59 protein-coding genes (1 of these 59 running past the window's edge) are annotated in these 57,671 nt (G+C 40.9%); 14 read left to right on the forward strand and 45 right to left on the reverse strand.

The annotated features are described in order from the left end of the window. The first annotated feature begins 64 nt into the window (after nt 1-64). From ACHZES_RS13700 to ACHZES_RS13720, 5 genes are all read left to right on the forward strand, one after another. Nucleotides 65-445, forward strand: a complete 381-nt coding sequence (locus tag ACHZES_RS13700) for a helix-turn-helix transcriptional regulator (protein ID WP_051835319.1) — start codon at nt 65-67, stop codon at nt 443-445. 100 nt (nt 446-545) lie between these two features. Next, a complete protein-coding gene (locus ACHZES_RS13705) occupies nt 546-761 on the forward strand; it encodes a YaaL family protein (RefSeq protein WP_038283975.1) in 216 nt (71 codons plus the stop codon). A 26-nt stretch (nt 762-787) separates the two neighbouring features. Continuing rightward, nucleotides 788-2,122 (forward strand): alpha-amylase family glycosyl hydrolase, encoded by a 1,335-nt coding sequence (locus tag ACHZES_RS13710; protein WP_395549227.1) that lies wholly within the window; start codon nt 788-790, stop codon nt 2,120-2,122. Nucleotides 2,123-2,126: 4 nt separating this feature from the next. Next, nucleotides 2,127-4,037, forward strand: a complete 1,911-nt coding sequence (gene glgB, locus ACHZES_RS13715; RefSeq protein ID WP_395549226.1) for a 1,4-alpha-glucan branching protein GlgB — start codon at nt 2,127-2,129, stop codon at nt 4,035-4,037. Nucleotides 4,038-4,175: 138 nt separating this feature from the next. Continuing rightward, nucleotides 4,176-4,925, forward strand: coding sequence for a phosphotransferase family protein (locus ACHZES_RS13720; RefSeq protein WP_038283978.1), 750 nt, complete (start codon nt 4,176-4,178; stop codon nt 4,923-4,925). A gap of 116 nt (nt 4,926-5,041) precedes the next feature. On the opposite strand, the gene ACHZES_RS13725 is transcribed toward ACHZES_RS13720, so the two are convergent. From ACHZES_RS13725 to ACHZES_RS13745, 5 genes are all read right to left on the reverse strand, one after another. Further along, nucleotides 5,042-5,491 (reverse strand): DUF3783 domain-containing protein, encoded by a 450-nt coding sequence (locus ACHZES_RS13725; RefSeq protein WP_154526808.1) that lies wholly within the window; start codon nt 5,489-5,491, stop codon nt 5,042-5,044. A gap of 22 nt (nt 5,492-5,513) precedes the next feature. Continuing rightward, on the reverse strand, nt 5,514-6,500 hold the full coding sequence (locus ACHZES_RS13730) for a diaminopimelate dehydrogenase (RefSeq protein WP_154526810.1): 987 nt from the start codon (nt 6,498-6,500) through the stop codon (nt 5,514-5,516). A 138-nt stretch (nt 6,501-6,638) separates the two neighbouring features. Continuing rightward, nucleotides 6,639-6,923, reverse strand: a complete 285-nt coding sequence (spoVG, locus tag ACHZES_RS13735) for a septation regulator SpoVG (protein WP_025230774.1) — start codon at nt 6,921-6,923, stop codon at nt 6,639-6,641. A gap of 23 nt (nt 6,924-6,946) precedes the next feature. Then, entirely contained in the window at nt 6,947-8,068 is a 1,122-nt protein-coding gene (gene glgD, locus ACHZES_RS13740) for a glucose-1-phosphate adenylyltransferase subunit GlgD (protein WP_038283981.1), read from the reverse strand. Beyond that, nucleotides 8,065-9,339, reverse strand: a complete 1,275-nt coding sequence (locus ACHZES_RS13745; protein WP_038283982.1) for a glucose-1-phosphate adenylyltransferase — start codon at nt 9,337-9,339, stop codon at nt 8,065-8,067. Before ACHZES_RS13745 ends, glgD begins: the two co-directional genes overlap by 4 nt. Nucleotides 9,340-9,584: 245 nt before the next feature. Between ACHZES_RS13745 and asnS the strand changes: the two genes are divergently transcribed. The 3 genes from asnS to ACHZES_RS13760 all read left to right on the forward strand — a co-directional run bounded on the left by asnS (nt 9,585) and on the right by ACHZES_RS13760 (nt 13,998). After that, complete coding sequence (gene asnS / locus ACHZES_RS13750; protein WP_038283984.1) at nt 9,585-10,976, forward strand: asparagine--tRNA ligase; 1,392 nt, start codon at nt 9,585-9,587, stop codon at nt 10,974-10,976. Between the two features lie 84 nt (nt 10,977-11,060). Further along, on the forward strand, nt 11,061-12,131 hold the full coding sequence (locus ACHZES_RS13755; RefSeq protein WP_395549225.1) for an exonuclease SbcCD subunit D: 1,071 nt from the start codon (nt 11,061-11,063) through the stop codon (nt 12,129-12,131). Between the two features lie 4 nt (nt 12,132-12,135). Continuing rightward, nucleotides 12,136-13,998, forward strand: coding sequence for an ATP-binding protein (locus ACHZES_RS13760; protein ID WP_395549224.1), 1,863 nt, complete (start codon nt 12,136-12,138; stop codon nt 13,996-13,998). Nucleotides 13,999-14,073: 75 nt separating this feature from the next. Here ACHZES_RS13760 and brnQ read toward each other — a convergent pair whose 3' ends face one another. Further along, a complete protein-coding gene (brnQ, locus tag ACHZES_RS13765) occupies nt 14,074-15,384 on the reverse strand; it encodes a branched-chain amino acid transport system II carrier protein (protein ID WP_038283988.1) in 1,311 nt (436 codons plus the stop codon). Nucleotides 15,385-15,393: 9 nt separating this feature from the next. After that, nucleotides 15,394-16,572, reverse strand: coding sequence for a ribose-phosphate pyrophosphokinase (locus tag ACHZES_RS13770; protein WP_038283990.1), 1,179 nt, complete (start codon nt 16,570-16,572; stop codon nt 15,394-15,396). A 245-nt stretch (nt 16,573-16,817) separates the two neighbouring features. On the opposite strand from ACHZES_RS13770, the gene ACHZES_RS13775 reads away from it, so the two are divergent. Beyond that, nucleotides 16,818-18,491, forward strand: coding sequence for a S8 family peptidase (locus ACHZES_RS13775; RefSeq protein ID WP_395549223.1), 1,674 nt, complete (start codon nt 16,818-16,820; stop codon nt 18,489-18,491). 60 nt (nt 18,492-18,551) lie between these two features. On the opposite strand, the gene ACHZES_RS13780 is transcribed toward ACHZES_RS13775, so the two are convergent. The 11 genes from ACHZES_RS13780 to ACHZES_RS13830 all read right to left on the reverse strand — a co-directional run bounded on the left by ACHZES_RS13780 (nt 18,552) and on the right by ACHZES_RS13830 (nt 27,515). Continuing rightward, complete coding sequence (locus tag ACHZES_RS13780; protein ID WP_395549221.1) at nt 18,552-19,547, reverse strand: ATP-binding protein; 996 nt, start codon at nt 19,545-19,547, stop codon at nt 18,552-18,554. A gap of 36 nt (nt 19,548-19,583) precedes the next feature. After that, on the reverse strand, nt 19,584-20,639 hold the full coding sequence (locus ACHZES_RS13785; protein ID WP_395549220.1) for a DnaD domain protein: 1,056 nt from the start codon (nt 20,637-20,639) through the stop codon (nt 19,584-19,586). A 408-nt stretch (nt 20,640-21,047) separates the two neighbouring features. Beyond that, on the reverse strand, nt 21,048-22,427 hold the full coding sequence (gene murC, locus ACHZES_RS13790) for a UDP-N-acetylmuramate--L-alanine ligase (protein ID WP_154526822.1): 1,380 nt from the start codon (nt 22,425-22,427) through the stop codon (nt 21,048-21,050). Between the two features lie 195 nt (nt 22,428-22,622). Then, complete coding sequence (locus tag ACHZES_RS13795; RefSeq protein ID WP_154526824.1) at nt 22,623-23,507, reverse strand: hypothetical protein; 885 nt, start codon at nt 23,505-23,507, stop codon at nt 22,623-22,625. 285 nt (nt 23,508-23,792) lie between these two features. Then, the gene (locus tag ACHZES_RS13800) at nt 23,793-24,299 is read right to left on the reverse strand and encodes a QueT transporter family protein (protein WP_395549218.1); all 507 of its coding nucleotides are present in this window, start codon (nt 24,297-24,299) and stop codon (nt 23,793-23,795) included. A gap of 203 nt (nt 24,300-24,502) precedes the next feature. Then, entirely contained in the window at nt 24,503-25,624 is a 1,122-nt protein-coding gene (locus ACHZES_RS13805; protein WP_395549217.1) for a tyrosine-type recombinase/integrase, read from the reverse strand. 82 nt (nt 25,625-25,706) lie between these two features. After that, on the reverse strand, nt 25,707-26,060 hold the full coding sequence (locus ACHZES_RS13810) for a hypothetical protein (protein ID WP_312427094.1): 354 nt from the start codon (nt 26,058-26,060) through the stop codon (nt 25,707-25,709). A gap of 188 nt (nt 26,061-26,248) precedes the next feature. Beyond that, the gene (locus ACHZES_RS13815; protein WP_395549216.1) at nt 26,249-26,467 is read right to left on the reverse strand and encodes a hypothetical protein; all 219 of its coding nucleotides are present in this window, start codon (nt 26,465-26,467) and stop codon (nt 26,249-26,251) included. After that, the gene (locus ACHZES_RS13820; RefSeq protein ID WP_395549215.1) at nt 26,439-26,663 is read right to left on the reverse strand and encodes a hypothetical protein; all 225 of its coding nucleotides are present in this window, start codon (nt 26,661-26,663) and stop codon (nt 26,439-26,441) included. Before ACHZES_RS13820 ends, ACHZES_RS13815 begins: the two co-directional genes overlap by 29 nt. Continuing rightward, entirely contained in the window at nt 26,660-26,965 is a 306-nt protein-coding gene (locus ACHZES_RS13825) for a hypothetical protein (RefSeq protein WP_395549213.1), read from the reverse strand. Before ACHZES_RS13825 ends, ACHZES_RS13820 begins: the two co-directional genes overlap by 4 nt. 181 nt (nt 26,966-27,146) lie before the next feature. Further along, complete coding sequence (locus ACHZES_RS13830) at nt 27,147-27,515, reverse strand: hypothetical protein (protein ID WP_395549212.1); 369 nt, start codon at nt 27,513-27,515, stop codon at nt 27,147-27,149. A gap of 285 nt (nt 27,516-27,800) precedes the next feature. Here ACHZES_RS13830 and ACHZES_RS13835 point away from each other — a divergent pair, with 285 nt between their 5' ends. Next, on the forward strand, nt 27,801-28,019 hold the full coding sequence (locus ACHZES_RS13835) for a helix-turn-helix domain-containing protein (RefSeq protein ID WP_395547891.1): 219 nt from the start codon (nt 27,801-27,803) through the stop codon (nt 28,017-28,019). A gap of 2,422 nt (nt 28,020-30,441) precedes the next feature. Here the strand turns inward: ACHZES_RS13835 and ACHZES_RS13840 are convergent. The 9 genes from ACHZES_RS13840 to ACHZES_RS13880 form a co-directional block, all read right to left on the reverse strand. Next, nucleotides 30,442-31,104, reverse strand: a complete 663-nt coding sequence (locus ACHZES_RS13840; RefSeq protein ID WP_395549210.1) for a hypothetical protein — start codon at nt 31,102-31,104, stop codon at nt 30,442-30,444. Between the two features lie 50 nt (nt 31,105-31,154). Further along, nucleotides 31,155-31,364, reverse strand: coding sequence for a helix-turn-helix domain-containing protein (locus ACHZES_RS13845; RefSeq protein WP_395549209.1), 210 nt, complete (start codon nt 31,362-31,364; stop codon nt 31,155-31,157). Further along, nucleotides 31,348-31,494 (reverse strand): hypothetical protein, encoded by a 147-nt coding sequence (locus ACHZES_RS13850; RefSeq protein WP_404820234.1) that lies wholly within the window; start codon nt 31,492-31,494, stop codon nt 31,348-31,350. Before ACHZES_RS13850 ends, ACHZES_RS13845 begins: the two co-directional genes overlap by 17 nt. Nucleotides 31,495-31,597: 103 nt before the next feature. Then, nucleotides 31,598-31,789 (reverse strand): hypothetical protein, encoded by a 192-nt coding sequence (locus ACHZES_RS13855; RefSeq protein WP_395549207.1) that lies wholly within the window; start codon nt 31,787-31,789, stop codon nt 31,598-31,600. Between the two features lie 13 nt (nt 31,790-31,802). Beyond that, nucleotides 31,803-32,003, reverse strand: coding sequence for a hypothetical protein (locus ACHZES_RS13860; protein WP_395549206.1), 201 nt, complete (start codon nt 32,001-32,003; stop codon nt 31,803-31,805). A gap of 93 nt (nt 32,004-32,096) precedes the next feature. Then, nucleotides 32,097-32,975 (reverse strand): sigma-70 family RNA polymerase sigma factor, encoded by an 879-nt coding sequence (locus ACHZES_RS13865; protein ID WP_395549205.1) that lies wholly within the window; start codon nt 32,973-32,975, stop codon nt 32,097-32,099. 75 nt (nt 32,976-33,050) lie between these two features. Continuing rightward, nucleotides 33,051-33,215: a hypothetical protein gene (locus ACHZES_RS13870; protein ID WP_395549204.1), complete on the reverse strand. Its 165-nt coding sequence runs from the start codon at nt 33,213-33,215 to the stop codon at nt 33,051-33,053. 138 nt (nt 33,216-33,353) lie between these two features. Continuing rightward, nucleotides 33,354-33,872 carry a transposase gene (locus ACHZES_RS13875; RefSeq protein WP_404820391.1) on the reverse strand — a complete coding sequence of 173 codons (519 nt, stop codon included), beginning with the start codon at nt 33,870-33,872 and terminating at the stop codon, nt 33,354-33,356. A 72-nt stretch (nt 33,873-33,944) separates the two neighbouring features. After that, nucleotides 33,945-34,160 carry an antA/AntB antirepressor family protein gene (locus ACHZES_RS13880; RefSeq protein ID WP_395549203.1) on the reverse strand — a complete coding sequence of 72 codons (216 nt, stop codon included), beginning with the start codon at nt 34,158-34,160 and terminating at the stop codon, nt 33,945-33,947. Between the two features lie 68 nt (nt 34,161-34,228). On the opposite strand from ACHZES_RS13880, the gene ACHZES_RS13885 reads away from it, so the two are divergent. After that, on the forward strand, nt 34,229-35,023 hold the full coding sequence (locus ACHZES_RS13885; protein WP_395549202.1) for a hypothetical protein: 795 nt from the start codon (nt 34,229-34,231) through the stop codon (nt 35,021-35,023). Nucleotides 35,024-35,291: 268 nt separating this feature from the next. Here the strand turns inward: ACHZES_RS13885 and ACHZES_RS13890 are convergent, their stop codons facing one another. The 8 genes from ACHZES_RS13890 to ACHZES_RS13925 form a co-directional block, all read right to left on the reverse strand. Continuing rightward, nucleotides 35,292-36,248, reverse strand: coding sequence for a hypothetical protein (locus tag ACHZES_RS13890; protein ID WP_395549201.1), 957 nt, complete (start codon nt 36,246-36,248; stop codon nt 35,292-35,294). A 2-nt stretch (nt 36,249-36,250) separates the two neighbouring features. After that, a complete protein-coding gene (locus ACHZES_RS13895; RefSeq protein ID WP_395549200.1) occupies nt 36,251-36,538 on the reverse strand; it encodes a DUF2577 family protein in 288 nt (95 codons plus the stop codon). Nucleotides 36,539-36,611: 73 nt separating this feature from the next. Continuing rightward, nucleotides 36,612-37,406: a hypothetical protein gene (locus ACHZES_RS13900; RefSeq protein ID WP_395549199.1), complete on the reverse strand. Its 795-nt coding sequence runs from the start codon at nt 37,404-37,406 to the stop codon at nt 36,612-36,614. 98 nt (nt 37,407-37,504) lie between these two features. Further along, nucleotides 37,505-38,047 (reverse strand): hypothetical protein, encoded by a 543-nt coding sequence (locus tag ACHZES_RS13905; protein WP_395549198.1) that lies wholly within the window; start codon nt 38,045-38,047, stop codon nt 37,505-37,507. Between the two features lie 32 nt (nt 38,048-38,079). Further along, nucleotides 38,080-38,871: an ATP-binding protein gene (locus tag ACHZES_RS13910; RefSeq protein ID WP_395549197.1), complete on the reverse strand. Its 792-nt coding sequence runs from the start codon at nt 38,869-38,871 to the stop codon at nt 38,080-38,082. Next, the gene (locus tag ACHZES_RS13915) at nt 38,804-39,589 is read right to left on the reverse strand and encodes a conserved phage C-terminal domain-containing protein (protein WP_395549196.1); all 786 of its coding nucleotides are present in this window, start codon (nt 39,587-39,589) and stop codon (nt 38,804-38,806) included. The genes ACHZES_RS13910 and ACHZES_RS13915 overlap by 68 nt, the downstream gene beginning before the upstream one ends. Beyond that, nucleotides 39,543-39,977: a hypothetical protein gene (locus tag ACHZES_RS13920; protein ID WP_395549195.1), complete on the reverse strand. Its 435-nt coding sequence runs from the start codon at nt 39,975-39,977 to the stop codon at nt 39,543-39,545. Before ACHZES_RS13920 ends, ACHZES_RS13915 begins: the two co-directional genes overlap by 47 nt. Nucleotides 39,978-39,979: 2 nt before the next feature. Continuing rightward, nucleotides 39,980-40,180: a DUF6462 family protein gene (locus tag ACHZES_RS13925; protein WP_395549193.1), complete on the reverse strand. Its 201-nt coding sequence runs from the start codon at nt 40,178-40,180 to the stop codon at nt 39,980-39,982. 181 nt (nt 40,181-40,361) lie between these two features. Between ACHZES_RS13925 and ACHZES_RS13930 the strand changes: the two genes are divergently transcribed. Beyond that, nucleotides 40,362-40,997 carry a helix-turn-helix domain-containing protein gene (locus ACHZES_RS13930; RefSeq protein ID WP_395549192.1) on the forward strand — a complete coding sequence of 212 codons (636 nt, stop codon included), beginning with the start codon at nt 40,362-40,364 and terminating at the stop codon, nt 40,995-40,997. A 568-nt stretch (nt 40,998-41,565) separates the two neighbouring features. On the opposite strand, the gene ACHZES_RS13935 is transcribed toward ACHZES_RS13930, so the two are convergent. The 4 genes from ACHZES_RS13935 to ACHZES_RS13950 form a co-directional block, all read right to left on the reverse strand. Then, the gene (locus ACHZES_RS13935; protein ID WP_395549191.1) at nt 41,566-42,615 is read right to left on the reverse strand and encodes a helix-turn-helix domain-containing protein; all 1,050 of its coding nucleotides are present in this window, start codon (nt 42,613-42,615) and stop codon (nt 41,566-41,568) included. Between the two features lie 29 nt (nt 42,616-42,644). After that, complete coding sequence (locus tag ACHZES_RS13940; RefSeq protein ID WP_395549190.1) at nt 42,645-42,944, reverse strand: type II toxin-antitoxin system RelE/ParE family toxin; 300 nt, start codon at nt 42,942-42,944, stop codon at nt 42,645-42,647. 163 nt (nt 42,945-43,107) lie between these two features. Beyond that, complete coding sequence (locus ACHZES_RS13945) at nt 43,108-43,302, reverse strand: hypothetical protein (protein ID WP_395549189.1); 195 nt, start codon at nt 43,300-43,302, stop codon at nt 43,108-43,110. A gap of 721 nt (nt 43,303-44,023) precedes the next feature. After that, nucleotides 44,024-45,658 carry a tyrosine-type recombinase/integrase gene (locus ACHZES_RS13950; protein WP_395549188.1) on the reverse strand — a complete coding sequence of 545 codons (1,635 nt, stop codon included), beginning with the start codon at nt 45,656-45,658 and terminating at the stop codon, nt 44,024-44,026. Between the two features lie 2,210 nt (nt 45,659-47,868). On the opposite strand from ACHZES_RS13950, the gene ACHZES_RS13955 reads away from it, so the two are divergent. Together ACHZES_RS13955 and ACHZES_RS13960 are read left to right on the forward strand one after the other, a co-directional pair. After that, nucleotides 47,869-48,069: a helix-turn-helix domain-containing protein gene (locus tag ACHZES_RS13955; protein WP_395549187.1), complete on the forward strand. Its 201-nt coding sequence runs from the start codon at nt 47,869-47,871 to the stop codon at nt 48,067-48,069. 221 nt (nt 48,070-48,290) lie between these two features. Continuing rightward, complete coding sequence (locus ACHZES_RS13960) at nt 48,291-49,061, forward strand: DUF2971 domain-containing protein (RefSeq protein WP_395549186.1); 771 nt, start codon at nt 48,291-48,293, stop codon at nt 49,059-49,061. Here ACHZES_RS13960 and ACHZES_RS13965 read toward each other — a convergent pair. From ACHZES_RS13965 to istA, 6 genes are all read right to left on the reverse strand, one after another. Next, nucleotides 49,058-51,283: a hypothetical protein gene (locus ACHZES_RS13965; RefSeq protein WP_395549185.1), complete on the reverse strand. Its 2,226-nt coding sequence runs from the start codon at nt 51,281-51,283 to the stop codon at nt 49,058-49,060. The two genes, ACHZES_RS13960 and ACHZES_RS13965, sit on opposite strands and share 4 nt — an antisense overlap. 1,136 nt (nt 51,284-52,419) lie before the next feature. Continuing rightward, the gene (locus tag ACHZES_RS13970; RefSeq protein ID WP_395549184.1) at nt 52,420-53,151 is read right to left on the reverse strand and encodes a hypothetical protein; all 732 of its coding nucleotides are present in this window, start codon (nt 53,149-53,151) and stop codon (nt 52,420-52,422) included. Nucleotides 53,152-53,262: 111 nt separating this feature from the next. Beyond that, nucleotides 53,263-53,595 (reverse strand): hypothetical protein, encoded by a 333-nt coding sequence (locus ACHZES_RS13975; protein ID WP_395549183.1) that lies wholly within the window; start codon nt 53,593-53,595, stop codon nt 53,263-53,265. A 1,577-nt stretch (nt 53,596-55,172) separates the two neighbouring features. After that, nucleotides 55,173-55,331 carry a hypothetical protein gene (locus tag ACHZES_RS13980; protein ID WP_395549182.1) on the reverse strand — a complete coding sequence of 53 codons (159 nt, stop codon included), beginning with the start codon at nt 55,329-55,331 and terminating at the stop codon, nt 55,173-55,175. Between the two features lie 1,312 nt (nt 55,332-56,643). Beyond that, on the reverse strand, nt 56,644-57,420 hold the full coding sequence (gene istB, locus ACHZES_RS13985; RefSeq protein WP_395549404.1) for an IS21-like element helper ATPase IstB: 777 nt from the start codon (nt 57,418-57,420) through the stop codon (nt 56,644-56,646). 6 nt (nt 57,421-57,426) lie between these two features. Further along, nucleotides 57,427-57,671, reverse strand: the 3' portion of a protein-coding gene (istA, locus tag ACHZES_RS13990; protein WP_395549405.1) for an IS21 family transposase. Its footprint extends 1,306 nt past the window's final position; 245 of the gene's 1,551 nt are visible here — the last part of the coding sequence; the start codon falls outside the window, past its right edge — the gene reads right to left on this strand; it ends in the stop codon at nt 57,427-57,429.

Raw genomic sequence — 57,671 nt, forward strand, 5'->3', positions numbered from 1 at the left:
TTATCCTACCTGGATGATAAAATAATATTAGTTTAATTTTTTAAACCAAAGGAGGAATCCACTGATGCATGCCGAGGATTTTAATGAACTTTTCCGGAATTGCATGCCTATCTTTATTGCTCTGGGGGACGAAGTCCGGCTGGCCATTATTGAGGGTCTCGCCTGCATAAGTCTTTATGATGATCTGGGAAACGACGTAACAGACATCAGGGCTAGCTTGAGCATAAAGCCCTCACAGGGAATGAATGTAAAGGAAATCACGGAAATGACCCGGTTGTCCCGCCCTGCCATTTCCCATCATTTAAAGATTTTAAAAGAAGCAGGTCTTGTGAATGTCCGTCAGGAGGGGACAGCTAATTATTACTATCTGACCATAAGCGACAGTACAAAAAAACTTTGCTCCCTGGGAAAGTATTTGCAGGAGCTAATGAACCAAGTTTCATAATTATAAAAGATATACAGGTAATAAATGAATAAAGTACCATTTTCCAGACATACTGAATTTATAGCATTCGGTAAAAATTATAAAATCTGGAGATGATAAAATGAAAGGTCTTTTAAAAAAACATCTGGTACTATCAGAGGAAGAGCGAAATTTAAGGCGTGAGATTGAGCGTTCCAAAACCGCCATTGATTCCGCCAGAAACCACTTTGAACAAGTGGTTGATCCTACACTTATTGATTGTTATATTTATGAACTTAACGCGGCACAGCTGCGTTACCAGTTCCTTCTGCGCCGCTTTAAAAGCCGGGAGGTATAAACTATTATAATCTGGAGGATAAGTATATGAGCAAGTGGTATGAAAGGGGAGCTTTTTATCACATATATCCCCTGGGGCTTGTGGGCGCTCCGAAAGAGAACAGAGAATCTTCTGTTACAGACCGATTTGGGCAGCTTTGTGAGTGGATTTCCCATATCCGGTCTCTGGGGTGTAACGCGATCTACATCGGGCCACTGTTTGAATCCTCTACCCATGGGTACGATACCCGTGATTACCGGATGGTGGATCGCCGCCTTGGTGATAAGGAAGGTTTTCAGGAGTTTGTATCCCGCTGCCACAAAGCGGGAATCAAGGTGGTTGTAGACGGCGTTTTCAACCATACAGGGCGGGATTTTTTTGCATTTCAAGATATCTTAAACCATGGGGCGAGTTCTCCCTACAGGGACTGGTACCGGGGAATCAATTTTTCCTGCTGCAGTCCCTTGGGAGATTCCTTTGGATATGAAGCATGGCAGGGGCATTTTGAACTTCCTTGCCTTAATCTTTTTAATCCCGCTGTCAAGCAGTATCTTTTTGATACAATAAAGTTCTGGATCCACACCTTTGACATTGACGGAATACGTCTTGACTGTGCTAATGTACTGGACTTTGGGTTTATGAAAGAACTGCGGCAAAATTCAGCAGGAGTGAAGGAAGACTTCTGGCTCATGGGGGAAGTAATCCATGGGGAATATGGCAGATGGGTCAATCAGGACATCCTGCATTCTGTCACCAACTACGAACTACATAAAAGCATTTATTCAGGTCATAATGATCATAACTATTTTGAGATTGCACACAATGTAAAGAGGCTGGAATCCATTGGTTCCCAGCTTTATACCTTTGTGGACAATCATGACGAAAACAGGATTGCAAGTAAACTTAATAATCTACAGCATCTCTATCCTGTCTACACCCTGTTATTCACTCTTCCCGGAATTCCCTCCATCTATTATGGCAGTGAATTTGGGATGGAGGGCAAACGGACCAATACGGATGACTCTATGCTGCGCCCTATGGTCTCCATTTCCGAAATAAAGGAGCTATCCTGCCCGCTTGAGGACTTTATCAGTAAGCTAGGTCATATCCACGAACAAAACCCGGAGTTTCATGGAGGCCGGTACCAGGAGCTTCTTCTCACCAACCGTCAGTATGCCTTTGCACGGTTTCACGAGAATCAGGCCATCATCACTGCTGTCAACAATGACGAATCTGACGCATTTGCCCAGGTACCCTGTCCTTGTGAGGGAAACACGGCTGTCAATCTTCTGAACGATGAAGTGTTTCCAGTAATTGACCATAAAATCGGATTGACCATACCCGCAAATCGGGGTATTATCTTAAAGATCATGGAGGGATGAGCGAATGGAAAGTGGAAGAAATGAAATCGGAATGGGTTTTATCACAGAGGTTGACCGATACCTTTATAACAATGGAAGGCATTACGAAATCTACGAAAAGCTGGGCGCACATCCGGAAAACTATGAAGGAATCGATGGGATGTATTTTGCAGTGTGGGCACCTCATGGAAGCCAGGTCAGCGTAGTAGGAGACTTTAACGGCTGGGATCCAGAGGCAAATCCCATGACACTGCTTGCAGATTCCGGAATCTGGGAAGCCTTTGTTTCTGGTTTAAGCGTTGGGGAACTGTATAAATATGCGATCACCACCAGGAGCGGTAAGATCCTTTTTAAAGCAGATCCTTACGCATTCCAATCAGAATATCGTCCTCAGACCGCCTCAGTTACCGCTGACCTTTCGGGATTTCAGTGGAAGGACCTAACCTGGATGGAAAAACGGAAAACCAAAGATCCTTTTAATGACCCCATCAGCATTTATGAGGTACATTTAGGCTCCTGGCGGAAGAAAAACAGGGATGAAAAGGATGGTTTTTATACTTATATCGAAGCGGCACACGAACTGGCAGATTACATTCTGGAAATGGGTTATACCCATGTGGAGCTGATGGGAATTGCAGAGCATCCCTATGACGGTTCCTGGGGATATCAGGTAACAGGATATTTTGCTCCTACCTCCCGGTATGGTACTCCAGGGGAATTTATGTATTTCGTTAATTACATGCACAAAAAAGGGATTGGAGTCATCCTTGACTGGGTTCCGGCCCATTTTCCAAAAGATGCTCATGGCCTGGCAGACTTTGACGGAGAAGCCTGTTACGAATATCCGGACCCCCGGAAAGGGGAACACCCGGATTGGGGAACTAAGGTCTTTGATTACAGTAAATATGAGGTAGATAATTTCCTTATTGCCAATGCCCTTTACTGGGTAGATAAATTCCATATTGACGGGCTTCGGGTGGATGCGGTCGCTTCCATGCTTTATCTGGATTATGGAAGAGATAACGGGGAATGGGTACCAAACCAGTACGGTGGAAATGAGAATCTGGAGGCAATAGAGTTTTTTAAGCATTTAAACAGCGTCATTAAAAAACGGGGTAACGGAGCCATGGTCATTGCCGAGGAATCTACCGTCTGGCCAAAGGTTACCGGAAATCAGGAAGAGGGAGGCCTTGGCTTTACCTTTAAATGGAATATGGGCTGGATGCATGATTTTCTGGAGTATATGAAGCTGGATCCTTATTTCCGCAAATACAACCACCACAAAATGACATTTGGCCTTACATATTTTACAAGTGAAAATTATATACTGGTATTATCCCATGATGAGGTGGTGCATTTGAAATGTTCCATGATCAACAAAATGCCGGGACTTCTGGAAGATAAATTTGCTAATTTAAAATTGGGATATACGTTTATGCTGGGTCATCCCGGTAAAAAACTGCTGTTCATGGGACAGGACTTTGGGCAGTTCCATGAATGGGATGAAAAGACCGCCCTGGACTGGTATCTGTCTGAGGAACCTTTAGGCAAGAGCCTTAAGGATTATGTCAGAGATCTTCTGCACCTGTATAAAAAATATCCGGCACTTTATGAAAAGGACTATGACTGGGAAGGCTTCTACTGGATCAATGCGGATGACAAGGAACGCAGCATTTTCAGTTTTATCAGGTACAGCAAGGATAAAAAGCGCAGCCTGCTGTTTGTCTTTAATTTCACTCCTGTAGCCCGTCCAGATTACCGGGTAGGAGTACCGAAGCGGGGAACTTATACTCTTTTATTAGACCAGGATCATGGACTGTACAAACGGGGAGAAAAAGCGCCTTCTATCCGCTCTGAAAAAATGGAATGGGACGGACAGGAGTACTCCTTTCCTTACCAAATTCCGGCTTATGGCGCGGCTGTTTTCCGCTTTTAAGTTTGCAGCATATTCAGTAATTTTTTCCTGATAAATCTAAAAACAAGCTATACTTTTTATGGATTTTGTAGTAAAATATAAGTACAGAATCACTACATAACGGTTCAGACTAATGGTTGGATGGAAGGAGAGATTCGTATGGCAGCACAATTAATTGCTACAACTGCAACAAAAAAGGTCTTTCGTGATGGAGAGAAAGCGATCAAGGTTTTCAACGCTGATTTCCCAAAGGCAGATGTATTGAACGAAGCATTGATTACAGCCCGTGTGGAAGAAGTCGGCGGTATCAATGTTCCCAAAGTTCTAGAGGTTGGCGTTTTCGAGGGAAAGTGGTCCATTACCTTTGATTTCATTGAAGGCAAGACTCTCCAACAGCTCATGGATGAAAATCCTGATAAATTACCGGAATACATGGAGAATATGGTAGATCTTCATTTGAGTATTCTGTCAAAGCAGTGCCCGCTTCTTAATAAGCTAAAAGATAAGATGTCACGACAGATTCTGGATACGGAAGAATTAGAGGATGTGACCAGATACGATATGCGGACACAGCTGGACAGTATGCCTAAACATACAAAATTATGCCATGGAGATTTTAATCCCAGCAATATTGTGGTAACGTCTGACGGAACCATGTATGTTCTGGACTGGGTACACGCGACCCAGGGAAATGCCAGCGCGGATGTGGCAAGAACTTACCTGCTTTTCTGTCTGCAGGACCAGAATAAGGCAGATATGTATATGAACCTGTTTTGCAAGAAGACCGGAACTGCAAAGAAATATGTGCAGACCTGGCTTCCCATGGTTGCTGCTGCCCAGCTTTCAAAGAAAAGACCGGAAGAGGCGGAATTGCTGCAACAGTGGGCCACTGTTTGTGATTATCAGTAAATTTACAACATAAAGAACAAAATGCGTCTTGAGAGGGCATTCCCCCTCAAGACGCATTTTTACGTACTTTTTTCAATTCTTTCGTAAATCAATCTTTCAGCATTCTGTCCGGCACCCTAAATCGTTTCTGTTTCATCCGTTTCCGCTTCATTCGTATCTGTCTCATTCGTTCCTGACATGGTATCGTGTTCTTTCTTAAGTTCAAGATACAGGTCATAGAATTTCCAGTTACAGTTAGTATCTGTAATGACCGCTTTTAAATCGATTTTAGGAACTCCGGCCCGCCTTAAGTTTAAGAGCAGTTCGTCAATCCGGCGGTTTGAAAAATTTTTCATTACCAGGATTTCCTCTTCCACATAAGGGCACTCCTCCTGCTCCATTTCTTCAAAGCCGTCAAAACCTGCCAGATATCCAACGGTCTGGTTCACCTGTTCCGGGGAAATATTTTTAATCCGAATCCCCATACGAACAAGAACTGCTTTCAGCTTTGCGGCCTTTGTATTATTTCCGCTCTGCCTGTCCTTTTCGGGCTGATAATACAGGATCATTTCTTTTCTCGCTGCCATTCTCTATTCCTCCTGCTTTGTTTTATAACAGACGTCCCCTCAGCTCTTTTCCGCTAAAGGCGCTTAAATATGCCGGAGCAACATCAAGCACGGTTTTGCATCCGCTCTGGCCTTCTTGATTCAAGCGATAAGCGGCTCTTGCATAAGCTGTCAGAACGGAGGCTGTAAATTCCGGATTGGAATCCAGCTTTAAGCTGTATTCGATCACATGGCTGTTCTCATCCTCCCAGCCTGTATTCCCGGTCCTTATGACAAACCCACCATGGGGAATTCCCCTGTGATCCCGATGAAGTTCCTCTTCGCTTATAAAATGAACCGTAGTATCATAATCCGCAAAATAATTGGGCATTGATATAATCTCTTCCCTGATCCGGTCTAAATCTGCATTCTCTTCTGCCACCACAAAACACTCGCGGGTATGTTTCTCTCTGGTGGTCAGTTCTGGGTTTTTCCCGCTGCGGACCGCCTCAAGGGCTTCTTCAACCGGAATGGTATACTGTCTGGCATCCTTAACACCTTCTATCCTGCGGATCGCATCGGAATGGCCCTGGCTTACGCCCCTGCCCCAGAACGTATAATCATGGCCGCCTGGCAAAATGGACTCTCCATACAGACGGTTTAAGGAAAACATGCCCGGATCCCAGCCAACGGATATGATCCCAACCTTGTTTCCTTCCTTTGCCGCCTCATCCACTGCTTCAAAATGCTGAGGGATCCGTGCATGGGTGTCAAAGCTGTCCACCACGTTGAAATGCCTGGCTAGAAGGGGAGTCTGTACCGGAAGATCTACGGCGCTTCCTCCGCAGAGGATCATCACGTCAATGGAATCCTTTTTTGAAATGGCTTCCTCCATGGGATACACGTTTACGCCCGGAGTAAGAAGGGTTATTGATTCCGGATCTCTTCTGGTAAATACGGCAGAAAGCTCAAGATCCGGGTTATGGCGGATGGCACATTCCACCCCTTTACCCAGATTTCCGTAGCCTGCAATACCTATTTTAATTGTCATATTATTATCTACCTTTCCAAAATTATTACTTTTTATTATAACCCCAAAAAGAGCCCCGTGTAAATCCTGTATTTAAGTTGAGTCTCCATGCAAAAATCCGCAGGCAGAGTCACCCCTGCCTGCGGATTAAAAGACTTATTAAGCAAATGCCGTAACCTCCGGCATCTCCAATGCCGTAGTCTCATACTTATCCAGAATGACCTTCTGGATCATATCACGGGTGTCGGAATTAATGGGATGTGCAATATCCCGGTATTCCCCATCAGCAGCCTTGCGGCTTGGCATAGCAATAAATAGCCCCTTCTCCCCTTCGATTACCTTGATATCATGAATAACAAATTCATTATCAAGTGTAATGGATACAATTGCTTTCATCTTTCCTTCTTTTTCGATACGTCTAACCCTCACGTCTGTAATCTGCATGTCAAGCATTCCCCCGCATTTCCTTATAATGTGTATCTTTCGTTTTTTTCTAGGACAATTTTTATATTGTCCGGTGTTCCGATATGGGTGGTATTTGCCCGGATTGTATCCCGGCTCTCCACAATACAATTTTCAATAACCGTATTATCACCTATGTAAACATCATTTAAAATAATGGAATTTTTAATGACGCAGTTATTGCCTACATATGCCTTTTTAAACAGAACAGAATTTTCAACCACTCCATTGACAATGCTGCCGCTGGATATCAAACTGTTCTTAACCATGGCTCCCGGATTATACTTTGCCGGAGGCAAATCATCTATTTTAGAATAAACATCCGGGTACTGGCGGAAGAAATAATCCCTTACTTCTGATTTCAGAAAATCCATGTTGGTCTTATAGTAAGATTCAACAGAAGCGATATTCCTCCAGTAAGTGTTCATCTTATAGGCGTAAATCCGTTTTAGATTCCGGTAACGTATCAGAATATCATTCACGAAATCATAACGGTCTTCCATGGCGCAGCGCTCAATGAGCTCAATCAGCTGCCGTCTGCGTATGACATAAATACCGCAGGATACGAAATTAGAAGATGCAACCATAGGCTTTTCTTCAAAGTCCGTAATCCTTCCGTCTTCATTGGTTCTCACCAGACCGAATCGAGTAATATCCTCTCCAACTGGAAGTTCCGTACATACGACGGTAATATCAGCCTTTTTCTCAATATGATATTCCAGAACTTTTCCATAATCCAGCTTATAGATGCCGTCACCTGCCGCAATGACCACATAGGGTTCATGGCTGTTTTTTAAGAATGTAAGGTTTTGGAAAAGTGCATCTGCAGTTCCCCGGTACCAGTCACTGCTTTCTGCGGTTATGGTTGGTGTGAATACAAACAATCCCCCCTGCTTTCTTCCAAAATCCCACCATTTGGAAGAGCTTAAATGCAGATGAAGCGATCTGGAATTATACTGAGTTAAAACCGCTACGTTCTGAATATGGGAATTTGTCATATTGCTGAGGGCAAAATCAATGCTGCGGTAATTGCCTGCAATGGGCATGGCCGAGATCGCCCTTTTATTAGATAGCTCCCGCATTCTCTTACTGTTTCCGCCTGCTAATACAATTCCTATCGCTCTCATCGTATACCACCTGCCTTTATGATGTAGTCTCCGCCAGCCAGCTCACCATCAGCATAATCTTCTGCTGTTGTCTCACCGACTATTGCCGTATTCTTACCCACCTTCACATTTTCCGGTATGGTTGAATTCTCACCGACTGTCACCAGATCGGACTGATAGACCTTGGGATCATATTTGCTGGGAGCAAATTCCCCGAAACCAAGCTCAGAGTTCGCACCTATCTTCACATTCTCAGCGATAATGGCCTTCTGGACCTTAACATTCTCTTCCAGTACGCATTCCCTCATAATGATGGAGTCCTTAATCACGGCTCCCTTTTTAATGGTAACGCCAGCACCAATAACGGAATTGTGGACTTCTCCGCAGATTTCTGAACCTTCTCCGATGATGCTTCTGTCTATGACAGCCTCTTCCGACACATATTGAGGCGGTATGATGTCGCTCTTTGTATAGATCTTCCAGTACTCCTCGTAGAGGTTAAATTCCGGAATGATATCAATCAGCTCCATGTTGGCTTCCCAGTATGAGCTTAAGGTTCCAACATCCTTCCAGTAACCATTGTATTCGTAGGCAAATACCCGGTCCCCTGCCTCGAAGCAGTATGGAATGATATGCTTTCCAAAATCACAGCCCGGAACATCAGACATCTTGATAAGTGCCTCTCTTAATACTTTCCAGCTAAATATGTAGATACCCATGGATGCCAGATTGCTTCTTGGATTTACCGGTTTCTCTTCAAATTCCGTGATACGGTTGCTCTCATCGGTTATAAGGATTCCAAAACGGCTGGCTTCCTCAATCGGCACCGGCATAGCAGCAATGGTGATATCAGCATTATTCGCTTTATGGTATTCCAGCATGACCTCATAATCCATCTTATAGATATGGTCCCCTGACAATATGAGGACATAGTCCGGATTGTAAGTTTCCATATATTCGAGGTTCTGATAGATGGCATTTGCCGTTCCAGTATACCAATCACTGCCCTTGCTCTTTTCATAGGGAGGTAGGATCGTGACGCCGCCAACGTTCCGGTCCAAGTCCCATGGGATGCCGATCCCGATATGGGTATTTAAGCGCAATGGCTGATACTGAGTCAGAACTCCCACGGTATCTACACCTGAGTTGATGCAGTTACTGAGTGGGAAATCAATTATACGGTACTTGCCGCCAAATGATACTGCTGGTTTGGCCACTTTTTGCGTTAACACGCCTAACCGGCTTCCCTGCCCGCCTGCCAAAAGCATGGCAATCATTTCTTTCTTGATCACGTTATCACCTCTCGCTGTTGTAATTTTATTGTACTAGCATTATAACACATATTCAGAAAATAGTGAACAAAATTTTGAATTATTAGGATAATTTTTTGTGCATTTTCCGACATTTTTCATGCTTTTTTCGATTCTTTTACATTTTAAGTCATATCTTGCGTTTTTACACCCTTCCCCCTTGAATCAATGCTCGAAATACAGTATAATCTTACTAAGTATGCGAACATGTAAAAGGAGAAGCCACTATGGATTTAATCACTGTAAGACAAATATATAAAGACAAAGAATCACTTCTTAACACTCAGGTTACGATCGGAGGCTGGGTGAGAAGTTTACGAGATTCCAAATCATTTGGATTCATTGTTTTAAATGACGGAACTTATTTTGAAACACTTCAGATCGTCTATCATGACACGATGGAAAATTTCTCTGAAATATCCAAACTAAATGTAGGAACAGCTGTCATCGTCACCGGTACTCTGGTGCCCACTCCTGATGCAAAACAGCCTTTTGAGATTCAGGCGGATAACATTATTGTTGAAGGAACTTCTACACCGGACTATCCTCTTCAGAAAAAGCGCCATTCCTTTGAATATTTAAGAACCATTTCCCATCTGCGTCCCAGAACCAATACCTTCCAGGCTGTTTTCCGCGTACGTTCTCTGATCGCTTATGCCATTCACCAGTTCTTCCAGGAAAGGGACTTTGTGTATGTACACACTCCAATCATCACCGGAAGCGACTGTGAGGGAGCCGGTGAGATGTTCCAGGTAACTACCATGGATTTAACAGATATTCCAAAGACTAAAGAAGGAGCTGTGGATTTCAGCCAGGATTTCTTTGGAAAGCCTACCAACTTAACCGTAAGCGGACAGCTCAATGCGGAAACTTACGCTATGGCATTCCGCAATGTTTATACCTTTGGACCTACATTCCGTGCAGAAAACTCCAATACCACACGCCATGCGGCAGAGTTCTGGATGATCGAGCCGGAGATGGCCTTTGCCGATTTGGATGACGATATGGAGCTGGCGGAAGCCATGCTTAAATATGTGATCCGTTTCGTCCTGGAGCACGCACCGGAAGAAATGAATTTCTTCAATCAGTTTGTGGACAAGGGGCTGCTTGATCGCTTAAACCATGTTCTGAATTCTGAATTTGCCCGTGTGACTTACACCGAGGCCATAGAGCTATTAGAAAAGCACAATGAGGAATTTGACTATAAGGTATTCTGGGGCTGTGACTTACAGACCGAGCATGAGCGCTATTTAACCGAGCAGCTCTATAAGAAGCCTGTATTTGTAACAGACTATCCGAAGGAGATTAAGGCCTTCTACATGAAGCTGAATCCGGATAACAAGACCGTGGCTGCCGTAGACTGCCTGGTTCCAGGAATCGGCGAAATTATCGGAGGAAGCCAAAGAGAGGACAATTATGACAAGCTTGTGGCACGTATGGACGAGCTTGGCCTTGAGAAAGAGGATTACGATTTCTACCTTGACTTAAGAAAATACGGATCTACCCGCCATGCAGGCTTTGGCCTTGGCTTTGAGCGCTGCGTGATGTATCTTACCGGAATGGGCAACATCCGTGACGTAGTTCCATTCCCAAGAACTGTCAACAACTGCGAGCTTTAAGCCTGTATCACAAATTCCCTTCCAAAACGGCAGGGAATTTGTGGTTTCAGTTCAGCCATGCAGAGGACCAGCGAGGTAATGATAATGAAATTCATACATATTGCAGATGTTCACTGGGGCATGAGCCCGGACAGCGACAAGCCATGGAGTAAGGAACGGTATCAGGACATCAAGGACACCTTCGCAAAGGCGGTCAGCCAGGCAAAGGCCCTGGAAGCCAACTGCCTCTTTATTTCCGGAGACTTATTTCACCGCCAGCCCCTGGCCAGAGATTTGAAAGAAGTAAACTTTCTTTTTTCCACCATACCGGATGTCCACGTGGTCATCATTGCCGGTAACCATGACCGCATCCGGAGCAACTCTGCCCTTCTAAGCTTTACCTGGGCTCCCAATGTATCTTATCTCATGGGAGGGGAGCTGGAAAGCGTTTACTTTAAGGACATTAATACCGAGGTTTACGGTTTCAGTTACCACTCAGCAGAAATCCCGGAAAACCGTCTTGATCATTTAAAAGTGCCCAACAACGGGCGCATCCATGTCCTTCTTGGTCATGGGGGTGATGCCAACCACATCCCCTTTGACAAAGGCGCCATGTCCAATCTGGACTTTTCCTACATCGCCATGGGGCACATCCACCGGCCGGAGATCCTGCTGGAAAACCGTATGGCATTTGCCGGCTCCTTAGAGCCGTTAGATAAAACGGAAGCCGGTCAGCACGGCATGATGGTGGGGGAGATCAACGAGGTGACCCGCATGGTGACTTCCTTAAAGTTCATTCCCCTTGCAAGGCTCCAGTATATCTCCCTGGCAGTTAATGTAACTACTGCCACTACCAATACGGAACTTGCCATGAAAATCACCCAGGAAATCCAGAACCGGGGATCGGAAAACATATTCCGGTTTCGAATCCGCGGCATGAGGGACCCTGACATTTCCTTTGACCTAGAGATGCTTTCCACCCGTTTTAAGATCATGGAAATCATTGACGAATCGGAACCTCAGTATGATTTTCCCGCATTGTTTGCCGAACACCCCAGCGATATGATCGGTTTCTTTATCCAGGCCCTTCAGAAGCCGGAGATGAGCCCGGTAGAAAAAAAGGCCCTTCATTACGGCATCAACGCATTGCTTCGTACAACGGACGAAAGGAGCTGACCCCATGAAAATAATTGATATCTATATCAATGGCTTTGGGAAATTCCATGGCAGAAACCTTACCTTCCAGGATGGGTTAAACATTGTATATGGGAAAAATGAGGCCGGAAAATCCACCATCCATACGTTCATCCGGGGTATGCTTTTTGGCATTGAACGCCAGAGAGGCCGTGCATCCCGGAATGATCTTTACACAAAATTCGAGCCTTGGGAAAACAGCGGCACTTATGAGGGACAGATACGGCTGGAGCATAAGGATCACATCTACCGGATCGAGCGCACCTTCCAGAAAAATAAAAAAGAGTTTAAGATCGTAGATGAAACCGCCGGACGGGAAATAGAGCCGACGAAGGCATTTTTAGATGACTTATTATGCGGCTTAAGCGAATCCGCATACATTAACACCGTCAGCATCGGCCAGCTAAAAAGTGCTACCGACGAAGGCATGGTTTCCGAACTTAAAAATTACATAGCCAACTTAAACACTACGGGAAATCTGGCCCTTAACATCACGAAAGCTGCTGCCTTTTTAAAGTCACAGAAAAAAGAGCTGGAATCCCAGATGGTTCCGGAAGCAGCCCGGACTTATACCTCATTATTAAGCGAAATCCGTAACACGGAGAAAGAAATCTCATCTCCGGAATATGAAAATCAGATTCAGGAATACCATAAGCTTCGCTCTCATATCAGGGTATCCATGGAGGAACAGCAAAAGGAAAAGGAAGAACTCCTTCAAAAGGCTGCAAGGGGCAGGCAGGTACTGAACAGCAACCAGTTTTCTGATCAGGCGTCCATTAACGCCTGCCAGGCTAAGGCTCAGGAAAATTATGACGAATATATGGAAGCTCAGGCGGCCTGCAATAAAAAACCTCGGAAGATCCTTTCCGTCCTTTCCCTGATCATTGCTACCTTGCTTTTATGTGGAACAGGAGTGCTTTATTATCTTGGGGAAGCAAATTATTTCACCGCTTATTATGGACTTGACCTCCTCCTTTTGCTGGGCATCTTTGTCGGAACTGCCACGATTTTCTACCTGATTGGCCTGATTCTGTTTTTACGGCTGAGGCACAGCCAAAAGGACATGGAAATGAGCGCCAAGATCCTACAGGAGATCCTATCCAGACATTTGGGAAATACCGAGATATCTTCAGACGCAATCCGTGCATTCCAGACGAAGATGGCAGAATTCACCCGCTTATGCTCGGCCGTAGCCAAATCGGAAGCCGTTATCGCTCAGAAAGCCAAGGAAATTGAGGAGCTTTCAAAAAAGCAGGAAAACTGTGGAGATTCTATTGAAAAACAGCAGAAAAGCCAGTGGGAGCTTGAGAAAAAGCTGGAGCATCTATCAAGCTGTAAAACCCAGGCTGAAGGACTGAAACACATCCTGGCAGAGAACGACCGGATCCGGGAAGAAATATCTGCCATTGACTTAGCAATGGAAACCATGACCAGTCTCTCCTCCTCTATCCGGGATTCCTTTGGCCTATATTTAAATAAAACAGCTTCTGACCTTATTGCCGGGATCACGGGCGGTATCTATACCAGCATGAGTGTCGATGAGAACTTAAATGTATTTTTGAATACAAAAACCAAGCTGGTACCCTTAGAGCAAGTCAGTAGCGGTACCATGGACCAGGTTTATCTGGCCCTTCGATTGGCGGCCGCCACCCTAATTCAAGAGGGCAGCGAGCGGATGCCATTCATATTTGATGATAGTTTTGTACTATATGATGATGACAGGCTTCGGACTGCATTAAGATGGCTTGTGAATTCTTACTCCGACCAGGTTATTATCTTCACCTGCCATCAGAGAGAGGCTCAGATGCTGACAGCAAACCTGATCCCCTATCACCTGATCGAAATTTAATCTCATACTATGTTCCAATAAAAAAGACTGTTGTGACGGCTCTGGGGCCTCATGACAGTCTTTTTACTATAGATCCTATGACCTGTTCCCATATCCGGAAAAACCGGCCAATACGCCAGCCAGAAGCCCTACAATCGCAGGCCCGATCCAGCCAAGTCCCATATCATAAAGAGGAAGCATGGAAAGTCCGGGATTCAAAAAGCTTAGACCTGCCTGTTCCAGGGAAAGAAGCACACTGACGATTCCCGTAAGGCTAATGCAGAAAACATAAGCGGCCTTCCATTTCCTTCCGTCCGGAAAACCAAAGGACAGCAGAATGAGGACGATCGCTACGGGGTAAATCGCATTTAACACCGGTACAGAGACTTCCAATATTCTGTTAAGGCCGATATTGGAGATCACCAGGCTGACCAATGCGAAAAGGAGCGCCCATGAACGGTATCCCACTTTGGGCACAATGGTGCAGAAATACCTGCTGCAACAGCTGATAAGACCAATGCAGGTATTTAAACAGGCAATGAAGAAAATGGCAGCCAGCATCACAAGCCCTCCATTACCATATAAAAAACGTACCGCCTGGTTTAAGGTCTGAGCACCGTTTTCGCCAAGTCCCAATGCTCCGCCTGTGACGGCCCCCACGTGGGCTAAGGCACTGTATACCATTAAAAGGACCCCTCCTGCAATGAAACCGGCATGAATGGTTTCCTTTACGACTGAAGTCTCCTGTTTGATTCCCATTGCCTGGACATTCAAAGAAATGATAATTCCAAAGTTTAAGGCAGCGATGGTGTCCATGGTTAAATACCCTTCTAGAAATCCTTTCACAAATGGATTGGACCCATAAGACTTTGACGGAATCCCGTAGGGGCCTGCCGGATGGACTACACTGCCTGCAAATATTACCACGATCAAAGCCAAAAGGCAGGGAGTCATTATCTTGCCCAGACGGTCTGTCAATTTATCCGGTTTCAAAGATACGACAAAGGCAATGGTAAAGAATACCGCGGAATAGAGGAACTGGGTAAGCGCTCCTGAGCTCCCTTCCTTTAAAAAGGGGACCACCGCCATCTCAAAGGAGGTGCTGGCAGTTCTGGGAATTGCAAGGCACGGCCCAATGGATAAATAAATAAGCAGTGTAAAAATAAATGCAAATCTGGGATGAACGTGACCGGCCAGCTTATCAAGACCGCCAGACTTAGCCACTGCAACCACACCAAGAACCGGAAATCCGATGGCCGTCACCGCAAAGCCTGCCATGGCAATCCAAGTATTCGTTCCCGCGGATGCACCCAAATAGGGCGGAAAAATAAGGTTTCCCGCCCCAAAAAACATGGAGAAAAGTGTAAGGCCTACTAAGACCAGTTTCTGCTTCGATAATCGTTCCATATGCCCGCTTTACCTGTCACCTGCGCGGTAACGCTCAAGAAGCCGGTTAATTCTTTTGGTCGGATTTAAAAGCTCGCTTAAGGAGGCATCATGGTTTAAATTATCTATGATAAGCGCAATATACTTACTCATATCAACATTGATATAGTATGGTCTGGATAAGAGATCAGGAGTCTGATAAACCAGATTGGTTGTAAGGATCCTGTCAATAAATCCATTCTCATAATATTCATCAAACTTAGCAAGACCGTTGGTAAAAAGGCCGAAGGTGGAGCAAACGAATACTTTCCTGGCTTTTCTTCTCTTAAGCTCCTTCGCTACATCAAGCATGCTTTCGCCGGAAGAAATCATGTCGTCAACAATGATCACATCCTTACCTTCTACGCTGCTTCCCAGAAATTCGTGGGCAACGATGGGATTGCGTCCATTAACGATTTGTGTATAATCTCTGCGTTTATAGAACATACCCATGTCAAGTCCAAGAACATTGGCAAAGAATACAGCACGTCCCATACCACCCTCATCCGGGCTGATGACCATCATATGCTCGCTGTCAATGTCTAACTCTTTCTCTTCCTTCAGTAAGTATTTGATAAACTGATAAATAGGCTGAACAGTCTCAAAGCCCTTTAAAGGAATTGCATTCTGCACTCTTGGGTCATGAGCATCAAAGGTGATGATGTTCTCAACTCCCATATTCACAAGCTCACGAAGGGCCAGCGCACAATCTAAGGATTCTCTGCTTGATCTTTTATGCTGCCTGCTCTCGTATAAGAATGGCATGATCACATTGATGCGTCGGGCTTTTCCTGCCGATGCTGCAATGAGACGCTTCAAATCCTGGAAGTGGTCATCAGGTGACATGTGATTGGTCATTCCGCACAGGGAATAAGTAAGGCTGTAATTACACACATCCACCATGAAATAAAGGTCATCACCACGTACCGATTCATGCAGGGAACCCTTTGCTTCCCCGGATCCGAACCTTGGCGTGCTGGCTCCTATAATATAGGAATCTCTCTGATAACCCGAAAAAGCGATGGTCGACTTATGTTCGCTCTCCCGCTCCTGTCTCCATGACACCAGGTAGTCATTGACCTTATCTCCCAGTTCCTTACAGCTCTTTAACGGTATCAAACCCAGTGGACCTACCGGAATGGTTTCTATCGTCTTTTCTTCGTAAAGCATTCTTTTCTCCTCCAATGTATCCTAATACAATGCAACGGTTCTTTTATAACATTATGTACGGAAATAGTCAAGTTAATCGATGCATTTAAGACTCTTTATCTCTCATTGTAACCTTTGAGAGAACTTGATGCAACTGTAAATTTCTTACGTTTATAATCTAATACAATGCTCTTTGATATCCTCATAATAGATGCTTTTCCGCATAAAATGTATTATGTACCCAATAAATACAGGGAGGATTAATCTTGTTAAAAATTTTGGATAATAATTATTATGACTTAATAATTAGTAATACCCTGGTTCCTTCCTATGATACTGGAAATAATATCACTTTTTTAGATATAAGGGATTCGCTTCTGCACGTACCTGTCAGTACGGTTGATCCCTGTGATTTAGGCCGTCATCCCTATAATAGTTTTCCCTTCCTCTACACACCAACCTCTACGACCAGCCTGGAAAAATCCGGCATCACCACCGTTCAGAGAAATCCCTTTCTTGCCCTGTTTGGAAGAGGAGTCCTGGTGGCTGTCGTTGATACCGGAATTGACTACAACCATCCCGCATTTAAATATAATGACGGAACCACCCGGATCCTCTCTATATGGGACCAGACAGTGCAAAGCGGAACGGTCCCTGATACCTTTACATTCGGTTCTGAATACAGCAGAGAGCAAATCAACTCCGCATTAAGCTCAGAGGATCCTTTGGCCCTTGTCCCCACAACAGACCCCATCGGACACGGAACCGCCATAGCCAGTGTTTTGGCCGGTACCCCAAATGAGGCAGAATCCTTCAGTGGTGTCGTTCCTCAAGCTGATATTGTAGTCATCAAGTTAAAAGAAGCAAAACAAAATTTAAAAAATATCTTCTTTGTCCCGGAAAACACTCTCTGCTACCAAGAATCCGATATCGTACTTGGCATACGTTATGCGTTTTCAGTCTCTGAACGGTATAAACGTCCCCTTGTAGTCTGCATCGCATTAGGAAGCAACCAAGGAGGCCATGACGGCAGGGGCACCATTGACAGCTATATTGATTATCTCACATTGCTGCCAGGAATTGGAGTATGTGTTTCCGCCGGCAACGAAGGAAACCGTCAGAGACATTATTTTAACTCCACTACCGAAGCGCCTTACTATAATGATTTTGAATTAAGAGTGGGGAGCAATGATAAAATGTTATCCATGGAGATCTGGTCATATGCTCCGGCAAGGCTCTCCGTCGACATCTCTTCTCCAAACCGTGAATCCACACAGCCTGTTTTTCCTACCTTCAATCAATGCAGAAGGTTCAGTTTCATATTTAACGAGACGGTTATCTATGTTAACAACTTCATATTTGAGGAAGAAAACGGAGATCAGCTCATCCTGCTGCGGTTTAACAATCTCATTCCCGGAATCTGGTACTTACGGGTACAGAATATTGAAACGGAAGGCTTTGCCTTTCATTCCTGGCTGCCATCCGGAGATATGATCTCAAACGAAACATATTTTCTCAATTCAAACCCTGATACCACCATAACCTCTCCAGGAAATGGAAGGCATCAGTTGACGGTGACTGCTTATAACGATACGAATAACAGCATTCTGCCGGAGTCCAGCAGAGGCTATACAAGAATCGGTGAGATCAAGCCTGATCTGGCCGCACCGGGCTACCAGCTCACTTGTGCAGTTCGAGGAGGCCAATATGGAACGGTAACCGGTACCGGGGCTGCAGCTGCACATACAGCCGGAATCGTCGCTATGGTGCTTGAATGGGCCATTGTCAGAGGCAATTACCCCCGAATGACCGGAAATAATGTGAACCGCCTCTTAATAAGCGGTGCAGTGCGCAGCAGCGGCAATGTTTATCCAAATAATATTTGGGGATATGGACAGGTGGATGTGAACAGACTATTTGAGCGGCTTGCCAGCCTTTAAAAACCGCAGTGAACATAGAAAATCCAGGAGCCCGGTAACACAAAGGGCTTCCTGGTTTTTTTAATTGGAACGTTTTTCTTTCTTTCTGATACGAATATCATCTCCATAAAGCGGGATTACCGTATAGCGGCTGATTAACCTTGAGGTCACACGTTCCGTATACCGGTCCCTCAGCTCATTTATGGGATGATTGGTGGATATAATCGTAGACTTAGAAGAATTAAGCCGTTCGTTGATGCAGTAAAATAATTCTGAAGATGTAAAGCTGTTATTAAGCTCTGTGCCTAAATCATCAATAATCAAAAGGTCACAGTCCAGGATATACTGGTACATCCCTTTCATATCTTCTTCATCCTGGTAATCAAACCGGTTCTTTGAAAATACCTCGAATAAATCATTAGCCGATAAGTATATCACGGAATAATACCGGTCAATCAGCTCCTTGGCGATGCAGTTTGTTAAGAACGTTTTACCGACTCCCGTAGGGCCTGTAAACAGCAGGTTTCCGTGTTCCTGTGAAAATCCCTTTACAAAGTTCTTGCAAGTCTCCACAACCTGTCCCATATACTGTTTAACAGTCCTGTTTAAAACCGGAACCACCCTGGTATCATCAAAGAAATCATAAGAAAGTGTGTCGAAATTTTCTACTGCAATAATCTGCTCAATGTTTGACTGAGCGTAAAGATATTTCATTTCAGACTGGCGGAAACAGTGACACTTGGTTCCATCTGCATATCCAGTATCTTTGCAATCCGGGCACCGGTACTGCATCTCCATATAAACCGCAGAATAACCGGCTGCCTTTAGAAGCACACTCTTCTGCTCTCTCAAGTCTGCAATCTCATTTCTTAAGTCTTTAAGGGCTCCCTGGTCCCCTTCAAGCAGTCTGCGCGCACTGGCCACTGCACTGGTGCTGATGAAATCATCAAGCTCTTTAATAACCGGAATCCTGCGATATACCTCCGCAATCCGTTCTTCCTGTTCATGGCGGTTCTTAAACTGTTGCTGTCCATATGCCCGCATGATAGCATCGTACTGTGAATTGCTCAGCGCCATAATTACCTCCGTTCATCCTGCTGACCTTATGTAAACTTACTGCCGCTCCGTTAATTGCTTTAGAACAAGAGCATCATAATCAATCTCCCTTTGAGGAAAATTCTGAAACTGATTCTGTCCCCTTTTCCCCTTAGGGCTCTGGGTCTGCTTATTATCACCGCTTTTTCCTGTTTTATGTTCTCCGCTTCTTATACGATCCGCATACTGTTCGTCCAGCTTTCTGATCTCTTCCATGGAGCGTACCCCGGCTTTTTTCCAACCCTCTAATATTTTATCCGCATACTGAAAGCTGGGCGAATGAGTGGCCGCCAGTGTCCGGTTACAAGCTTCAATTACCAGCTCCCTGGCAAATCCATAGGCACGGAACCATCGCTCTATAAAATCTTTCTCCATGTCTCCCGGCTTTCTGTCATTTAACCCAAAGGCTTTCATAACAGCAAAGGAATCCTTGGTAAAGGTAAGGGCAAAGCTCTTGGCATCATCCACGGTCCGAAACCCTTTTTCATGCCAGCTGATAGCCACTGTTTCAATATAACGGATGCTGCTGTGCCCGCCCTGCACACAATACTCCACTACAAATTCCAGCAGCTCGGCAGGCATATGAAGGCCGTCATAAAGGTAGGCAAACACCTCACACTCCCTTTGGGTGAATACCTTATTCATGTATTTCTGGGCAATATAAAGAAGCTGGGAAAAATCCTCATCACCGGCAAGACCGCTTATCTTTTCTGGGGAGTAGACCATGCGGTGGCCGGATGGGGCTGGTTTCTGTTTCGATTTCGGCTGTTCCTCTGCGGTCATGCCGGAACAGGCTGTTTCTGATGCGGCTGGGGTTATTTCTGGCTTTAATGAAATGCTCTCTTTAAGGACTCCGGCATTTTTCCAGTAGGATATGGCACGCGCCACATCGGATTCTGTATGGTTTAGGGCATCCGCAATTTGGGGAATCGTGATTTCTTCTCCTTCATGGCGCATTAGGTATAAATATTCTTTTATGTATTCTCCATTGGCCGCAGCCATGTAGTCGTCAATGAACTCATTGGTAATGACCGTAACGTTGATCTTGAAACTGCTTTTAATATTCAATGTCATAACCCTCACCTTTTTATATAGCTAGTCCGCAGTGCAGCGAGAGAAGCCCGCGGCTTCTCTCGCTCACGGGCTTTCGCCCTATGAAATAGGCCATGGAAAAATTTTCTTATGTGCAAGCACAACGAAAATTTTTCCGTGCCCTATTTCGCACTGCTCATTGCTTTCGTGAATATCATACCACAGGTCCTATTAAAAGAAAATAGGTGGAGTTATCCACTGTATGAATTGTGGATAATGTGGATAATGTGGAAACCAAGTATACATAAATAGGATTTCTTCTCCGAATCATGTCGATTTGCTGATAGAATCGAGATTTTTTAAATTGTAAGACTATAAATTATGTAAATTAAAAAATCCACATAGCTTCTTAACATAAAATGTTGAAAACTATGTGGATAATGTGGATAACTATAAGCCTAAAAGCTTTTCTCCCACTTTTACGATATCTCCGGCCCCCATAGTTATCAACAAATCACCGTGTATACAATTTTCTAAAATAAATGTTTCAATCTCATCAAAGGTTGAAAAATAGTGGGCTTTTACGCCTCTTTTCTCGATTCTCTCCGCAATATCCTTAGAACTGATTCCTAAATCGTCCGCTTCACGAGCCGCATAGATGTCCGCAAGGATCACCTCGTCAGCCAGAGACAGAGCCTCTGCAAACTCATCCAGAAACGCCTTTGTCCTTGTATACGTATGAGGCTGGAACGCTACCCACAACTTTTTATGGGGATAATGCTTTGCCGTTTCCAGAGTTGCTTTGATCTCCTGGGGATGGTGAGCATAGTCATCGATTATAGTAATGCCTGACAGTTCTCCCTTTTTTTCAAAACGGCGGTTGGTGCCTGTAAAACGCTTCAGCCCTTTTTTAATCAACTCAAGGCCGATTCCTAACTCTGTACATACGGCCGCTGCTGCCAGGGAATTATACACATTATGTTCTCCCGGGACACCAAGTGTTACAGTATCCACAATATTTCCGTCCACCTTTAAATTATAAGTAGCCCTTGCCAAATCATCAAAACGGATGGCTTCTGCCTGATATCTGCTACCTGGCTTCTTGCCAAATGTGATCACGTTACATGGCAGTCCCTGGGTAATCTCCTCCCTGCTCTCAATGTCATTGTTTATCACCAGTAAGCCGTTTTGGGGAAGTTTTTCGGCAAATAAGCGGAAGGAGTGACGAATATCTTTAATATCTTTAAAGAAATCCAGATGGTCCGCCTCAATATTCAGGATCACCTCCATGGTGGGGAAAAAGGACAGAAAGCTATTGGTATATTCACAGGCTTCTGTTACAAACAGCCTGGGACCTCCTACCCGGATATTGCCGCCAATGGAGTTTAAGATTCCGCCTACCGATATGGTTGGGTCTGTTTCGGCTGCCAAAAGAATCTCAGTGATCATAGATGTGGTGGTAGTCTTTCCGTGAGTTCCTGATACTGCTATGGAGTTTTCATAATTTTTCATCATCTGTCCAAGGAGTTCTGCACGACTGAGTATAGGAAGTCCTTTTTCTTTCGCCCTTGCAAATTCCGGATTATCGGAATGGACGGCAGCGGTATAGACAACCACGTCAATTCCTTCTTTAATATTCTCCGCCCGCTGGCCATATGCGATCGCTGCACCCTTTGTCTCTAAATGGCGTGTCAGCACTGAACTCTGTGAATCTGATCCCGTAACGGTAAAACCCTCATCAATGAGAATTTCCGCCAAACCGCTCATGCTGATCCCGCCTATTCCAATAAAATGAATTGCCTCTGGTTTATGAAAATCAATTTGATACATGCTTTTTCCATCCTTAATTTTGTTTTCTGTAATAACGAATGTCTTCTTCTATTTTAACGCTTTTCTTTTGTAAAGCAACTGCTTCCTTTCTTATTATATAAGAAAGCACTGAGAAAATCTACAATATAATTACAATCAAAAAATATGCACCCTACAGATTTTATGTTCTGTAAAGTGCACTTTATGACATAGTCCTTATGATCCCAGGGCAATTTTCGGCGCATCTACCTCCATGTTACCGCTGCTTACCTGTGGCATTCCTATTGCAGATACCATCAGATAAAGCATCTCCTTATAGCTTCGGAAGGGCTGATCCACCCTGCCTTCCCGCCAATAAATAATGCCTTGACATGTAGAATGCTCGCGAAACATGATTTTAATTGAAAAAGTTGCCTTTTGCCCACCTTTCCTGCACATGGAACAGATATCATTGGATATAAGACGCCCATATTTGACTCCGCATTTTGGAGCCTTTTCCTTAGGAGCCTTAATTTCCAGAAAATTTCCCAGGGTCCCGGCCAGATCAGCCAAAACATCATACCGCGCTGTCAGGTTAGCAGGTATATTTTGATAATTTCCCATTATCCGCCCAGACTCATAATCATCAATAGCCACATGGAAGGAATTCAAGGATTCCCCTTCCTGTCCCATATGGAAGTCTCCTCTTAACATCTTATTCATTAAGAGAATTAATTGAAGCGTGCTTTCAAATGACTCCTGCCTGTCTCCATCCTCCCAATGAATCAATCCCTGCCAACTGGCATGGTAACGATATTGTACATAAATACGGAAGGTACTCCGTTTTCCTTTTCGTTCTTTCTCGTTGCTGATCCGTGTCACAAAATCAGGCGGATTTGTCCCAGGAAAATGGCGCATTTGAAATGTCTGTTTCGGACAGCTCATGGAATCAAATATACGGTCCATATTTAAAATCATCTCCAGCATACTGCCATATTGGATTCCCCGGGATTCATCACAATGAAACATAACCCCCTTAATGCTCCAATTATCGCATTCATCCACTGCGACAGTGATATACCGGTCAGTACCGCGAACTACACTCACTCTTCCTTTTGTCATAATTTCCACCATCATCCTTATGTTATGTTATAATTATAAATGAAGGCGGTTACATTTTGGTTATATTTTCCACTTTTGGTTAAAATTTATAAAATGATTGTAACCTGCCTTATAATCTAATGATATGAGGGAAGAATACTCTCTCTATGAAAATACTCTCATGGAATACTTTTGTTATCATATAGCAAAAAAGCTCGTTCAGGATGCTTATTACAAAACACCTGAACAAGCCCAAAAATAGCTTTTAAATGAAGATATGCTGCGGTACCGTAATATTTCAGATCATTATTTATCTGACAAGAAACGTCCGAATATTACATGCCTGTAATTGTTCAGCAAGCCAAGCAGTATATTTCCAAGAACTCCAATTACAAGAATCTCTCCTGTACCCACTGTTAGCATCGCATACCAGATGATATCCTCTGAGCCGTAAGCATACCGCAGAACCCATGGGATGATAATGGTATTTGCCAAAATCGGCGGAAGACATACCAGCCACTTGTTTTTCCGAAGCTTATACGAACCAATCGCTCCGATCAGGGTTGCAAGACTTCCGAAAATCACATCCAGAGTTGCTGCTCCGCATATTAAATTTGACAGGAAACAACCAACGAACAATCCAGGAATTGCTGCCGGAGTGAAAAATGGCAGAATACAGAGGATCTCTGAAATTCTAAACTGGATGGGGCCGAAGCTGACAGGGGCAAAAACCATAGTCAGCACAGTGTAAACTGCAGCAATCGCCGCTGAAAAAACCATAAAATAGGTCTTTTCTGAAGTTTTGTAATGCATATTCAATTCTCCTTTAGTTTTGTTTTAGGTGTGGAAGGTCTCGAACACACCGGTCTTTGTTGTGAGAATCCTTGTAAAATCAAAGGTTTCTCGGCCTTATTACGGTTGTAAATATATCATAATTGAGGGAGAAAATCAAGAGCGTACCCCATTTTTACCCCATCAGGATTTTTCTGCATAGAAAGAGCTGACATACCAGCCCTTTAAAATGCTTTTGCGATCAGCTCCATTTCCTCCGCTCTGGTTGTTGGTAAAACATGAGAATATAGGTCCATGGTCATAGACAGTGTGGAATGACCCAGGATCGTTTTAAGAGTTTGAGGCTTCATTCCGTTTTCTATTGCTCTGGTGGCGAATGTGTGACGAAAGCAATGAGGTGTAAAACGTTCAAATGTAGTACCTGCTTCATTGATTCTTTTTAATATCCTATCTATCTCACCTTGTAACCGCTCCCTACTAATCGGGGTTCCATCAGGAAGATGAAAGATATATCCGTCCATTCTCAGTACCTTTTCCCCGTAAGCCTGCTTTTCTCTTTCAATAATGGAAAGCATATCTTTGGTAAGGGGAATGTCTCTCATTGATGTGGCTGTCTTAGGGGTGTCCTCAAAGAAACCTCTGCCAGAAACATATTTTAAAGTTCTTTGTATATGAAGCAAATTTGCAGCCTTATCCACATCTGACAGCTTCAAACCTCGGATTTCTCCACCTCTCAATCCTGTTCTGATTGCCAACGCAAACAAATTGAATAGGTAGCTGTCCTGTGCGTATTTCATAAAAATATCCTGCTCTTCTTTTGTGAATACCCTGTGCTCGCTTTTGGCCGTTCCCTTAGGCAATGTTGCCAGTGGTACAGGATTACGCTCAATTAGTCCATTTTTCATAGCCTGCTTCAGGCAGCCATTTAGAATTGCGGATATGATCTTTATACTAGATAATGCAAGGCCCTTCTTTACCAAATCATTGTATAACTTCTGAATATGCTCTCCCCGGATATCCACCAGTTTCTTTTTTCCTAAACTATCCTTAATATAATAAGTAAAATAGTCATTATAAGAAATAATAGTCCCAGCCTTAACCTGATTTTCCTTATACTGCTCTATCCATGTCTTGAACCACTCATTTAATGTAATCTTTGCACTGGCTATAAACTCGCCATGTTCAAGCCTATACCGCAAGTCATTCATCTTCTTTTTAAGCTCTGTCAATGTATCTGCATATACTGAATAACGATCAAATTCAAATTGAACACGCCCCTCATACTTCCCATTGCTCCGCTGCCTGATCCCAGGCGGTAACGTCTTCCCGTTCTTATCTACTGCCATTTCGTCTCGCTCCTTTATATAGAAAATCTGTAAAATATAATATTCATGCACTCCTCTTTATCTGTTGCCCCGGCACAACCGTTTATGATAAAAGTCCTCCGGGAGGAATAATAAATCGCTGTATTTTCCCTGGTTCAATTCGTTTAAAATACTGGTCTGTATCTATTCCGGCAGATTCCATCCCTCCCCTTAACTCCTCGATCTGCTGAATAATCTCTTCTTCAGTAACACCAAACGCTTCTGCCATATCCCCGACACTGAACAGTGCCTCATGATCTGTGGTACTGCTTAAAGCCATTCTAAGGCCCGTGTATATGGTCTGATAAGAAAACCCTCGCTGCTCTCCACCCCTGATCTGTTCCTCCAACCATTCCATTGTTACCCCGTACCTACCGTAGTTTGACATTATATTTATAATCACATCTTCCTTTGACATTATCTAAATTCCTCTTTCTTTCCGTTGCCATATCGCAACTCGCTTTCCTGGTGGTATTGGTAGCACACCAGGGTGAACCTTCAAAATTTATACAGGTATCTGGTTTATACTACCGGGTGGGTGGCAAAACGCCACATACCACCCGGCCTATAGCATAAATCTTATCGAAAGCTTTTCTAAGCCGGCACTTATTTCTCCTGACCCTGTAGAAGAAGCTCCGCAACGTCCCTATCACAGTTATGCTTGTCCATAATGTCATACAGCTTTAATTCCTGGCTTACATCATCGTCCTGGGTCTTCATGGCCTTTAAGCAGCTCCTTACCTCATGCAGCTCTTCCATGGCCTTGTCATAGCTTTCTATCATGCGGTAGTACTGCTCAACCGGCACAAGAATCATTTTCTGCATAATCTTCCCCCAATTCTTCCCGCTTACATTGAATGACCAGATCAATAAGTCCGTTACAACATTCCTGTAATTCCACGCTACGATCAGAATGCTCGACTTGTTTTAACCATAGAGGCCTAAGAGTTTCTAGTTCTTCTATACATAATCCAAATAACTGCTCAACCATTTTCCGGGCTAATCTATCTTCTTTATTCATTTCAAATCCCCCTGTTCTTCCTCTGGAAAATGGACAAGAGTATCTGCTACATCAGCATTAATATCGATGGTGCTTCTCAACTCTTCCAGACTCTTACTGAGATTTAAAACTATATCACCTATGATGCAAACCTTCACACCTGCATTGTCATAATAATGAGACAAGATTTTCCAGGTATCCATTTCCGATTTAACTTTTTCACAAAAATAGCTTTCATACAAATCATTAATCATAATTTGAGCTCTTTTTACCAAAGTCTCAATATTTGAAACTTTTTCATCAATGACTGCTTCTCTTACCATTTAAAAATCCTCTCCTTTACATTTCGGTTTGCAAAGGAAATATTCTATGCTATAATCAGAATATCCCCATTGCATTGGTGTGTGATCGGGTTATATTTTTTTATTAGCCCTGTGCGTTTGCCGACGCATGGGGTTTTTACTTTTGTGTGTGGTCCATATTGGGTGACTTGCGTAGTCATCATTACTCCGAATCGGAAGCTCTAGTGAAATTATCTAAAACGATGGAAAACGCTTCCTTAATCTGTAATGCGGCAATTTGATTCATGTTTGCATCTGAAATGGCAGCAAGTATATTACCTATATCCGAAATATTCAACTTCCTGGAAATGTCCATGATGTTCATAGGCCTTTCTTGCTGTTCCTGTTCGTCTGCATATTCCAAAAACGCTTTTATACGTTTAAGCACTTTTGTTGTGCTGATTTGCATGACCATGCGAATGATTTCAATTCTAATTTGATCATTCTCCTTCTTGGCTTCGTGGCTTTCTATTATCACGTGGCTAATCTCCTTTCTTTCTGGCAGATTCTTTACCTGGCTATTGTTTGCCAAATTTGACACCTCTTCACCGGGATTGAATCCTTGCACCGTTCCGGTAATCTTCCTGGCTATTAGTTTTGCCGTTACTCACTCACAGGTATATTGACTGGAATTTCATAACCATTTCGGGGTTATCGGTGCTTTGTTGTTTCCCTTTACTGTAATTACAGCATAACTCTTTTCGGGTTATTTGTCAACCTTTTTATAATATATTTTTTATTGTTTCTATGCTTTTTTGTTTGACTTATAACCGATATTAGGTTATAATCATAATATAAAGAACCAGGAGGAATTAAAATGTCAATTATATACCAAAGCAATGATCAAATTATCATTGAGATTAAAAAACTCATGTTAGAAAATAATGTATCTCAGAGAGAAATAGCTGAAAAGTTAAATATTACTCCTCAAGGTCTCACGAAGCTTCTTAATAAAAAAAACTTTGGTTTTGAGGATGCCAGTAAAATTCTCAATGCAATGGGTCATGTACTTATTTTGCAATTTGATAAACAATAGAAGAAATATGAGTGTTATTTACAACCAGGTTGGTAAATTGTAAATAGACTAAAGCAAAACTGCTATTGTAGTGGACCAGCTCTCATGCAGATTTTTTGGAATATAAGCATTTAGTGAAATATGTATCAGACGAGAAAGAATAGGCCTAAAATGTTGCTCCAGATATGCTTATGGAATTCGTGTCTTTTATTTTTCTCATTCACATGTAAATAAAGAAAACCATTGCAACAATGCCTTAGATATGCTATATTAGAATTACAAAAGGAACAACCGCCCACAAGGGGTTGACCCGAATTAGGATAGAGAAGCCACCCGTACCGGTCAAGTATCAGGGTGGTTTTTCTTATGTATTGCTACTTACTAAACGTAAAAACGAACGTAAGTAATGCCAGAAGGAAAAGACCAAAGGTCATAAGATCTTTAAAGTCGAACTTCATTAGCATCACCCCCATTCCATCAAAGAATGAGGTCAACACACCCTGTAACACGATTGTTCCATGTCACAATGGTAACATATCCAATTTCAATGTGCAATTACTTTTCCCGGCAGCAGGCCCCCACCTGCTAACGTTGTATTTAGCAACTTTAGAATTTGTAACTATTTCCCCTTAAGCAGTAGGACACATCGGTTCTGCTGCCTTTTTCTTCCCCTTCCCTTCTGCAATGCCTCTATGTGCTCTGCATTTGCTATTTCCTGCCTTTCAATACCCTTAAGCGAGGATTTACCACGAATTCATTTCAATGGCCTATTCCTTATCGCTTGCCTGTTTACCAGCCCTGAAAGAAACTAAACCAAGCAGCGCTGATTTTCCATTCTATTCCAGATGTTTCCATATATGAGGACTATCCAATTTTGGATACTGGCCATCACTCCAAAGCCAGCGGTGCGCTTTTCGTACTTCATGCCGAAAACCTCCGGTATTCTCCTGTGACCACCAAATAGGTTGCCAACTCCTACGTTCGTCCCCGGGTACGAACTGAATGTGATCGGCACAAAATCGCACCTATTCAACAATGCCATCCCCACCTATGGGAGCAATCTGTCCCTAACTTTTTTAGACTTCCCACACAAAGGTGCGAACAATCCCTTAATCCGATCTTCGGTTACCAGAAGGGGTATCAATCCGTGACCCCATTTAACTATATTGTTGACCCTCCATCAATTCGAGGGATAGTTGATCCATCAAGCAAACGGGCAACTAAGCTATCAATCCCATGGTGGAGAACTCCGCCCTGACAGTTCAAAATTTAGCTGTCCTTTTATCTGGGCCGTGCAAAACCGCGTTGTTATGTCTGCGAAGATCTCTCCGGCGTTATTCAATTTTTGGATATGCAGATTATGCACATCTGAAATTTTAAGTATAATAGCCTGCTTACCATTCATTTTGGCAAGATAATTTCTCACTGAACTATCAGCCAGTGCTAAACAAGCGCCTTCGTGATATCGGCTAAATAACGCCTGTCCATTCACTTCAAATATCAGCTCCTATGCTTACATTCTGGTACTACCTCGAAGCGAAGGTCAATTTGCCACCCCTTCTTTCTGACTGTGCAAATTTGCGTTATCCTTCATACACTGGCTTTACGGCTCTACTTGCTTTGGATTCTTTCCCATTAAATTGGGAAAATTGACCGGGAGTAATAGGCCTTAGTCAACTTCAAGGACCAGCGCCAGTACAACGGAATTTTCCGTTCTATTCAATTTTGCTTCTATACAAATTCTCTTATAAGGAAATACCGCATCATAGCCTTATTTTGGGCTCTGACCTGCTGTAGCCGTTGTAACTACTCCACATGAGTTTTTTGTCATGAAGTAACTATATAGGCCAATAACTCAACAAATATCAACATTATTGAATTAATATGTATAAACTGTCAGCCGATTTTTCGGCCGTGAGACTTCCCACACGGACTGAATCTGGATTTAGACTATATAGTGTTTTGTAGTAGCTTAACTGCATTTGTGTGTTAATGCTTTTTCTGAATGCCTGCCCTTTTACCCTGCCACTATATGTACAGATATGCAACCAACCTGTATGTGATATCTGATACTCCTGTTATTCTGCTATATAGGCAGATATGGCTTCAAATGTCAGCATTCATGTATAAATGTTTTGTTGAATACCGAGCAAACCAATAAGCTATTTATTCGTATATGCCGACATTTACCAACATCTTATATACTTTCCCCTTCCTAATAAGTCATAGTATTGGCAGCGGAATTTTCCGCCACGAGAATACCGAACATTGCAACATTAATTCCCGAACGTTGCATTCCAGTGTTGCACACAAAGTGAACGTCTTTAATACCGAATCTAACAAAGTAAAGGCTTACACCATTGAAAAATCAAGTATTTAAGCTATTTTCATAAAATACTTTAAAAGATATTATCCCTTTGTTGTTTTTCAAAAGTACTAAATACTAAGATAATTTTAAGGCTGCCCTTTGGTATGCGTTTGCATTACTGGTAAGCCCTGACGCTTCTATATCATTTGGATTTCCTGGATATGCTAAATAACCTTCGTCCCAGTTATAAAAGTACCTGTCAAGATCATACAACCAGAGTTCATGAATCAAAGCATTATTCCCCTGTAGCACGCTCCGTATTACCCGCTCTGAATATCTCTTATTGAAAGAAAGTGCCTGATTTCGCATATTTTCCAACGCCTGGAGTTTCTTTAGAGTCAGTTCCCATTCATCGGCATTTTTCCCCTTTGGCTTTGGATAGTTGTCATAATGAAACGGTCCTTTTAAAATAATTCTATTTTTTTCAGCTAATCGCTGCATTCTGTATTTTATGTATTTGTGTCCACCTTTCGTTGTATGTGTAAGACCGCTATAAATCGAATACGGAAGACATTCTCTGCACAATAGCATTTCAGCGTACAAGTAGAGTTTTACACGTCTACTGCCGCACTTAGGGCAACATAAAAAAGGCTTTTCTCCAAACCCAGTCTTTTGATATGTTATTTTTACATGGAATGGCTGTTCGTCAATGGAAAGATATGCATTAGATTGATCTGTTCCTGGGAACTCCGATCCTTTTAAAACTTCCATCACATCTTTTACATCAATGTAATGCATATCTTCCTCCTTTTCCCAACTTAATGGGAATTTTTATTTTCTCCCTACTTTCATTTCATCTCGCCCTTATCTATTACCAGATTGTCTGCCGGGTAGTTTTCTATGTATTTCTCCAAATCGGTTCCCCTAATCTTTCTGCGACCCAAATTTAAAACCGGAAGCCGCCCATTGGTAATTTCCCTGTTTACAAAATCCTTATTTACCATCAAGAGTTCTGCGGCCTCTCGAACTGTGTACAGCGGCTTATATGGCTCTACCATCTTTCTTACCTCCACTTTTACTGTTTTTATTTATTACTTTAAGGAAATTCTCTCCTGCGTTGTTAAGTTTTCTAAAGTCAATATCTTTGACATTAGAATTAGTAACCTTAATGACCTGCTTCTTGTTCATATATGTAATTGTGATCGGCCTGAGTAATGGACTGCTTTGCATAACCCAAACTTAAGAGAACTTCCAACGTATCCGCTTCACGGATACCTTTTTTTAAGTCAATTTAATCAACTGATTCTTTAAAAAGCTTAATGTTATCTGATATGCGTTCTCTAATTTTATAATTTGGCTGGCTGTGAATCTCTGCAACGGTTTTATCAGACAAACACTTCTTACCCCTACCAAAACCTCCGGCTACTACTGGAATTTCAATTCCCATAAAATCCTGTTTTCCTGTTACTGTTAATTTGTTCATGCGTCCTCCTTTCTTATTTTTCCGCCATAACTTCTAACAACCATATTTTCCCAACTGGGAATCTTTCTATATGTGATTTCCAATGAGTGAACGTACCAAGCGGAACTCCTATCTTTTTAGCTAGCTGCGCATTGGTGAGTTTGTGCTTGATTTTTACCGTGGCAATAAGTATTCTTAATTCTTCTGCTCTTTGTGCTGAGTGGCTTTTTTCCATTGTAATTTTCTCCTTATATATTATACTTTTCACCTTTCATACAAGATGAAAAGAGTTTATTACAAAGGAATTGTACCACATATTTATCTTTACTTAAGTCATAAATCTAAGAGCTACCCTTTCCGTTGCACTGGTCCATGTATGATTAAATCTATCCACGCCGGTTCCTCTTATACCCGTGCTATAGATTTCTTCTGTCTCAGAGAGAAATGGCCGTAGCTTTCTTGTATTACTAGGTTTGCGCAGTTCTCGTAATGCCTTATTTTGATCTCGCCGGATAGCTTCACGCCAGACCCCAAAAGATTCCCCGATTGCATCTAAAGTCATATTATCTTGGAATCTTTTACGGATAACTTCTGGCTGCCGCCCTGGCAAACCATCTACACACTCCCACAGTACCGTAGAAAGCTGTTCCTGCTGCAAACGGTCAAGCGTTTCCTCTTCCATATCTTCAGCCGATGGAATACCGTCACCCGTTGAAAACCCTTCCTCTTCAAATCCCTTTATAGGAGCGTCCAGGCTTACCAAATTCACCATGCAGGCATTCTTATGGATATCTCTTACCTGATCTATACTAAAGCCCATAGAAGCGGCTGCTTCGGCTTCTGAAGGTTCACGACCGTATTCTTTCACAAAGGAATCACGGAACCGGTTATACTTCCGTAATCTTGCCTGGCTTTGATAGGAAATCCGCAGACTACTAGAGTTTTTTTCTATGTATCTCCCCATGGCCTGTCTAATCCATTTCTCCGCATAGGTAAGAAATTTATATCCTGTGTTCGGATCATAACCGTCAATGGCATCGTACAAAGCAAGATACCCTTCCTGCTCCAAATCCTCTATTTCTTCCCGTCCCCGATACTTCCAGGCAATAGAGCTAATAAAGGCTTTTACCTGCTCATACAGGACAAGCATATTTTCCTCCGGGTCTATACCAGTCTTGATTCTGATCACAAGTTCCTCGTTGGTCATATCCTGTTGCCTCCTCGCTTCCAATATGCTTTAATGTCATCTTGCATTCATTCGGACACCCTCTACATAACACTTCTATTTTCCCTTAGTTTTTCCAGATTCATCTTTAGCAGTTTCATTCTTATCTCTGAGGCTCAATAATTTGACTTCCACTCCATACTTATCACCGATGATCCTTCCAAGGGCTTCAAATGCTTTCCAGGGATCGAGCGTACCAACAGTGGTTATTGTATCTTTCATAATATCACCTTGCTTTCTTGTAATTCATCTTATATTTTACAAACCCGGCTCCCTTTTAGAGTGGAGTTCTCCACCCTTGAAAGTGGTTAATACAGCCGCATTTTCGGCTCTATTTTTGTGTTTCTGATTATGCTTTTTCTATCCATTATGTATCAACTTCTTTAATTCTTCCGTGGTTAGGCCCTCATAAGGATTTGTAGTCTTAACCTCTCCAGATAATTCCACATTCTGCTTTTCTCTCCAGACCTCCGGCCTCCGGTTCTTTAACCAAAATATCTGTGCCGTAGTATCCGGTGCAACCTCTTTCACCGTAGTGGTGACTCTTTTACCCGGTCCGTCCTCAGTCTCATATTCTTCTGTCTTAACTTCTTTGTATTGATATCCAAGCGCACGTTTTAATAATGCATTTTCTACTTGTATATCAATTACTTCTTTACCCCTTTTTAGGGCTGCCGAAAGTGCTGAATACTTATCACGCCATACACGCAATGTAGAATATGCTACGCCTAAATTATGAGCAATCTGTTCATCTGTAAGTCCATCACGTGCCCATGCTTCAATTAGTAGCAATCCCTCAGGCGTAAGCCAATATTCATATTTTGCTATTAATCTCACCTCCTTTACTAGCCAGATTATGTGGCTTGCTACTGGTAGAATAAATTCCAAGCTCTTTGGCAATCTATGCGCAATCGTAAAATAAATTGTTATGGCTCTCAGCCATGACTTTTTTTAGGTCCAGATAATCTGTTTTGCCATGTCCACTGATACTTCATGATCAATGGTTCTTCCCCCGTTTTCTAAATTTTTAGAAACCGTGAAATAATCTACTCCATCAGTAAATCCATAAGCTGACGTGTTTTTAAACCAATCAGCATATCTACTCTTAATTTCAAAATCCTCTGAATTGTTTCGTTCAATAAAATACCTCCTTTTGGTTGCTTCCATATTCTTCCAGTCTTATAATGTACTTACAGGCCGTGCAGGGCCGAGTATGAAAGAAAGGGGAAAAACTCATGTCGAATAAATTTGATAAATATCTTGCCACTCAACAAAGACTTGCTGAGTTCGGAACATTAAATAGTAAATTAGCAGAAACTTTTGCTTCTATAACCCGACTTTATCAGCAACCAATTTTAGATATACAGCGACAACTTGTATCACCAAAATTTCCTTATTACGAAAAGGCTGCATGGGTGATAGAGGACATGTTTAAGTTAAAGAACAGTAGCCTATCTCCTGCGTTTCACAAATCAATGTTTAGCAACGATATTCAGCGGCAACTGAAAACCATAAAAGGCAGTCTATCTTCTCTTACTCCAATTCTTGAAATGGTGACTGTCCACAAAAACTACGTGTTAGTTCCTGAATCTTTGATTCCTGACGATTTCTCTTATGAAGAAGTTGCTGACGATTCGTTATATGAATCTGATGAAATTACAGAAACCACTGTTCCCGTAAAAAGATTATCCTTTTCCGACTCGCTTACCATCATTCAAATGCTGTTTGGCTTACTGGCTTGGATAATTTCATTCATTCAAACAAATCAAAGCTCTTTGGAAGAACAGAAAAACCATAATGAGCGGATTGCAATTGAGACAGAACGAAATATGATACTCCAAAATGGGTTTGAAGACATCGTGAAAAATCTTGCACCTATTTATAATAAGCTTGAAGAAATCGAAGATGCGCTTCCAAAAAACGATTCTCTTGCTCCATCCGCTGATTATCCTGCCTCATGTGCTGAATCAAGTCGTCCCATAGAAGCTGATGAGCACGACGATTCTGATATGCTCCATAAAGCTGATTAAACGATAGAAGCGTTATTGCTATCCATATTGCAATGATGCTTCTTTTTGTTTCTTTGCTCACTTTCATCGCTTCCTTTCAAAGTACCTCTAAATACGCACACACCGCTAATATCAGACCGCAGCTCGCAACAAATATAATTCTTGGCATTATGTACTTCACTATTTCAAGGGCCAGTGATGGGCTGTGGTCGGCGTAATCGTCTAGGGGGTTGGGGATTTGCATGGCTTGTCCTCATTCTACCCTCTATATATTGGGGAATATGTTTTATTAGCTACCTGTCATTACCTCCAAGGACATAGTATGTATAGGTAGGAAATTATGCGTAACCTTTTGTACAATCAACCGCCGGTTCAAACTGATATCATCTATGCTTCCATAAAAGCTATTTCCTGCACGTATCCTTAAATCTCCAAAACATTCTAATTCCAATGTTTCTTCTTCATGGTTATAAACTTCTAACATTTTATTGGCTTGATCTTGTGCTTTTGCTGCATTATCAATACTGGAGGATATTTCAAAAAGCTGAAGAATACCATACTTTTTTGCTGACTCCGGGTCTATTGCAGATCTGATATCAATCTGACCTGCTGATTCATCACCCCAGCCAATCTTTATGAGATTATAAAAATCACCATCAATGGATTTCTTCCAAGTGTACCCAGTACACAAGCTATCATCACCCAGAACCAAAGGAAGTTGTAAATTACGCATGTTCCAGAGACATATAGAACCGTATTCATCACGTAAGCAGAATAAATCATGCACTTCCATTCCACGGTACGTCTTATATATTGACTCTATGACCTGATCTAACCACGACTTATCCATGACAGCTATAGGATCAAGAATATATCCCGGATCTTCCACTGTTCCGACTGACAACGATAGATATGTGCACATATTCTGAACTAGGTTTTTAAGTGTACCATTTTCAAGGACAATAATTGCTTTTGTTTTTGTATAACGGAGCTGATCATAAGCCTTGAATTTTACAATTCCACCCTGGCTTCCTGATACTGTAAATATTCTCCCCATAAAAATACCATAGGCCCCATTGTTATCTGATAATCGAACAATATCACCATTTTCTACAATTAACCCATCACTGATATAAGAAACATCTAAGCTGCCTGCTCCATTGTTTAGAGCCTCGCTCCATGAAAGTTCTGTACAGCTTCCAGTTATATCATAAATCTGACCATGTGTTTTTACTAATAATTCCATTTCTAATACTCTCCGCTATTAATTAGAAAAGGTTTTCCTGTTATTTCCAATATGTAGTATTCTTGCCCTCCATCATTACGCAACAGCACCACTTTATCACCGCTTACAAGTTTGTTTTTCAGATTACCCTTAACCATACTCATTGGTATTGGAAGCCGGTCGCTTATTACAATAGCAGAACCGTTATATACTCCAGTATTAACCCCGGTTATCTTTCGGTTTTCAAGGCATCTATCCGCAATTTCTTTTATTACAGCATGTAATTTACTTGCTCCAATGTTATCATTCATAATTCTCTAAAATCCTTTCTTTTTAAATTCAAGGCCTGCACCATTGATTTATATATCACATTACACCTAACCACTACAGCCCCCAATCAATTTTAATCTGATTCAGAAGCTTCATCTCCTCAGATGTGTCTTTCCCAGGATTACTATCTGGGTGATATGCTTTGGAAAGCGTCCGGTAAAACTGCTTAAGAGTGGCTTTACTCTCCTCATTTCGTTGACCGCCTGCAGAACCAAAACTGCTGGAACTATTCCTATTGTAGTTACTGTAAGAATCTTCATAATACCTACGGCTTTGTTCCCGGCTTTGTTGTTCGTAGTTTATTCTATCTAAGTATTCCTCCTCTATCTCCCTAAGCCTCTTTGGGTTCTGTAACACTCCAAAAACGTCATAGCACTGGTCATAAGCATTAGAGCCTACAGTTCCATACCTTTCGTTAAACTCGGCCTTACTGGCAGCGTATAGAGTTGTTGCACGCTCATGCTCTTTACGAACCTTAAACTCTTCCGTTTGAGCAAATTCAGCTTGGATACATTCTTTAAGAGGCTTCAGTTTCTTTTCAATCAGGTCATACAAGGATTCGGAAGAACAACATAAGGCATCTGCAGCAATATTTATTTTTGTATCGCACCAATCATATAAATCTAAGGAATCATCTGCTATACTGTAATAATTCACAGTACATACCACAAACTGCTTTTTCTTGATCTTCCCGGCTTCCCGATAACTTTCATGAATGCTGATTCGATAAGCCTTTTTAATCGGCCTTTCAAACCGTTCCGTACTGTAGTAATAACCGTAATAACTGGGTATGACATTACTTTCAGTAAAATAAGTTTCTATCCGCTTAGGATACCCATTCTTTTGCATTCTCCTGGTTTCAATTTCCTGAATGACACAGTACATCCGTATTCCTTTCCCGTAGTTACTACCTTATCAACCATAATAACTACGTTCTTTACTACCTGCTATTTACTTCTTTTTGCTCTTAAAAGAATCCTCCTGACAGGCAGCAACCGGTATTCTTTCTTAACTTTGCGGGCCAGTGCCATAAAAGGCGATCTCTGGCGCATTTCTTCCCGTATCAGCTCCCGGGCATTGATGCTTTCCGATAATTGTAATGCATCTGCTTCCCTGTACAACTTTCTTAATCTTGGACCATTGAGACCCCGTAAGACTTGAACTGCGGTATTTACATCTGCATTTATGGATTCCTCAGAACACATCCATTTGAATACATCGCAAAGAGTATCATAGTCAATATAAGATTCCAGAATATGCCGGCAGGCCATAATTCCATTAGCAGTAAGGCAGAGCCCTGGCATATTAATAAAATCGATTTGCACGTCCTCCATGTCGATAAGATTTGCATCCGCTATGTGATCACAGCACTGGCCAGCCCACGTTTCCACCTTGCCTATTCTTAGAAGGTTATACACACTGATCATCTGCGGGCTTAAATCCTTCCTTGCTTTGATTGCTGTTAAAGCCCGTTCTCTTGCTGATTCCATTGTTTTTTCTCCTCTCAATCACTTTTTTCTGTTTAAGGCTTTTCCGCATCAAGAAGGCCTTGAATAAATTTCCTATTTGTCTCTGCAGCCTTTTCCCGGCGGATGCTACGTTCCGGTATTTTCACATCAACGGAAATTGAGACTATCCGGTCAACTGTCCTGCTGTCCATGCTAAGTTTTTCAGAATCGCAATTGCTTGTAAATATCGTTGGAAGAAATTCTCGCTTACGGTAATCAACCAGGCGGAAAAGAGCATTATCAATCCATTCCTGCTTCCCGGTCTGAGCACCTATATCATCTAAAACCAAAAGCCGGACCTGATAGAGCGCGTCAACCCTTTCTCTACTCCCTTCCCGTTTGTCTTTTATAAGCTCTACAAAATCAGGAACAGATATAAATTTCGTTGAAGCCGCATAACGCTGTATAATCTCATTACAGAGGCAGCAAGCTAACATAGTCTTACCTGAGCCTTTTGTTTTGGAGTAGATATATAACCCACGTCCTTGCCTTTCAAAATCTCTAAAATTAACAATAAAGGCATTAATAATTTTCCGCTGGAGATCAACATTTTCACCATACCATTCCCAGTGAAAATCTTTAGCTGTCTTATATACGTACTCTGCCGGCATCATGCTTTGATTTCTCCGTTCCTCTGTTCCCTGCACTGTGCCGTCTGGAACCCAAAACGGCTGAGTCTCACCGTAATTTTCTACATCATAGGTTACGAATGCCCCACCTGGTACACCTTTAGCGAATTTAATCACTGCAGGCACCGTATTTCCTGCGATAGTAATCTGCTGTTGACTCCCCACCGTTAATTCCATCTGCGTTCTCCTCCTCTCCTTGCTGCTGGTTAAGATATCCTTCAAACTTAGTTCCGAATAATGTTTCCGGCCTTAGGTACTGCTCCATCTTTCCGCCCTTCCACTCCGCTGTCTTTTTATCTATGACATTCTTAAAATCCTCCAAGGTATATCCTTCTGCAAATCTGGCATTGATATGGCCCTGTGTTGACTTAGTCTGCCACCTGTACCCCTTGCCGGTTTTGCTGTTAAGATAATCAATAATTTCCTCAAAATGAGGCTTCTCGACTATTTCTTTAATATCTTTCTTTAATATCTTTCTTTTTTGGGTACAGACGTCTATACCTGGTGTAGTACAGACGTCTGTACCTGTAGAAGTAGTGATATCTATACCTGGTGTAGACGTCTGCCACTGTGGGGGTAGAACGGACCACTCATTAATGTGTTTATTCAGCTTCACTTTCCTGGGACTATTAAAGGTTGATTGCTGCGTTATCACAATCACTTTCCCCTCTTGTAAACTGTTTATCACTGCAATTATGCTACTCTTACTGAGCCCAGTGCCTTTAGCAACAAAACTATTAGAAAAGTCACATTCCTTACGTCCGAACCCATAGGTATTTCTTATCAGGCAAAATAGTATTCTTAGCTGAGCGCCGTTAAAATCAGCATGAGAAACAGCTTCTAATAGCTCATTCGCTATTCTGGTGTAACCGTCCTCCAGTTGGGGATTGCTCATCTTCGGTCACCTCCTGCTGCCTCAATAGCCCTCTGGCTGACCGTAGTGCCTCAAAGGTATTTTTAGCCCGGCTCTCCAAAGTCCTTATGAACTGCCGGACTTCCCTGTCATTCTCTGGAAGAAAGTACCCTCCGCCGTCCTGGCAGGTGGAAAGAATAACTGCTCCGGCCTTTCTTTCTCTGGCGATCTCGTGTTGCAGTTCCCTGACACTGTTAAAGCCAAGGTAATCACATAACTCTTGCGCACTGATAGCATTTTCTTTTCCAGTATGTAAAGCCTCCATTACCACGAATGGTAATGTATTGATAAGTTCAGCAGTTGCCGCTGCTCCCTGTGGTGTGTGATATTGGGCTTTTTTTATTGGCCCTATGCGTTTTTCATCCTGCATAATCATGCCCCCGTTAATTCATTAAGGTACTGGTCCAATTTCACACGATCCCAAAGGACGCGTTTACCTACTTTTATTTTGGCTCCGATCTCCTCCCCTAACTTCATGGCATTATCGCGGCCTAAATTGGTGTAGGCTCGTAATTCGTCAGTATCCATTAGGCGATTTTCTCCTGTTACTGTGTTCACAGCTCTTGCTTTCATATTATTTTTCTCCTTTTCACCCGTCTTTATCTATAGACAACTAAACAACTATATGCTACAATGATATTATATCACCATCGGGTGGTTATATCACTAATTAAATAGATATATTTCTAATCAATAAATATAACTCTCGAATATATTCATATATACTTTAGTAATATTTCAAAGGAGATTAGTAATGGAAGAACCAAATAAGCAGAAATTAGTAGAACGGTTAAAACAATTTAGAGAAAAAAACAACCTTAAGCAGAAAGATATGTACGAAGCTATGCAATGTAGTCAGGCTGCGTATTCTAGCTATGAAAGTATAAGAAGCGATAAAACTCCATCTATTGATATGCTATTAAATTTAAATGCTAAATACAATGTATCAGTTGACTGGATTCTTGGTATAGATATTGAAAAAACCGAGAAAAAAGCAAAGACGGTTTCAGATATACTAGAGTGCTTATTCTTTATTGGTGATAATACTGAGATGAATATCCTACAACACGAAATAACAGGTATGATGATGATGGGCGAATACCCGCAAGAGTATGCCAAAACAATAAATGGTATATTCTTTAATTCTTTGGACAGTATTAACGACTTTACATGGTCTGGTAAAATTGGAGATTATCTTGGTGTTCTCCTAGGAGAATGGAAACAAGTAAAGAGTTTTTGTGATGGTAAAGAGGTCGGGAGTAAAATGTATGAACTTTGGAAAAAAGATGTTTTAGAAAAAAACAAGACATATTATATAAGTGAAATTGATCAGACATTTCTTGGTCCTGATAACACGGATGATGACGATGAATTACCTTTTAATTCTTGAAATATAGCTAGATGTAAGACAATTCAAAAGTAAATATAAACGCAAATAAACTTACTCTAAATGGTATAAACAAGGCGTAGGAACAAGAAAATCCAAAACTGGAAACTTTATTCCCACGCCTTACTACGGTTTCTAGGCTGAGACCTAGGGTACTGTATCAATATTATGTTTGCTTATACATATTCAACCTAATGAAGAAAGAGAATTTAAATGTAATTTCTTTTAACAAGGCCATATACTTTTTTAGATGCCACGATACCGGATACCCTGTAATACTATGTATCCTAAATAGTGTGAGACGGGACTCGAACACTCGACCACGACCTTGGCAAAGTAACCTATTCAGTTTTTACATAATATCATATCAATTTTATCTATATGAATACTTGATTTACAGTTTTTTTACTATACCATATTATATAGAAAAAACTCTTTTCACTTTAAGAAAAGCTTTAAGTATATTTCGTTCTTCCTGCTCGGTTTACCGGGCAGGATACTTATTATGCAAATAGCAAAACTCCCTTTTACCGGTTTAAACAGTAAAGGAGAGTTTTCATCAAAATATCCATTATTCAATAATGTAACGCACTTTAAGCCTTTGATGCCAATTATATGGCACAAAGTTTTCTTTTTGCAATCTTCCTAGTACTATACATTCCTTAACATCTACGGATTTTGCAAATTGAACTATCGACCCTTCGCTAAAATCACCCTTTTCAACAAATGCTTGGTAATTTTTCATAGGAATTAACGTGTCTCTTGCGAATTCATCCGCTAACGATTCCTGCTCTTCTGTCGTTCCATGGAGGTTATAAATGTGACCTTCTATTATGTGATATAATTCGTGAAAGAGACTAAACCAAAACTTATCTGCATCTTTGCCTCTTACAGTTAAACCTAAGACAATATGGCTTCCATCAATAAAAGATGCGCCATGCAAAAAAGAACCGCTTACATGGGGGAGAAAAACAATTGCCACTCCACATTCAGATAGCATACTTTTTAGCTTTTCACAAAATACTTCTGGATCCTCAATAGTAAGTGACCTAATTTGAAGAATTATATCTTTTAATCTCTTAATGTTTATTGGGGATACCTTAATATTTCGAGCCAATAATTTTGCCCTCTGCGCCCAAGCCGCTGATGCATAATCACTGGTCTCATTTTCTCCCATTTTTCTGTACGCAATACCCGGTACTTGTATTGTTTCTAACAAGTCAAGACGTGCCACTTCAAAATATGATCTGAGATTTTCTACTTTTTCTGAGATTTTCCTTGTTGGTTTTACCCAGCCAAATTCTGCAATTTTTGCATAAGGAAATTTTTTTGCAATCTCTTCATCTTTTTCAAATTCAAGTTCTGCATTTACCCTGGCAAGTTTTTCACGATATAATGCCTCGAGATTATTCCAAAATTTAGCAGGAATTCCAAGTACTGATTCAAGGCGTAAAGAAACGTTATAAGTTAGCTCAACCTTTCCGTTTAAAAGCTCACTTATGTGTTTTTCCGACATTCCCATCCTGTGCGCAAATTCCTTTTGACTCATACCTCGATTTTCCAACTGCTCACGGATAGTCTCTCCTGGCGGTACGGCAACCGCATTCTTACTATGCAGCATATTAGCGTCCTCCTTAATCAACTAAATAGTTAATGATAATCTTCTATCGCAACTATATTAACCAGTTCAAATTCATACCCGTTATGCTCAAACACCAACCTTAGTGGATGTACTAAATCCATAGCATATTGCCCCACCCTATTTCCTTTCAATGAATGGCACCGACCTATGGAGTATCTAATAAGCGTTTCGATCGAATCTGTTGATTTAAGCTCGCCAATGCGCTGATCTATCTTACAAGCCATCTCTTCTCCATATTCCTTCTTTGCAGCACCAAAATTGCTACATACCTTTTCCAACTTATTAGTTCTATACGAAATATTCAGCAACCATCACCTCCAGTATATTCCTGAAACTAATTCATTATACTACGTTTACTGATAAACGTCAACAAATTATTAACCTCAGAGGTAAATTTCCTTGTGCTTAGCTAAATTGCTAATTAATAAAATAAAAAAGGCAGGCCTGATTTTACGGTGCCTGCCTATAATTTTATGCTGCCAAACCCGGATACTGCAGCACCCCATCCTGATTCGGCGTGAGCGTCGCCGGCTCCTTTGCCATTTTTCCGTTCTGATCCATGTAATACCACTTTCCACCTGAAGCTTGCAGGCCCTTCACCATGGCTCCGTCAGGTACCAGGTAATACCAGTCGCCCTTATACTGATACCATGTGCTTGTGACCATTATTCCGGCTGCGTCAAACCAGTATCACTTGTCCTGATCCTTCACCCATTTATTTCTGACACTCTCTCCTGTATCGTCATTATAAAAGCGCCAGCCGTCTTCTCCTGGAGCCAGCCAGATTTCTTTACCTAGATAATGCTCCCGTCAGAACCACTATGTCCCATGATCCGGCTTCCCAACTGGCTATAAGACTTCTGGAAAATCTACCCTATCGTTCTCAATCACGCCATGGAGCCTTGAAAGTTGTAACCTGTACTTATTATCCGTTTATACACATAAGGAGCACATTGTACATTTTGAATTATACCCCACTCGTACCCCGCCAAGGATAGAACATGATAAACAATGATAGCACAAAGCGCCACAAAAATACTGATTTTCAGTATTCTGTAGCGCAGGATAGAACGTGATAAACAATCCAATAATGAAGTTTTGTTTTAGGTGTGGAAGGTCTCGAACACACCCTGTTTTTTTATCTAAAAGCCCGAAACACAAGGCCCATAGAGCAATTATAACAGTTTGAAATTTCTAAGTTTTGTTGTATGAAATACTGTTTTTGTTGTACGCAAAATTATACGTCTAGACTACCCAACCATAAATCAAGTCCTATTAGCAGTATAATACATTTTTCCAATATGTCAAGAAACACTGTATGGTACTGCAATTAACCTTTAAATTATCTTTCAATGCAGATTTTTTAAATATTTGAAAATGAATCGCATCAAGCATACGTTTCATTTCTCGCATCTCGGGCATGTCGAAGCATTTCCCTCTTCCTTATGTCATCATTTTTTGTTTTGATATTATAGAACTTCTTGGTTGTATCTATATCAATATGACCCATGGTCTCTATCATTAGACGTTCATCTGCTGAAATTTCAAACAAGCTAGTAGCCAATGTTTTCCTCTGCAAATGGCAATGAAATTCTTTTGTTGTCATACCCAATCTTTTAGCTACCTTTTTATACTTATTATGTAACTTTCCTGCTCTATTTACGAGGTCTCTAACATCTCCATCATAAAATAATTCTTTCCTACGATATCCACGCCGTTCTCTATAAGATAGCAATTCTTCTACAACTTTACGTGATTCATCTATTAACAAAACTTCCCTTATTCCAGAGAGCGACTTGGGAGATGATATTTCATAAATCCGTTTCCCGGTATACTTTCCTACTTTATCCACTTCCCTATAATGGATTTCTGCCTTGTTAATATATATCTTACCCCCATCTAAGTCTATATCTCCTACGGTCAATGCCACTAACTCACCAATTCTGAGTCCCAAATAAAAATTCAACTTAATAAGATAATATTGAGCCTTTCTAACACAGGATTCTTTTGCTTGCTTATCAATCTCATTAATAATCTTTTCCTCGGTCTCTACATCGATAGCTATCTCCTCTTTTTTCTCGGTTTTAAATTGAAATTTGCAAAATGCATCTAATAAATATTTCACATTTTCAAAGTCAACTGTAATATGAACTTCATATCCATCTAGGAATATAGCAGATTTTAGCGTATCTTTAATTATTTTATAAGGGGTATTGTATTCTTTTTTCGTTACAAAGGTCTTCTTTATGTTAGAAAGTACTTTACAAACATCGTTATCTGTTATCTCATTTACGGACTTACTTATAAAGTTTTTGTTTTTTGCAATATGTCGTTTATAAGCAGCTTCAAAGCGGTCTATTGTCTGTGGCTTCACTCCTCCTTCCCTCTTCCTTTTAATCCATTCTACAAAAGCCATTTCAAAGGTTAAAATAACAGTTTCTTCCTGCACCACTATGTTTTCAAAATCAATAACATATGGCGTATTTTCCCTAGCCTCTACTACAGGTCTTTCAGCCTTGATTTCATTATCAATAAGTCGTGATAATTCTTCAATTTTACCACCTGCTTCCTTCTTTAATCTTTCAAACAAAATCTTCTGCTTTTCTTCCAATACCCATGCTTCCGCCTTGACAATAAGTTCGTTTTCATCTCTGGCGTATAGATTTTCCCTTTTCTTACCTGGACAGCTAAGTGAACACATTAAGAGGCCGTTATTTCTTCTTGTAATTTTGCCATAGTGCGGTTCTTTACTCTTCTTTACCCTCAAGTTATTTATTCCAGTATGCTTATACATAGCCAATGTTAAAGCATCTCCTAACTTACTGTCAATGCCAAAGTTCCAATAAACCACATCAAAAGCATTGTATTTATTTTCTAAACAGACTAATGACCCAAGGGTAGTCTCTTTTTCAATCCGTTCCACACTCTCCCTTGTAAACTCCGCCACTTCTTCTGCTGTAAGATAAAATCCATACCTCTCTGAGATCCATTTTAAATCTTTAAATATTCTGCTAGTTATCATTTGTAATATCCCCCTTTTAGGGGGTACTACAAATAGGTTAGTTGCATATTTTTTTTGGTGCTATCTTGTTTTAAACCTACACGTCTTACTTGCCTTTGTTGATATCTACCTTGCCAAGAAAAGCTTGCAGGGTTGCAATTACTTGCCTTTTTCAAAATTGTTTTTATTCTCTTGTAAGGTTCCCACCCATTCTTATTGATTATGCCTTTGGTTAAAACTTTTCTAATCAAATGCTTTATTTCTTTCCTAAAATATCGCAAGTATTTTTATGTACTTGCCTTATGGTTACAATGAACTTGCCAACAAAAGTATCTGGGATTATGATTACTTACCAATTCATATAGGGCACGATCCATTTATAATAACTTCATATTTGGTTGAGGTTTTTTTGTTTAAAACCATTTCGCTATCATGAAATATTCACCCTAATGGAGACTTTTCCAGTGTTTCTTTGATACGGTCGCATCTATTTACAAAGAAATAGCACTTTGGTGGCTCTTTTTTGAATCATTCTCGCCATATCCAAAGTGCTTCGTATCCCTCTATTAAATTCATTTGGTAGTACACTGTTTCTTTCACCTCATGATTGGCTGAAACTTTTTCTACCAATCATGCCCTTTTATTCTAAAATATTCTTACTATAGGATAATCCTATAGCATCTGGCTATTGATCGGGATATCCCTTTTATGTAAAAGTATTAATTTGGTTGGCCTTTTTTCTTTCAAACACCGCTAAACCAAATATCAAGATAACCTCTTCCTCAATACACCTCTTTTTCATTGGTTTTACATAAACCATCTTTTGGTTGTAATTTTTTTATCTGAATCTGCCTTTTTATTGTAATATACAGACGCAGTTTTTCTTTGCTTATATTAAGGAAGATATTATTAATTAAATGGTATCTCTTTGCTACAGCTTTGGTCTGACTTTTTATGCTAGAATCGACATCGCTATTACCTTTCCCATGACACACTCCCATATTTTTATCAATAATTTGCTATACCAACGGAATATTTACTTTCTATTTATATGACAACAAGCTAAGGGCGTAAGCTGATTTTAAGTTGTGACACCCCACCTCTGCCGAAAAGCCCTGCCTGTCCCCTATAAACATCAAATCCAGAAAGTCTACCTCCTATTTTTCTGCCATGAGTTTCCTATCTGATTTCTGAAAATCACCTTTTTTCTGCCGTTTGACGCTGTTTTACCCCATAATGCATAGAAAATTAAGCAAATTACGTGATATGCAATTAATTTAAAAACTCCCCTGCGTGGTTATCATGCACCCCTAAAAATAATTTTGCATTTTCCGGTTGTTAATATTATTTCATGTATTCTAGTCCCTTATTGGTCCATCAACTGAATTTCGGCTTTCACACTGCCCCTCCCCAACAAATACTCTATTTTACCCAGAAAAGTATCAAAACCCTCCTGCTTTTCCTACCGTGAGATTTTTTTCCTAGTTTCATAAACGCCGTATTTCTAATAGCTTTTTTTTAAAAAAAGTGCTATGTTCAAGCAAATCATTATCAGAATACAGTTTTACTTCATCCATTTACCCTGAGAAAAACAAGTTTTCATGTACCCCTAAAATTTTTCTAAAGTTTCATGGAGAGGTTTATTATGCCATAGGAGATTTTCTCATTCCCATTATTTAGGGTGATATAACAAAAAACAGGCAACATCTATACCTCCGATGTTTACCTGCTTCTTTTTGGTGTCTGCCCCTCAGTTCAGTGCTTCCTCAAGTCCTTAACTTAACTCCATTATTCACTTATGCTCAATCTTACCGATAAACCTAACTCGCCCCTGTAAGCGTTCAGAATCCTTTTCCTGCTGTGTTAGACCCTTAAGCATACATTCTCCATCTTCCCAACAAAAAACCGTTAAAGTCCCTTTTGTGCGTCAAGCTTACTTAAGAATGGGCGCTTACTTGTATCCTATAAACAGCAAAAGTTTGATAATATTATTATAAATTTGTAAGGGGTATTTTATTTTAAATGGTAATTTTCTATATTCCTATCTGACCTAAGTATACCTTTTTACACGATTGCAGTCCACTTCTACTAATCTTTTACCTTTTCGGTCTATTGATAAAAGCTCCGGTAGTATGCCTTTATTCCTAGGGTCCTAAAACAGAACCTTTAGCCATACTGTTCTTAATCCTATAATAGAATTATTATATAGGGCAAAAGGTGAGGGCAAGCAGATGATTCGATATGACAACTTATGGAAAACCATGAAAGATAAAAATATCACCCAATATGATTTAACGAAAAGGCATAACATCAGTAAATCATTGCTCCATCGTTTGCGAAATAACGAAGGTGTTAATATGAATACAATTAATACGCTCTGCAACATCTTGGATTGCAATATTGAGGATATTGCAACACATTACAGGGACTGACCATCTTTAAGAACGGTCAGTCTCTTTTTGATCTTATTGTAATTGACTTTATCTAGGTTGAATGTTATGATTACTAAAATGGTAGGTTCCTAAATTAGACCCTAATTTATCAGTTTGGATTACAACGGTTCTTTTATTTTCTACCTTAATAGTTAAACCTATTTAAAATTTATCATACGTAACATAGCCAATCCAATATTGAAGAAAACAAGAGAGAATAAATGATACTTGAACATAAGAATATTAAATTGAAATATAGCACTATTTATAAATATCTGCCTTTAGAAGAAGAAATAGACAATCTTGCCACTGCATTATCCATCAAAGATTATTCGTCTTTATCCATTGACAAGAAGAGACTTTATGGTATATATCATGGAAAAATATGGTTTTCTAAATATGGTATATTAGGTGATCCCTTTGAAATGAAAGGATTTGCATATCTTAAAGATAAAAGCGAAGGTCTAGGATTGGCACAGCGGCTCAATAATTTATTTAACGAACAAAGTGTTGCAATTGCTTCTTTTACTAAAAGTAAAAACAATTTACCCCTCTGGGCGCATTATGCCAGTAATCATAAGGGATATTGTCTGGAATTAGAAATTGAATTACCAAAACATGTGTTTCCAGTCACTTATCATACGGAAAGAAAAAAAGAATATATCTATTCACAATATACCGTTAATAAGCAAAATATGCAGGAAATGAATCAGTGGGCCGAACAACTTTGCAGAAAGGCTAAACAATGGGATTACGAAGAAGAAATGAGGGTCATATATTACTCTGGGAATGGAGCCGAAATTGATGGAAATGGGATTCTTGTAAATTTCAACGACTTTGGACTTAGATTAAAAAGGATAATTATTGGGATTAATTGTAGTAATAAGAACAAAAAAATATTGGGAGAATTGGCAAGAAAGTTAAAAATCGAATGCTCACAGGCAGTGTTATCTTCACAGAAATATGAAGTATTCGATAGAAAGCTCCCCTAGAGTACCTTGTCCGGGTCTGTGCTTTCCATTGTTAGTATGGTGGGTTCGGTACCGGCGTATGTGCCTTTGTTGCTGTCGCTGTATTGCTCGTATGTGGTAGTGGTGTCGTTGTCTGCCGGTAAACTTTCTGTTCGTCCTGTGCTCCACCCGTTTACTTCCCAAAAGCTGTTGTCGGGGTCGGTGCCCTCGTTTTCTATCTTGATGGGACTGCCACTGATGGGTTGTGTCTTGACGGCGACTACGGTTTCTGTGTTCTTTTCCTCGTCCTCTACGTAGTACCATTTTACAACCTTAAGCTTCGTGGGTATATCTGTGGTTTTTGGTGAGGGTCCGGGTGTAGCATCGGGGTAAGTATCTTCGTCCCATGTGCGTGTTGCATTGTCTGGAAGTTGATTTTCTGGTGGTTTAGGCCAGTAGACCTGCACTCCCCAACCTGCTTGGTGCGGTCTGCCCTCTGTTGGGTGTGTGGTTACATAACTGCTGTCTGCGAGTACACGGTTTGGCACTATATCGCTTGCCACCTTGTATCCCTGTAATGTGTCGCCTATCGGGTCAAAGATAAATTGTTTGTTGAACATAGTTTCTATCGTATTTGCATCATTTCCTACAGTCATTGAGCACCAAGACACTCGGTTGAATGTATTTCTATTTAGGTGGTCTGCCATACCGTTGGCTAGTGACTTCTGGTTTACCATGTAAAAATCAAACGCTTGTGCAATATTCGTTAATGTGCCATAAAACCTCTCTCCATACAAAGGTGAGTTTTTGGAGCCAGTTTTATGCGGTGTGAACCAATCCAATGGTTCTACAAGTATTCTAAACTCGGTGTAGTCTGCCATCTCTAACGCCGGGTCAAACACTGTCATATTTCGGGAACCGCCTTTGGCTTTTTTGATAACCACTCTGTTAGTAAGCGTATCCTTAGTAAGCATATCCTTAGTTATAAAATAGGGTATGTTCTCATCATCTGTTAATTGCAGTATGTATGAAAGGTGGTTTAAAAGCTGTTCCTCATATTTCTTTTTTACATCTTCCTCTGTAACGGGTGTATTGGTTTCTTCTGTGCTGTCGCTCTCTGCCCCATAAACCGTTAGTAACCCTGTTAGCTTATCGAAAACGGCTTGTGACATATTTATGCGTCTGTCCTGCTTGTTTACTGTTGCACAAAAGGTGTTGTATGCAGACTTATTTTCCACTTCTATTTGCTTGGCAAGCTTTACAAAGCCGTTATAGCTCGTGCTTGTAATTTTGCCAGAGGTTAGCGCCCCAGAGAGTGCACTTAAGAAGTTACTTTTCCACCTTACACAAGAATCTCTATTTGATTTGGCTGATTGTAGTGTACTTCCAAAACCCGACCTAAACCAATAGCTTGCGTCATTTAACTGCTGTGTAAATACCTCATTCCAATCGTTTCCATGGATTACTTCTGCTTTCTTATTTGTATCAGCTTTGCTTTTTGCACCATTAGAACGTTTATCTGCCGTAGTAGTCTTAGAGATCGTTTTAGTGGTTCCGTCAGCAAGCACTGTGGTGGAAAGTGCTTGGAAGTCCGTAGTACCTATGTCTACTTGTTCACCTTTGGCATTTGAAAGTAGCCAGTCTCGCAGGTAATTACCATTTAACTTGTAGTTGGTTCCACCGCTACTATTTGGGCTGTTTATCATCCAGCGTAGACTGGAAACTAGCTTCTCTATTTCGGATTTTATTGTTTCTTGGCTGGCTCCTTTTAATGCTTTTTCCATTTCCTCTGAGGTGAGCTTTTTATACCATTCGTTTTCATCATTCATTTCTTTGGCTTTGTAGGCCGCTTTGAGTAAGTAATCTGTGAGATACACTGGCGCTATAATATTAGTGTCGACACCCAACTCCTGTGCTTTTGTACTACTAAACATTATTGGCGTTCTGCCCTGTTTGACCTTACAATTATCGTAAAACTGTTGTTCTGTACCAAAAATAATATCAATTACCCTTGGCTTTCCGTCCATTCCAACGGAAACTACCTCGCTTGGGTCATTGGCGGATACTAGACTAATTCTAATGCCAGAGTTTCCAATATCATTTGCCCAGTCTCCACCAGAGGTTACAGATGAACCGCCCTCGGCTCCACCGGCAGAGTTTTCTAAACCGCCACCATAAGTTGTTTTAGGGGTGAATGGTATGGAAGTTAATGCTATTATCAGCGCAAGGGTTGTACTGATAAACTGCTTTAGTTCTATTCCCATATTCTTTTTCCTCGCTTTCCGTGTTTATTGACGCACTTTACATTTCTACGAAGATGCAAAATGTCCATTTATAAACCAAGAAATAGTGAGGTGCTTTCTTTTATTGGGTTACATACTATTGGGTTACTGTATCGAACCGGTCTATCTACCCATTCTAGCCTCCTTAGAGCATAAAAAAGAGAAGCACTGGGCTTCTCTGAATACTTTAATTTTTATAATCTTTTACGAAAAAGCATGGACAACTAATCGCCTATGTAGTATACTTAAAGGCATATTCTTATGCAGATAGACAAGTGACTCACTTCTCTAAATATAATCAAAGAGTATCTTCAGTACGCTTTGATTCAAAAAGAAAGGAGTCACAATGGAAAATACATATGTGATAAAACTCGCTCTTTATTTACTATCAAAAATTGCCAGACATGTCCTATCTAAGTACTGCCATACAAGGTGTAAGCCTCACTACTCTGTAACTATCAGTACGCTTCACACCACATTCAATTTCAATAGTCTGACAAGCGTTTACTTCCTGCTGTTTAAAGAAAAGCAATTATTATTGACAGTAATAATTACTGTTTCAAAAAACATATAACTATTGTTTGAAGTAAGTCACTCTCTATGCATAAGTATAACACATTTTTGATGAGGTAGTCAACTTCTTTTTTGAGGTTGCTACCTTTCTTCTTATATGCCTTATGATAACACACTAGGTGCCTACAGTCAACAATAACCTCATAAAAAATTATTATCTTTTATTGACCCCCATATGTAACTAGCATGTAAGAAGTGTACCTCTTAAGCTTTAATTTGTCAATACTTTTTCATCAACGTTTTATTCTACCACCACATCAATTCATTGTCAATACTTTTACTCACTTTATTTTAAAATGGTTTTATCTAGGTTTATTATGGTACATGCTATTAATATTTACCTAATAAACCATTTAATAATATAATAAGTAGTTATGTACATAATAACATAATTTTCCTGGCCATACTAAGGAATTACAACACTCCTTGGTATATGCCGTTAGACAAAAAGAAGTTAAGCAAACCGATTAATGGTTACTTAACTTCTTCTTTTCGCGTTATGTTTTGCCTATGTGTTTACTAGGTATTGGGATTAAAAAATAGGGTTAGTCCCAGTTCCATTGTCCGGCGGCTTCATCTGGATCCCAGTCCATCTTGTCACCACCACCTCTTTCTTCCACTTGCGCTGGATGGTCCTTGGCTTCCTGTAAACGCCTTTGCATTTCTGCTTCCATTTCTGGCGTCCAGTCTGGTGAAACCGCTGATTCTGTGCTTTGTGTGCTAGAATTAACAGGCGGTGTCTGCTGTTGAGGAGGCTGTGCGTGCTTCGTGTTACCTTGTGACTTTCCTATCTCGGTTTTGTTTTCTGTACTGGGCTTTGTCTCTTTTGCTACCTGGGTTGGCTGTGTCTCCCTGGTCATTGCGAGAATTTCTTGCGTGAGTTCCTCTTTGGTGTTGAGGTTGCCGTAGGTTAGGTCCATAGTCTCCCGTAAACTGGCTTCGTCTTCAATGTAACCTTTTACCCACGCACCGGCAAGATTTTCAAAGACCTCTTTGCCTAGGTCGCCGTATCTGCCGGTAGAGTATACTGTTTCTCCACTGGCATAGGTACTGATTGTTCCACCGTCCTCTAGCGTTTCAACTACCTTGGTGGGGTCGTCAATTTCTAGTGGAATGTCTACTTTAAACTTTTCCTCTGGGTCTACTGTTGTTTCTACTTGGATAGTTTCAGCGGGTTCACTTGTTTTCTTGGAACACCCACTTGCCGATAAACCTAACAATACTACTGCCCCGGCAATTACTATTAACCGCTTCGCCTTTCGTTGCTTCCTCTCCATTTGCATTCTCTCCTTTCAATGCTTCCTGCTTTGTTTCTTAAAAATATCCTAAGTTACCTACAGAACATAAATCCCTAGACTACGGTTGTTTCTTACTGGTTCTTGCCACTTTTATACTGTGCCTATGTACCTTGTAGTTCTATCTTTAATTATGTAAACCACTTCTCTTGGGTCATTGGCGGATACTAGACTAATTCTAATGCCAGAGTTTCCTAAGTCATTCGCCCAGTCCCCTCCCCCACCAACTGAACTGTTTCCATCTTTACCATCTGCGGAGTTTTCAAGTCCGCTTTTGGTTTCTATGCTTGTTGCGTGTGAAGTGAATGGAATTGATGTGACAAATAATGCGGTGACTAACGCTGTGCTGATAAACCGCTTGAATCTCACCCAGTTGTCCCCCCGTCTTTTTTTGCACCACCTTTTAATCTTTATGGCTGCTGGCATTACCTCCCTATGACTAAGACGCACCAGAAGTGTTTGCTTACCACCTTAGTCTTAATGGGTTCTATTTTAAGACCCTATTTCCCGCAATCATAACATCGCACCATAAAAAAGTCAATTATATTAAATCAAAATGACCCACACACGTATATGGTCTCAATAGACCCTTAAATCAACTCAAATAAATGTTAGTCCTAATCACAAAAATATGATAATTTTACTGGGTTTCTGCAAATCTCTTTTTAGTCTGATGTTACTTTTCGATACCTCCCATTATACTCTTAAGTCGTTCTTTTGATTGTTAGACATATACAAAATTCTCACCCTAAAAACTCCGTCTTAATACACGCCAACAAACATGCCTCCGTGGCGCACGTAAGCACTGTTTCCTGCCGTTTTTATAATTAAGACGAAGATTATTATCTATGCAGAAAACCGTCTTAAAAACGATCCTACGTATTTAAGTTTCCTTTTTTTATAAAAATTTACCTCTAAGGTCCGAGTATGTAACCCATTCTATGTATAACAAAATCACACATAGGCATTTTCAGCTGATGCCCTGTTATAATCCCCCTGTTTACCTGTGTCTCTACACTTTGCCCGTTCCCCATTACATGTTGCCTGCAACTCGGCATAGGTTCCCTCCATTCCCCCATTTGACCCAGTATTAAGCCATCATATCCTCCCCTTTGTCAATATAGGTCTAATCTGCCCCCTCCTTATCCTTATTTTTCCAACGCCTCTATACTAAAGAAAACACCTGGTCGTTCCTTAGTGAAAATATGTTGAAATTTATATTGGTATTTAAAAAGTCGAGACTTAATTTTAACAAGGGCTTCTGTGGTTCATATTTCCCATGTTAAGGTATAAAACACAACATCTTAGCTGAACATCGTTTATACCATTTCATTCCCCTTTTTATGTTTTTCTTCTCTTAATTAAAAGGGGGCAATTGACCAATTCCTTATAAACGCTCTTATTGGTTCTGTAGTAAATACAATAACCCCCACCTTTTGCTTATAGATCTATACTTTACTTTCAAGGTAGCTCATATGTGTTTTTCCAGTTAAACTTCGCTTTTTTAATACTTTCTATTTTTATCAAGGTTTGATAATTTTATTACATATCTATAAGATTCTATAAATATAGTTGGCGAGGTGAACATCTGTTAAAAAAGAAAATAACAGATGCACGTGTATGGTCTTCAATCGACCTTTTGAATTATGACAAAATTAGCGCTGGTTTCGGCAGCAAAAGTATGATAATTTTATTAGATATCTGTAAGTCTATCTGGTCTGATATTACTATACCCCTTTTTATTCTCGGTCCACTTCTGTAAACTTCCAAGCGTATTCAAGCCTCGCCCCACTATTAAGTAGTGCTGATAAACCGCCCCTGTGGCGCTCAATTTTTCCGTTTCCTGCCCTCCAAACCCATAAGACGAACATATTTCCATCTGCAAGCGAAAGTCGCCTTAAAATCGATTCTGAGCGTTTGCCTACAAAAGTACCTGACATTGGATATTTGCTTGTCCTGCGGACAGAAAAGGACACATAGCCCTTTTCCCTGCCGTGCGTCCTTTATCTATTTATACCTTGCTTAACTCCCCCTGAAAGCAGGTCAATATTTGATACGGTGCTGTTAAACTCTGCTCCCATACCAATTCCTGCCAGTCTTAAGTAGTATTTCCTATCGGTGGAAAGCTTTATGTCTCCCCATGTTGAATCCGCTGTAGTCACAAAGCTATAACCCTTATCTTAGTATTATGGAAGAATAAAAGTTTGTTATTTCTATTGCATAACTGTAAAGGGTTGTAATCCCTAATACTGGTTTCTATTACTTTACCTGTAGATAAACCAAAATAGTGATTGGTACCTTGTAATCGCTCTGCTTTGACAGTGAGTGTAGGACACTTTGTTTGCTTGCTATCCCAAGGCAAAAAGAAAAGGTACATGGCTCTTTCAGCCTGCACCCTGTTATAATCTGCCTATTTACCTGCGTTTCTACCCTTTGCCCGCTCTCCGCCACATATTGCTTGCAACCCGGCATAGGTTCCCTCTGTTTCCCTATTTGGCCTATCATTAAGCCATCATATCCTCCCTTATCAATATAGGTCTACTCGTACCCTCTCCCTTGTATTTTTATTTCCCTTATTCGCTAAAGCTTATTAGACCCCAGGTCACTCGCTTAGCAAAGATACGCCAAATTTATATTGGTATTTAAAAAGTCGTGACTTAATTTTAACAAGGGCTTCTATGTTTCATATTTCTCATGTTAAGGTATAAACCACAACATCTTAACTGAACATCATTTATACCCTGTCATTTCCCTTTTTTATGTTTTTCTTCTCTTAATTAAAAGGTGGCGATTAACCAATTCCTTATAAACACTCTTATTGGTTCTGTAGGAAATGTAATAACCCCCCACCTTTCGCTTATGGATCTATACTTTACTTTCAAGGTAGCTCATATGTGTTTTTCCAGTTAAACTTCACTTTTTTAATATTCTCTTCTTTATCAAGGTTTGATGATTTTATTACATATCTGCAAGATTCATGCAAGTGAAACTGTTCTTTACAATGTACCGTATGCTTACTACATATTCCAATCGTTAAAAGTCTTTGGCTTTATGATTCCTGCCCCCTACAACATTACCTATAGCATACTCCTCTCCCTTGAGACAAAGGTCATTACGTTTCTACACACCTTCAATCCTTCTCCTCATGCATTACTTACCGAAACAAAGGTCATTACGTTTCTACACATCTTCAAGCCTTTTTCTTAAGTATCAACCCCCTATAAACCACTTTTGCTTACTTTATACGTCGTATGCTCTCTGTACGCTTTTGGTTCACGCTCTTACCTTTGCTATCTATGCATATTGCGCTTTCTATCCTTGTCATTTATAATCTTTTCTATATCATTCTTTAAAGGACATTAATTATGCTATACAGGACAAAAGATACCAAATGAATATTCTTGTGCGGTGAAACCGCAGTTCCGGGAAATCGGGAACCGATTGACCGGAACATGGGAACCACCTTATGCGAGTTTACTCGCTCATGTTTTTGTCTAGTCCGTATACCTCTCGCATTGAGATATCCTTTGAAGGATCAATGCTTTGGATATTAATTTTATAGGCATCATAAACAATACGATCCAGAATGGCATCAGCCAGAGGACTGGATTCACCACCTAACTGTTCATACCATCCTTCCTGCAGATACTGGGAGCAGAAAATCGTAGATGATTTCTTACGTCTCCTATGCAGAAGTTCAAATATATCTTTTTGTTCATTGTCAGTTGGTTTGAGCAAGAGCCATTCATCAATGATAAGAAGAAGTGGATTGGCATATTTCGCCATGACCTTTTTGTATGTACCTTCATTTCTTGACATCTCCAGCTCAATCAAAAGATCTGGGAGACGTACATATTTAGTATTGTAATACTGCTTACATGCTTCCATACCGAACGCGCATGCCATGTAAGTCTTACCACTACCTGTTGCACCAGTAATAAATAAGTTACGGTGTTCAGATATATATTCGCAAGCAGCAAGTCTCCTTATGAGTTCTCTGTTCAGCTTGCGTCCTGAAGTATAATCGATATCCATGATACTTGCTTCAGTCTGGTCGAATCCAGCGTTATGAATCAGTCTTTTCAGTCGATTATTCTTACGGCTGCTGAATTCGATGTCGGTCAGCATACCAAAGCGGTCTTCGAAGGAAACTTCTTTCATCTTTGGATCATTTAGCTGATTACGGAATGCATCTGCCATAGAGCTAAGACGCATTTCTATTAATTTATCAATCGTACTTTGGTTTGTCATAAGTGTTTACCTCCGATAATAGTCGGCACCTCTTGTGATGCCATACTTGTTTTGTGTGTTTGCTGATTTTGTTCCAAAATCAGTATCAACAGATTTGTCATGCCCCGCGGTGAGTATGTTTTTAATACTTTTGTAGCTAGGCGTTGCTGTGTAGCTGAGAGCCTTTTCACAGGCAGCTTCTAATCTCTCTACTGAGTATTTATCAGCAAGCTTAAGAAGTCCCATACAGCCTTTATAAGTCTGTTGTTCCA

Origin of the sequence: Lacrimispora sanguinis (genome assembly GCF_044987295.1) — a bacterium.
In the GTDB taxonomy this organism is placed as follows: Bacteria; Bacillota; Clostridia; order Lachnospirales; family Lachnospiraceae; genus Lacrimispora; species Lacrimispora celerecrescens_B.

Bases quoted from the DNA above. Each gene is read 5' to 3' on its own strand.
- ACHZES_RS13700 (WP_051835319.1), top strand. From the start codon at position 65: ATGCATGCCGAGGATTTTAATGAACTTTTCCGGAATTGCATGCCTATC.
- ACHZES_RS13705 (WP_038283975.1), top strand. From the start codon at position 546: ATGAAAGGTCTTTTAAAAAAACATCTGGTACTATCAGAGGAAGAGCGA.
- ACHZES_RS13710 (WP_395549227.1), top strand. From the start codon at position 788: ATGAGCAAGTGGTATGAAAGGGGAGCTTTTTATCACATATATCCCCTG.
- glgB (WP_395549226.1), top strand. From the start codon at position 2,127: ATGGAAAGTGGAAGAAATGAAATCGGAATGGGTTTTATCACAGAGGTT.
- ACHZES_RS13720 (WP_038283978.1), top strand. From the start codon at position 4,176: ATGGCAGCACAATTAATTGCTACAACTGCAACAAAAAAGGTCTTTCGT.
- ACHZES_RS13725 (WP_154526808.1), bottom strand. From the start codon at position 5,491: ATGGCAGCGAGAAAAGAAATGATCCTGTATTATCAGCCCGAAAAGGAC.
- ACHZES_RS13730 (WP_154526810.1), bottom strand. From the start codon at position 6,500: ATGACAATTAAAATAGGTATTGCAGGCTACGGAAATCTGGGTAAAGGG.
- spoVG (WP_025230774.1), bottom strand. From the start codon at position 6,923: ATGCAGATTACAGACGTGAGGGTTAGACGTATCGAAAAAGAAGGAAAG.
- glgD (WP_038283981.1), bottom strand. From the start codon at position 8,068: ATGAGAGCGATAGGAATTGTATTAGCAGGCGGAAACAGTAAGAGAATG.
- asnS (WP_038283984.1), top strand. From the start codon at position 9,585: ATGGATTTAATCACTGTAAGACAAATATATAAAGACAAAGAATCACTT.
- ACHZES_RS13755 (WP_395549225.1), top strand. From the start codon at position 11,061: ATGAAATTCATACATATTGCAGATGTTCACTGGGGCATGAGCCCGGAC.
- ACHZES_RS13760 (WP_395549224.1), top strand. From the start codon at position 12,136: ATGAAAATAATTGATATCTATATCAATGGCTTTGGGAAATTCCATGGC.
- brnQ (WP_038283988.1), bottom strand. From the start codon at position 15,384: ATGGAACGATTATCGAAGCAGAAACTGGTCTTAGTAGGCCTTACACTT.
- ACHZES_RS13770 (WP_038283990.1), bottom strand. From the start codon at position 16,572: ATGCTTTACGAAGAAAAGACGATAGAAACCATTCCGGTAGGTCCACTG.
- ACHZES_RS13780 (WP_395549221.1), bottom strand. From the start codon at position 19,547: ATGGCGCTGAGCAATTCACAGTACGATGCTATCATGCGGGCATATGGA.
- ACHZES_RS13785 (WP_395549220.1), bottom strand. From the start codon at position 20,639: ATGACATTGAATATTAAAAGCAGTTTCAAGATCAACGTTACGGTCATT.
- murC (WP_154526822.1), bottom strand. From the start codon at position 22,427: ATGTATCAAATTGATTTTCATAAACCAGAGGCAATTCATTTTATTGGA.
- ACHZES_RS13795 (WP_154526824.1), bottom strand. From the start codon at position 23,507: ATGACAAAAGGAAGAGTGAGTGTAGTTCGCGGTACTGACCGGTATATC.
- ACHZES_RS13800 (WP_395549218.1), bottom strand. From the start codon at position 24,299: ATGCATTACAAAACTTCAGAAAAGACCTATTTTATGGTTTTTTCAGCG.
- ACHZES_RS13805 (WP_395549217.1), bottom strand. From the start codon at position 25,624: ATGGCAGTAGATAAGAACGGGAAGACGTTACCGCCTGGGATCAGGCAG.
- ACHZES_RS13810 (WP_312427094.1), bottom strand. From the start codon at position 26,060: ATGTCAAAGGAAGATGTGATTATAAATATAATGTCAAACTACGGTAGG.
- ACHZES_RS13815 (WP_395549216.1), bottom strand. From the start codon at position 26,467: ATGCAGAAAATGATTCTTGTGCCGGTTGAGCAGTACTACCGCATGATA.
- ACHZES_RS13820 (WP_395549215.1), bottom strand. From the start codon at position 26,663: ATGAATAAAGAAGATAGATTAGCCCGGAAAATGGTTGAGCAGTTATTT.
- ACHZES_RS13825 (WP_395549213.1), bottom strand. From the start codon at position 26,965: ATGGTAAGAGAAGCAGTCATTGATGAAAAAGTTTCAAATATTGAGACT.
- ACHZES_RS13835 (WP_395547891.1), top strand. From the start codon at position 27,801: ATGTCAATTATATACCAAAGCAATGATCAAATTATCATTGAGATTAAA.
- ACHZES_RS13840 (WP_395549210.1), bottom strand. From the start codon at position 31,104: ATGCATTACATTGATGTAAAAGATGTGATGGAAGTTTTAAAAGGATCG.
- ACHZES_RS13845 (WP_395549209.1), bottom strand. From the start codon at position 31,364: ATGGTAGAGCCATATAAGCCGCTGTACACAGTTCGAGAGGCCGCAGAA.
- ACHZES_RS13850 (WP_404820234.1), bottom strand. From the start codon at position 31,494: ATGAACAAGAAGCAGGTCATTAAGGTTACTAATTCTAATGTCAAAGAT.
- ACHZES_RS13855 (WP_395549207.1), bottom strand. From the start codon at position 31,789: ATGAACAAATTAACAGTAACAGGAAAACAGGATTTTATGGGAATTGAA.
- ACHZES_RS13860 (WP_395549206.1), bottom strand. From the start codon at position 32,003: ATGGAAAAAAGCCACTCAGCACAAAGAGCAGAAGAATTAAGAATACTT.
- ACHZES_RS13865 (WP_395549205.1), bottom strand. From the start codon at position 32,975: ATGACCAACGAGGAACTTGTGATCAGAATCAAGACTGGTATAGACCCG.
- ACHZES_RS13870 (WP_395549204.1), bottom strand. From the start codon at position 33,215: ATGAAAGATACAATAACCACTGTTGGTACGCTCGATCCCTGGAAAGCA.
- ACHZES_RS13880 (WP_395549203.1), bottom strand. From the start codon at position 34,160: ATGGAAGCAACCAAAAGGAGGTATTTTATTGAACGAAACAATTCAGAG.
- ACHZES_RS13885 (WP_395549202.1), top strand. From the start codon at position 34,229: ATGTCGAATAAATTTGATAAATATCTTGCCACTCAACAAAGACTTGCT.
- ACHZES_RS13890 (WP_395549201.1), bottom strand. From the start codon at position 36,248: ATGGAATTATTAGTAAAAACACATGGTCAGATTTATGATATAACTGGA.
- ACHZES_RS13895 (WP_395549200.1), bottom strand. From the start codon at position 36,538: ATGAATGATAACATTGGAGCAAGTAAATTACATGCTGTAATAAAAGAA.
- ACHZES_RS13900 (WP_395549199.1), bottom strand. From the start codon at position 37,406: ATGCAAAAGAATGGGTATCCTAAGCGGATAGAAACTTATTTTACTGAA.
- ACHZES_RS13905 (WP_395549198.1), bottom strand. From the start codon at position 38,047: ATGGAATCAGCAAGAGAACGGGCTTTAACAGCAATCAAAGCAAGGAAG.
- ACHZES_RS13910 (WP_395549197.1), bottom strand. From the start codon at position 38,871: ATGGAATTAACGGTGGGGAGTCAACAGCAGATTACTATCGCAGGAAAT.
- ACHZES_RS13915 (WP_395549196.1), bottom strand. From the start codon at position 39,589: ATGAGCAATCCCCAACTGGAGGACGGTTACACCAGAATAGCGAATGAG.
- ACHZES_RS13920 (WP_395549195.1), bottom strand. From the start codon at position 39,977: ATGCAGGATGAAAAACGCATAGGGCCAATAAAAAAAGCCCAATATCAC.
- ACHZES_RS13925 (WP_395549193.1), bottom strand. From the start codon at position 40,180: ATGAAAGCAAGAGCTGTGAACACAGTAACAGGAGAAAATCGCCTAATG.
- ACHZES_RS13930 (WP_395549192.1), top strand. From the start codon at position 40,362: ATGGAAGAACCAAATAAGCAGAAATTAGTAGAACGGTTAAAACAATTT.
- ACHZES_RS13935 (WP_395549191.1), bottom strand. From the start codon at position 42,615: ATGCTGCATAGTAAGAATGCGGTTGCCGTACCGCCAGGAGAGACTATC.
- ACHZES_RS13945 (WP_395549189.1), bottom strand. From the start codon at position 43,302: ATGGTCACAAGCACATGGTATCAGTATAAGGGCGACTGGTATTACCTG.
- ACHZES_RS13950 (WP_395549188.1), bottom strand. From the start codon at position 45,658: ATGATAACTAGCAGAATATTTAAAGATTTAAAATGGATCTCAGAGAGG.
- ACHZES_RS13955 (WP_395549187.1), top strand. From the start codon at position 47,869: ATGATTCGATATGACAACTTATGGAAAACCATGAAAGATAAAAATATC.
- ACHZES_RS13960 (WP_395549186.1), top strand. From the start codon at position 48,291: ATGATACTTGAACATAAGAATATTAAATTGAAATATAGCACTATTTAT.
- ACHZES_RS13965 (WP_395549185.1), bottom strand. From the start codon at position 51,283: ATGGGAATAGAACTAAAGCAGTTTATCAGTACAACCCTTGCGCTGATA.
- ACHZES_RS13970 (WP_395549184.1), bottom strand. From the start codon at position 53,151: ATGGAGAGGAAGCAACGAAAGGCGAAGCGGTTAATAGTAATTGCCGGG.
- ACHZES_RS13975 (WP_395549183.1), bottom strand. From the start codon at position 53,595: ATGCCAGCAGCCATAAAGATTAAAAGGTGGTGCAAAAAAAGACGGGGG.
- istB (WP_395549404.1), bottom strand. From the start codon at position 57,420: ATGACAAACCAAAGTACGATTGATAAATTAATAGAAATGCGTCTTAGC.